Below are 56510 nucleotides of genomic sequence, written 5' to 3' on the forward strand. Positions count from 1 at the left end.
CTTCTCGGTTCCTACGGTCGTTTCGCTCTGCTGCTCACTCATTTGGCGTCCTCCTCAGAAGCCTCGGTGTCCACGGAAGGTTCGTCCTTCGTGGAGGCCTTCTTGGCTTTCTTGGGCTTGTCCGCCTTCGCGGGCTTCGCTTCCTCGACGGGAGCTTCGACCTCGGGACGGATACCCAGTTCACGCTCACGCAGCACCGTGTAGATGCGTGCGATGTCGCGCTTCACCGAACGAAGGCGACCGTGGCTTTCGAGCTGGCCGGTGGCCGACTGGAAACGGAGGTTGAACAGCTCCTCCTTGGCCTTGCGCAGTTCTTCCACCAGACGGTCCTTATCGAAGCCGTCCAGCTGGTCTGTTGCCAGTTCCTTTGAACCCAGAGCCATAACTATTCACCACCCTCACGACGCACGATGCGTGCCTTCAACGGCAGCTTGTGGATCGCGAGGCGCAGGGCTTCGCGGGCTACCTCTTCGGAAACACCGGACAGTTCGAAGAGAACCCGTCCCGGCTTGACGTTGGCCACCCACCACTCGGGAGAACCCTTACCGGAACCCATGCGGGTCTCGGCAGGCTTCTTGGTCAACGGGCGGTCCGGATAGATGTTGATCCAGACCTTTCCGCCACGCTTGATGTGGCGGGTCATGGCGATACGAGCGGACTCGATCTGGCGGTTGGTGACGTATGCCGGGCTCAGAGCCTGGATACCCCATTCGCCAAAGCTGACCTCGGTACCGCCGGTTGCAGCGCCGGAACGACCCGGGTGGTGCTGCTTACGGAACTTGACTCGACGTGGGATAAGCATTTAAGCCTGTCCTCCTTCAGTCGCAGCGGGAGCTGCGGCGGTCTCGGCGGGTGCCGAAGCACCCTGGCCCTCGGAGCGCTCGGGAGCACGACGACGACGGTCTCCGCCGCGGTCGCCACCACGGTCGGCGCCGGCAGGGCCACGGCCCGGACGGTCTCCACCGCGGCCACGGGAGGGAGCTGCCGCAGCCTGGGCTGCGAGTTCCTTCGCCGTGACGTCACCCTTGTAGATCCAGACCTTCACGCCGATGCGGCCGAAGGTGGTCTTCGCTTCGAAGAAGCCGTAGTCGATGTTGGCGCGGAGCGTGTGCAGGGGAACGCGTCCCTCGCGGTAGAACTCCGAGCGGCTCATCTCGGCGCCACCCAGGCGACCGGAGCACTGGACACGGATGCCCTTGGCGCCGGCACGCTGTGCGGACTGCATGGCCTTCTTCATCGCGCGGCGGAAGGCCACGCGGGAGGAAAGCTGCTCGGCGATGCCCTGGGCGACGAGCTGAGCCTCCATCTCGGGGTTCTTGACCTCGAGGATGTTCAGCTGGACCTGCTTGCCGGTGAGCTTCTCGAGCTCGCCGCGGATGCGGTCTGCCTCTGCTCCACGGCGGCCGATGACGATGCCGGGACGTGCCGTGTGGATGTCCACGCGGACGCGGTCGCGGGTGCGCTCGATCTCGACCTTCGCGATGCCGGCCCGGTCCATGCCGGTCGACATGAGCTGGCGGATCTTGATGTCTTCGCGGACGAAGTCACGGTAGCGCTGGCCCGGCTTGTTGCTGTCGGCGAACCAGTGTGACCTGTGGTCGGTGGTGATGCCGAGTCGGAACCCGTGCGGGTTTACTTTCTGTCCCACTTAGCGGACCTCCACTTTCTCAGGGGTAGCGACGACAACCGTGATGTGGCTGGTCCGCTTGTTGATGCGGAACGCGCGGCCCTGGGCACGCGGACGGAACCGCTTCATCGTGGGGCCTTCATCGACGAATGCTTCGCTGATAATGAGGTTGTCCTCGTCGAAGGCAACGCCGTCACGGTCCGCGAGAACGCGGGCGTTGGCGACTGCCGACTGGACCACCTTGAAAACCGGCTCCGAAGCAACCTGTGGGGCAAACTTCAGAATAGCCAGAGCCTCATTCGCCTGCTTACCACGAACAAGGTTGACGACGCGCCGGGCCTTCATAGGCGTTACGCGGATATGACGCGCAATAGCCTTGGCTTCCATTGCTTTCCTTCTCTCGTCTTAGCCGTAAGAGCAGCGCCTAGCGGCGCTTGCCCTTGCGGTCGTCCTTAACATGGCCGCGGAAAGTCCGCGTGGGAGCGAATTCGCCGAGCTTGTGCCCGACCATCGACTCGGTGACAAACACCGGGATGTGCTTGCGTCCGTCGTGCACCGCGATCGTGTGCCCGAGCATGTCGGGGACGATCATGGAGCGGCGGGACCACGTCTTGATGACGTTCTTCGTGCCCGATTCGTTCTCGCGAGCGACCTTTACGTAAAGGTGCTGATCGACGAAGGGGCCTTTCTTCAGGCTGCGTGGCATGTCTCCAGGCTCCTATCGCTTGTTCTTGCCGGAACGACGGCGACGCACGATGAGTGAGTCGCTCTCTTTGTTGGGGCGACGGGTACGGCCTTCGGCCTTACCGTTCGGGTTGACCGGGTGGCGTCCACCGGAGGTCTTGCCCTCGCCACCACCGTGCGGGTGGTCGACCGGGTTCATGGCGACACCGCGGACGGTCGGGCGGATGCCCTTCCAGCGGTTACGGCCGGCCTTGCCCCAGTTGATGTTCGACTGCTCGGCGTTGCCGACCTCGCCGATCGTCGCGCGGCAGCGGACGTCGACGTTGCGGATCTCACCGGAGGGCAGTCGCAGCTGGGCGAAGCGGCCTTCCTTGGCGACGAGCTGTACCGACGCACCGGCGGAGCGTGCCATCTTCGCGCCGCCGCCTGGGCGGAGCTCGACGGCGTGGATGACGGTACCCACGGGGATGTTGCGCAGCGGCAGGTTGTTGCCGGGCTTGATGTCAGCCCCGGCGCCGGCCTCGACGAAGTCGCCCTGCTTGAGCTTGTTCGGCGCGACGATGTAGCGCTTGGTGCCGTCGACGTAGTGCAGGAGGGCAATGCGCGCGGTGCGGTTGGGATCGTACTCGATCTCGGCAACGCGGGCGTCGACGCCGTCCTTGTCGTGGCGGCGGAAGTCGATCAGACGGTACTGACGCTTGTGTCCACCACCCTTGTGGCGGGTCGTGATCTTACCGGTGTTGTTACGTCCACCCTTCTTGGGGAGCGGACGAACCAACGACTTTTCCGGCGTCGATCGGGTGATTTCAGCGAAGTCGGCAACGCTCGAGCCACGACGGCCCGGGGTTGTCGGCTTGTATTTACGGATTCCCATAACTCAATTCCTCGTTAAAGTGGTCTCCGCTCTAGGAGAGCGGACCGCCGAAGATGTCGATCGAGCCCTCTTTGAGGGACACGATGGCACGCTTGGTGCCCTTGCGCTGGCCCCAGCCGAACTTGGTGCGCTTGCGCTTGCCAACCCGGTTGATGGTGTTGATCGAATCGACCTTCACGGAGAAGATCTTCTCGACCGCCAGCTTGATCTCTTCCTTGTTCGAGCGCGGGTCGACGAGGAAGGTGTACTTGCCTTCGTCGATCAGGCCGTAGCTCTTCTCCGAGACGACGGGTGCAATGACGACGTCGCGCGGATCCTTTGCGATGGTGCCGCTCACTTGGCATCCTCCTCGGAGATGGCGTCAGCCGATCCGACGAACTGCTCGTAGGCGGCCTGGGTGAAGATCACGTCGTCGGACACCAGCACGTCGTACGTGTTGAGCTGGTCTACGTAGAGGACGTGTACTGCGGGTACGTTGCGCACCGACAGTGCGGCGACATCGTTGGCACGCTCGATGACGACGAGCAGGCGGGGCCGCTCGGAGATCGCACGCAGGGTCTCGATGGCACCCTTGGTCGACGGCTTGTCACCGGTGACCAGGGACTCGAGGACGTGGATACGGCCGTTGCGTGCCCGGTCGGAGAGTGCACCGCGGAGGGCGGCGGCAATCATCTTCTTGGGGGTGCGCTGGCTGTAGTCGCGGGGCGTCGGTCCGTGGACGATGCCACCGCCGGTCATCTGAGGGGCGCGGATCGAACCCTGGCGGGCGCGACCGGTTCCCTTCTGCTTGAACGGCTTGCGGCCTGCGCCGCTCACCTCGGCGCGGGTCTTCGTCTTGTGCGTACCCTGACGGGCAGCCGCAAGCTGGGCCACGACGACCTGGTGCAGCAGGGGGATGTTGGTCTGTGCATCGAAGATCTCCGCGGGGAGATCGACCTTTACAGTGTTGGCAGCCATTTGGCTATGCTCCCTTCACGGCGGTGCGTACGAGGACGACCTGGCCGCGGGCGCCGGGGACGGCACCCTTGATCAGCAGCAGCGACTTCTCTGCGTCGACAGCGTGAACCTTGAGGTTCAGCGTGGTCTGACGAACGGCGCCCATGCGGCCTGCCATTTTCATTCCACGGAAGACGCGGCTGGGGGTGGATGCTCCACCGATGGAACCGGGCTTGCGGTGGTTCTTGTGAGCACCGTGCGAGGCTCCAACACCGTGGAAACCGTGGCGCTTCATGACACCGGCGAAACCCTTGCCCTTGGTGGTGCCGATGACGTCGACCGTCTGGCCGGCTTCGAACATCTCCACGGAGAGTTCCTGACCGAGCGAGTAGGAGTCGGCGTCGGACGTCCGCAGCTCGACCACGTGACGGCGGGGCGTGACGCCTGCCTTCTCGAAGTGGCCGGCGAGCGGCTTGGTGACCTTGCGGGGATCGATCTGGCCGAAGCCGATCTGGACGGCGGTGTAGCCGTCCTTGTCCGCGCTGAGGAGCTGGGTGATGACGTTGGAGTCGGCCTGGACGACCGTGACCGGGATGAGGATGTTGTTCTCGTCCCAGACCTGGGTCATGCCGAGCTTGATGCCCAGCAGGCCCTTGACCTGGCGCGTAAGTGAAGTAGACATGTGTATCCGCTCTCCCTTACAGCTTGATTTCGATGTTCACGTCCGCGGGCAAGTCGAGACGCATCAGCGAATCGACGGCCTTGGGCGTGGGATCAATGATGTCGATCAGACGCTTGTGAGTACGCATTTCGAAGTGCTCACGGCTGTCCTTGTACTTGTGCGGGGACCGGATGACAACGAAAACGTTCTTCTCCGTGGGCAGGGGCACGGGGCCTACTACCGTTGCGCCTGCGCGCGTCACCGTCTCAACGATCTTCCGTGCTGAAACATCAATGACCTCGTGGTCATATGACTTCAGCCGGATGCGGATTTTCTGTCCCGCCATGGCGTCTCGACTCTCTCTCTACATAACTGCCTGGGCAGTTCCGGTACGTACGTACATTTCCTGCGTCCGTTGTGCGACGCTTCCTGAGCAGGCTGAATCCGGAAGCAATCCGGGTTCCTCACCCTGCCAGAGCTCCGACCCCCGCGCTCGGGCGTGTCGCTTTTCCTAGACACACACGGTCCGCGAATTCCGGCCGAGCCGAACGGGGTGGATTATATTTGGGCCGCACGTGCCGGCGGACCAGATCCCTGCATCAGGCATTATCCTGACCGGGAGAAGGTCTCAGACCGCGCGCGCGAGCGCTTGAACAACTTATCCAGTGTGGCAGAGACGCCGGGATAACGCCAATCGGGAGGTCCCTGCCACTCCCCTGCCCGACGATCCGGGCCGGGCGCTCCCTTCCCGCCCCGAGCCGGCTGCCCGGACTGGAGCACCGACACAGAAAGGGCCCCGCTGCATCAGCAGCGGGGCCCTTCCGGAAATCACTTCGGCAGTCGGAGGACTACTTCAGGATCTTGGTGACACGTCCCGAACCAACGGTGCGGCCGCCTTCACGGATGGCGAAGCCGAGGCCCTCTTCCATGGCGATGGGCTGGATGAGCGCAACGGTCATCTCAGTGTTGTCGCCGGGCATAACCATTTCGGTGCCCTCGGGGAGGGTGATGACGCCGGTTACGTCCGTCGTGCGGAAGTAGAACTGCGGGCGGTAGTTCGAGTAGAACGGGTTGTGACGCCCGCCCTCGTCCTTGGCCAGGATGTAGACGTTGGCCTCGAAGTCGGTGTGAGGGGTGATGGAACCCGGCTTCACGATGACCTGGCCGCGCTCTACGTCCTCGCGCTTGATGCCGCGGAGGAGCAGACCACAGTTCTCGCCTGCCCAGGCTTCGTCGAGCTGCTTGTGGAACATCTCGATACCGGTGACCGTGGTCTTCTGGACCGGACGGATACCGACGATCTCGACCTCGGAGTTGATGGCGAGGGTTCCTCGCTCGGCGCGACCGGTGACGACGGTTCCACGACCGGTGATCGTGAAGACGTCCTCGACGGGCATGAGGAAGGGCTTGTCCTTGTCGCGCACGGGGTCCGGCACGTTGTTGTCGACAGCTTCCATCAGTTCCTCGACGGACTTGACCCACTCGGGGTCGCCTTCGAGGGCCTTGAGGCCGGAGACGCGGACTACAGGAGCCTCGTCGCCGTCGAAGCCCTGCGAGCTGAGCAGTTCGCGGACCTCCATCTCGACGAGGTCCAGGAGCTCCTCGTCGTCGACCATGTCGGACTTGTTCAGCGCGACCAGCAGGTAGGGAACGCCGACCTGGCGGGCGAGCAGAACGTGCTCGCGGGTCTGGGCCATCGGACCGTCGGTGGCGGCGACAACGAGGATGGCACCATCCATCTGGGCCGCACCGGTGATCATGTTCTTGATGTAGTCAGCGTGGCCGGGAGCGTCTACGTGTGCGTAGTGGCGCTTCTCGGTCTGGTACTCAACATGCGAGATGTTGATGGTGATGCCGCGCTGCTTCTCCTCGGGAGCCGAGTCGATCGACGCGAAGTCACGCTGCTCGTTGAGAGTGGGGTACTTGTCGTACAGCACCTTGGAAATGGCAGCCGTCAACGTGGTCTTACCATGGTCGACGTGACCGATGGTGCCGATGTTAACGTGCGGCTTAGTCCGCTCGAACTTTGCCTTCGCCACGGGTTCCTCCTAGAACGTTTGAGAAGAATTGCTTCCCAGCCGCGCTTTTCGCAGCTGAAACTCATGCAAGTCTACTGGGGGCTTTTGGTTTTGATGAAATTGCTGTGCGCTGCCGGCCCGACCGGGCCGGCAGCTGGAGAGGGGGCCGACCTGCCCTTCGACAGGCCGGCTCTCTCCGGAAATCCCGTTTCCGGGAGGGGGCTTACTCGCCGCGCGTCTTCTGGATGATCTCGTCGGCTACTGCCTTCGGGACCTCCGAGTAGCTGTTGAACTGCATCGAGTACACGGCGCGACCCTGGGTCTTCGACCGCAGGTCACCGATGTAACCGAACATCCCGGACAGCGGAACGAAGGCACGGATGACCTTCACGCCGCTGGCGTCCTCCATCGACTGCATCTGTCCACGGCGGGAGTTGAGGTCACCGATGACTTCACCCATGTATTCCTCAGGGGTGCGCACCTCGACGTCCATCAGCGGCTCGAGCAGGACGGGCTGCGCCATCCGAGCGGCTTCCTTGAACGCCATACGTCCGGCGATCTTGAAGGCCATTTCGGAGGAGTCGACGTCGTGGTAGGCGCCGTCGAGCAGCGTCGCCTTGATGCCGACGACCGGGTAACCGGCCAGCACGCCGTCGTTGAGTGCGTCCTGGATGCCGGCGTCGACACTCGGGATGTACTCGCGGGGAACGCGTCCACCGGTGACCTTGTTGTCGAACGCGTACAGAACGCCTTCTTCAACCTCCATCGGCTCGATCGCGATCTGGATCTTCGCGAACTGGCCGGAACCACCGGTCTGCTTCTTGTGCGTGTAGTCGTGCTTGGCGACGGGACGCTTGATGGTTTCGCGGTAGGCGACCTGCGGCTTGCCCACGTTCGCCTCGACCTTGAACTCGCGGCGCATGCGGTCCACCAGGATGTCCAGGTGGAGCTCGCCCATGCCGGCGATGATCGTCTGTCCGGTGTCCTCGTTGAGGGACACCTGGAAGGTGGGATCCTCGGCCGAGAGCTTCTGGATGGCCGTGGAGAGCTTCTCCTGGTCACCCTTCGTCTTGGGCTCGATGGCCACCGAGATCACGGGAGCCGGGAAGCTCATGGACTCGAGGACGATCTGGTTCGCCGAGTCGGACAGGGTGTCACCGGTGGTGGTGTCCTTCAGGCCGATCGCTGCGTAGATGTGGCCGGCAAGGGCTTCCTCGACGGGAATCTCCTTGTTGGCGTGCATCTGGAACAGCTTGCCGATGCGCTCCTTCTTGGACTTCGTCGAGTTGGTCACCTGCGTGCCGGCGGACACCTGGCCCGAGTACACGCGGATGAACGTCAGCTGACCGAAGAACGGGTGCGTCGCGACCTTGAACGCGAGAGCCGAGAAGGGCTCCTCCGTGCTGGGCTTGCGCGTCAGCTCGGTCTCTTCGTCCCGGGGATCGTGGCCGATCATCGGGGGGACGTCGAGGGGCGAGGGCAGGTAGTCGATGACGGCGTCGAGCATCGGCTGCACTCCGCGGTTCTTGAACGCGGAACCGCAGAGGATCGGGTAGAGCTCGGAGTTGATCGTCATCTTGCGGATGCCGGCCTTCAGCTCCTCGATGGAGATCTCTTCACCCTCGAGGTACTTGTTCATGAGCTCGTCGGAGGACTCCGCGACGGTCTCGACGAGCGTCGCGCGGTACTCCTCGGCCTTCTCCTGGAGATCGGCGGGGATCTCCTGGACCTCGTACTTCGCGCCCATGGTCACGTCACCCTTGGCATCGCCGGGCCAGACGAGGGCCCGCATGTGGAGCAGGTCGACGACGCCGATGAAGTCGTTCTCGGCGCCGATCGGGAGCTGCAGCACGAGGGGCTTGGCGCCCAGACGGCTGATGATGGTGTCGACGGTGAAGTAGAAGTCGGCGCCCAGCTTGTCCATCTTGTTGACGAAGCAGATGCGGGGCACTTCGTACTTGTCGGCCTGGCGCCAGACGGTCTCCGACTGGGGCTCGACGCCCTCCTTGCCGTCGAACACGGCGACGGCGCCGTCGAGGACGCGCAGTGAGCGCTCGACCTCGACGGTGAAGTCGACGTGCCCGGGGGTGTCGATGATGTTGATCTGGTTGTTCTCCCAGAAGCAGGTCACGGCGGCAGACGTGATGGTGATGCCGCGCTCCTTCTCCTGTTCCATCCAGTCGGTGGTGGAGGCGCCGTCGTGCGTCTCACCGATCTTGTGGTTTACACCCGTGTAGAACAGGATGCGCTCGGTAGTGGTGGTCTTGCCGGCATCGATGTGGGCCATGATGCCGATGTTGCGGACCTTGTTGAGGTCGGTAAGCACGTCCTGTGCCACGGTGTCTCCCTTATTACGAAAATGGAGTTCTGCTGGACCGCCGGCCGGGCCGTCCCTGGTGGGGTCGCGGCCCGGCCGGCAGATCTGCTACCAGCGGTAGTGTGCGAAGGCCTTGTTCGACTCGGCCATCTTGTGCGTGTCCTCGCGGCGCTTGACTGCGGCGCCGAGACCGTTGGAAGCGTCCAGGATCTCGTTCTGGAGGCGCTCGGTCATGGTCTTCTCGCGGCGGGCCTTGGAGTAGCCGACCAGCCAGCGAAGGGCCAGGGCGGTCGAACGACCGGGCTTGACCTCGACGGGGACCTGGTAGGTGGCTCCACCGACGCGGCGTGAACGGACCTCGAGGGTCGGCTTCACGTTGTCCATGGCCTTCTTGAGGGCTGCCACGGGGTCGCCGCCGGACTTGGCGCGTGCGCCTTCGAGGGCACCGTAGACGATGCGCTCTGCAGTGGACTTCTTGCCGTCGACGAGCACCTTGTTGATCAGCTGCGTGACCAGGGGTGAACCGTAGACGGGATCGAGTACGAGCGGCCGCTTGGGGGCCGGGCCCTTACGAGGCATATTACTTCTTCTCCATCTTTGCGCCGTAGCGGCTGCGAGCCTGCTTGCGGTTCTTCACGCCCTGGGTGTCGAGCGCGCCACGGATGATCTTGTATCGGACACCGGGAAGGTCCTTCACACGTCCGCCGCGCACGAGCACGATGGAGTGTTCCTGAAGGTTGTGACCGACGCCGGGGATGTAGGCGGTAACTTCGATGCCACCGTTGAGGCGCACGCGGGCGACCTTGCGGAGAGCCGAGTTCGGCTTCTTCGGGGTGGTGGTGTAGACGCGGGTGCAAACGCCGCGCTTCATGGGGCTGCCCTTGAGTGCGGGCGCCTTGGTCTTGGAGACCTTAGGTGACCGGCCCTTGCGGACCAGCTGGTTAATCGTAGGCACTTTCGTGTTCTCCGTAATGTCAGAAGATGAGATCCCTGTCGCCCTACTCCGCGGTTGCGGCCGCTTCGCAGGGCCGCGCCATCCGGGGGTCGGGATGATCAGTCGTTTGGCGCACCACCAACGAACAAGCTGCCGCAAAACGACTGTAGGCGTGCGAAAATGTGGCATTCGTTGTACAACTTACGTACAACGCGGAGATACGTTTCGCAACGCCGATCCTTTGCCACACAAACAATTGGTTCCAAGTCTACCAGAGATCGGGCACGCCCCGTCGCGCACCCCGCTCCCCCTGTGGTAGGGCGACGACGGGGGGACGGGAAAGGCCCCGGACCGTGGAGTCCGGGGCCTTTCCGTCCGACAGGGTTACATCAGCGGAAGTCGCTGTTGCCCATGTCGTAGTCGTCCAGCGGGATCGCATGGAACTCGGGGCTCAGGCCGCCCTCGACACCGGCGTAGTCGAAGTCGCTGAACGCGCTCGGACCGGTGAAGAGGTTCGCCTTGGCTTCCTCGGTGGGCTCGACCGTGACCTTCGTGTAGCGGTCCAGGCCGGTACCGGCCGGGATGAGCTTACCGATGATGACGTTCTCCTTGAGGCCCAGCAGCGGATCGCTCTTGCCCTCCATGGCGGCCTGCGTGAGGACACGCGTGGTCTCCTGGAAGGAAGCGGCCGACAGCCACGACTCGGTGGCGAGCGACGCCTTGGTGATACCCATGAGCTCGGGACGGCCGGAGGCCGGCTTCTTGCCCTCGGATACCACGCGACGGTTCTCGTCCTCGAAGCGGCGACGCTCGGCCAGCTCACCGGGGAGCAGGTCCGACTCGCCGGACTCGATCACGGTGACGCGACGCAGCATCTGGCGGACGATGACCTCCACGTGCTTGTCGTGGATGCCCACACCCTGGCTGCGGTACACGCGCTGGACCTCGTCCACCAGGAATTCCTGTGCCTTGCGGGGGCCCAGGATACGCAGGATCTGCTTCGGGTCGACCGCACCGAAGACGAGCTGCTGCCCGACCTCGACGTGGTCGCCGTCGGCGACCAGGAGACGTGCACGCCGGAGGACCGGGTACGCGATCTCCTCGGAGCCATCATCCGGGGTGACCACCAGGCGAAGCTGCTTCTCGGCATCCTCGACCGTGACGCGCCCTGCGACCTCGGAGATCGGGGCGACACCCTTGGGGGTACGCGCCTCGAAGAGCTCCTGGATACGGGGCAGACCCTGGGTGATGTCCTCCGCCGATGCGACACCACCGGTGTGGAAGGTACGCATGGTCAGCTGGGTACCGGGCTCACCGATCGACTGTGCGGCGATGATGCCGACGGCCTCTCCGATGTCCACGGTCTTGCCGGTCGCGAGCGAACGGCCGTAGCACAGCGCACAGGTTCCGACGCTGGACTCACAGGTGAGCACGGAGCGGACCTTGATCTCGGCGATACCGGCCTCGAACAGTTCACCGATGAGAACGTCCCCGACGTCGGAGCCCGCGGCAGCGAGCACCTCCCCCTTGGAATCGACGACGTCGGTGGCCAGCGTACGTGCGTACGCCGAGTTCTCGACCTCCTCGTGCAGCACCAGCTCGCCATCGGCGTTCGGCACGGCGATGGTGACCTTCAGGCCACGCTCGGTACCGCAGTCGTCCTCGCGGACGATGACGTCCTGCGAGACGTCGACCAGGCGTCGGGTCAGGTAGCCCGAGTTGGCCGTACGCAGGGCGGTGTCGGCGAGGCCCTTACGGGCACCGTGCGTCGCGATGAAGTACTCCAGGACCGACAGGCCCTCGCGGTACGAGGACTTGATCGGGCGAGGGATGATCTCACCCTTCGGGTTGGCCACGAGGCCACGGATACCGGCGATCTGGCGGACCTGCAGCCAGTTACCACGGGCACCGGAGGACACCATGCGGTTGATGGTGTTGTCCTTCGGCATCGCGTCGCGCATGGATGCGGCAACCTCGTTGGTCGCCTTGTTCCAGATGTCGATGAGCTCCTGGCGGCGCTCCTCGTCGGCGATGAGGCCCTTGTCGAACTGCGACTGGACCTTGGCCGCCTGCGTCTCGTAGCCCTCCATGATGCCGGCCTTGTTGATCGGCGCGGAGATGTCCGAGATGGCGACGGTGACGCCCGAGCGGGTCGCCCAGTAGAAACCGGCATCCTTCAGGTTGTCCAGCGTTGCCGCCGTGACGACCTTCGGGTAGCGCTCGGCCAAATCGTTGACGATCGTCGAGAGCTGGCCCTTGTCCGCGACCTTCTCCACCCAGGGGTAGTCCAGGGGAAGCGTCTCGTTGAAGAGCACCTGTCCGAGCGAGGTCTCGATCAGCGCCGGCGTACCGGGCTCCCAGCCCTCGGGAGCCTCGATGTCGGCGCTCGGCACGAAGTTGTCCACGCGGATCCGGACCACCGAGTTGAGGTGGAGCGAGCCCATGTCGAACGCCATGATCGCCTCGGCGACGCTGGTGAAGACGCGGCCTTCGCCGGCACTTCCCTCACGCTTGGTGGTGAGGTGGTGCAGACCGATGATCATGTCCTGCGAGGGCAGGGTGACCGGACGGCCGTCGGACGGCTTGAGGATGTTGTTCGAGGAGAGCATCAGGATGCGCGCCTCGGCCTGGGCCTCGGGGCTCAGCGGCAGGTGGACTGCCATCTGGTCGCCGTCGAAATCCGCGTTGAACGCACCACAGACCAGCGGGTGCAGCTGGAGGGCCTTGCCTTCCACCAGCTGCGGCTCGAACGCCTGGATGCCGAGGCGGTGCAGGGTAGGTGCACGGTTCAGCAGCACGGGGTGCTCGGTGATGATCTCTTCGAGGACGTCCCACACCTGGGGGCGGTAACGCTCGACCATGCGCTTGGCGCTCTTGATGTTCTGCGCGTGGTTGAGGTCCACCAGGCGCTTCATCACGAACGGCTTGAAGAGCTCCAGGGCCATCTGCTTGGGCAGACCACACTGGTGCAGCTTCAGCTGCGGGCCGACGACGATGACCGAACGGCCCGAGTAGTCGACGCGCTTGCCGAGGAGGTTCTGGCGGAAACGACCCTGCTTGCCCTTGAGCATGTCCGAGAGGGACTTCAGGGGACGGTTGCCCGGTCCGGTGACCGGACGGCCGCGGCGGCCGTTGTCGAACAGGGAATCGACCGCTTCCTGCAGCATGCGCTTCTCGTTGTTCACGATGATCTCGGGGGCTCCGAGGTCGAGCAGGCGCTTGAGGCGGTTGTTCCGGTTGATGACGCGGCGGTACAGGTCGTTGAGGTCGGACGTCGCGAAACGGCCACCGTCGAGCTGGACCATCGGGCGCAGTTCCGGCGGGATCACCGGCACGGCGTCGAGGACCATGCCCAGGGGGCTGTTCGTCGTCGTCAGGAACGCGTTGACCACCTTGAGGCGCTTCAGGGCGCGCGTCTTCCGCTGGCCCTTGCCGTTCTGGATGATGTCGCGCAGCATCTCTGCCTCGGCAGGCATGTCGAAGTTCTCGAGGCGCTTCTTGATCGCCTCGGCTCCCATGGAGCCCTCGAAGTACAGGCCGTAGCGGTCGCGCAGCTCGCGGTAGAGTCCTTCGTCGCCCTCGAGGTCTGCGACCTTCAGGGTCTTGAAACGCTCCCACACCTGGACCAGGCGCTCGATGTCGGCGTCCGCGCGCTTGCGGACGTTCGCCATCTGGCGGTCGGCCGAGTCGCGTGCCTTCTTCTTGTCAGCAGCCTTGGCGCCTTCGCCCTCGAGACGGGCGAGCTCGTCCTCGAGGTCCTTGGCGATCGCGGCGATGTCGGAGTCGCGCTGGTCCGTCATCTGCTTCTTCTCGAGGTCGTGCTCGGCCTGGAGGTTCGGCAGTTCGGCGTGGCGGTTCTCCTCGTCGACCGACGTGATCATATAGGCCGCGAAGTAGATGACCTTCTCGAGGTCCTTCGGAGCCAGGTCGAGGAGGTAGCCGAGGCGCGAGGGGACGCCCTTGAAGTACCAGATGTGGGTGACGGGAGCAGCAAGCTCGATGTGGCCCATGCGCTCACGGCGCACCTTGGCACGGGTCACCTCGACGCCGCAGCGCTCACAGATGATGCCCTTGAAGCGCACGCGCTTGTACTTGCCGCAGTAGCACTCCCAGTCACGGGAAGGGCCGAAGATCTTCTCGCAGAAGAGGCCGTCCTTCTCGGGCTTGAGCGTGCGGTAGTTGATGGTTTCCGGCTTCTTGACCTCGCCGTAAGACCAGCCGCGGATTTCGTCCGCGGTGGCAAGGCCGATTCGCATGAGGCCGAAGGAGGATTCGCTGGACATAGGGTCCCTGTTCTCTCTTTGTTCTCTAAATTCTTGAAGTCTTGGGGGTGCGGCGGGGAGTGGAGTCCCCCACCGGTCCAGGAGGTGCCCGGAGGAAGGCGGCTTCGATATTTCAATGCCGCCCGGCGGTCGCAGAAATTCCGTCGCCGCCGTTCCGGGTACCGGACTGGACCGGTCGGGTGGAACCTAGACTTCCTCGACAGAACTCGGCTCGGCCCGTGAGAGGTCGATGCCCAGTTCCTCCGCGGCCCGGAACACTTCTTCATCCGAGTCACGCATTTCAATCGTGGTGCCGTCGGTGGAGAGGACTTCCACGTTCAGGCAGAGCGACTGCATTTCCTTGATCAAGACCTTGAAGGACTCGGGAACGCCCGGCTCGGGGATGTTCTCGCCCTTGACGATGGCCTCGTACACCTTGACGCGTCCGTGGATGTCGTCCGACTTGATGGTGAGGAGTTCCTGCAGCGTGTAGGCCGCACCGTAGGCCTCGAGGGCCCACACTTCCATCTCACCGAAACGCTGTCCGCCGAACTGTGCCTTACCACCCAGCGGCTGCTGCGTGATCATGGAGTACGGGCCGGTGGAGCGCGCGTGGATCTTGTCGTCCACCAGGTGGTGAAGCTTCAGGATGTACATGTAGCCGACGGAGATCGGGTCCGGGAACGGCTCGCCGGAGCGGCCGTCGAACAGGCGCGCCTTGCCGGACTCGCCGATGAGGCGCTGTCCGTCACGGGTGACGTTCGTGGATCCGAGGAGACCGACGATCTCGTCCTCGGTGGCGCCGTCGAACACGGGGGTCGCGACGGTGGTCGAGGAGATCTCCCGCGGAAGGTTCGGGAGGTTCTTCATCCACTCGGGCTCGCCCTCGATCTTCCAGCCCTGCTTGGCTGCCCAGCCGAGGTGGATCTCGAGGACCTGGCCGACGTTCATGCGTCCGGGGACGCCGAGCGGGTTCAGGACGATGTCGACGGGGGTGCCGTCCTCGAGGAACGGCATGTCCTCGATCGGGAGGATCTTGGAGATGACGCCCTTGTTGCCGTGGCGGCCTGCGAGCTTGTCACCGTCCGTGATCTTGCGCTTCTGTGCCACGTAGACGCGGACCAGCTGGTTGACGCCCGGGGGCAGCTCGTCGTCGTTGTCGCGGTCGAAGATGCGCACGCCGATGACCGTTCCGGACTCGCCGTGGGGAACCTTCAGCGAGGTGTCGCGGACTTCGCGGCTCTTCTCACCGAAGATGGCGCGCAGCAGGCGCTCCTCGGGGGTCAGCTCGGTCTCACCCTTGGGGGTGACACGGCCTACGAGGATGTCGCCGGCTTCGACCTCGGCACCGATGTGGATGATGCCGCGCTCGTCGAGCGCCCCGAGGACCTCTTCGGAGACGTTCGGGATGTCACGCGTGATCTCCTCGGCACCGAGCTTGGTGTCGCGGGCATCGACTTCGTGCTCCTCGATGTGGATCGAGGTCAGGACATCGTCGGAGACGATGCGCTGCGACAGGATGATCGCGTCCTCGAAGTTGTGACCCTCCCAGGACATGAAGGCCACGAGCATGTTCTTGCCCAGCGCGAGCTCACCCTGGTCCGTGGACGGACCGTCGGCGATGATCGAGTTGTACTCGAGGCGGTCGCCCTCGGAGACCAGGACGCGCTGGTTGTACGCGTTGCCCTGGTTCGAGCGGGCGAACTTCATGATCGGGTAGTTCGTCTCGGTGCCGTCGTCGTTGAGGACGCTGACCAGGTCGGCCGACACCTCCTTGACCACGCCTGCCTTCGTCGCGGTGACGGCGTCACCGGCGTCGACGGCCGCGTTCTTCTCCATGCCGGTGCCCACGAGGGGACGCTCGGAACGGAGCAGGGGCACGGCCTGGCGCTGCATGTTCGCACCCATGAGGGCGCGGTTGGCGTCGTCGTGCTCCAGGAACGGGATCATCGCGGTTGCGACGGACACCATCTGGCGCGGGGAGACGTCCATGTACTCGACCTCGGCGGGCTCGACGAGCACGGGCTCGCCGGAACCACCACGCGTCCGCACGAGGACCATGTCCTCCGTGAACGTGTTGTCCGCACCGAGGGGCGCATTCGCCTGGGCGATGAGGCGCTCCACCTCGTCGTCGGCGGTCAGGTAGTCGATCTGGTCGGTGACGATGCCGTCGACGACCTTGCGGTACGGGGTCTCGATGAAGCCGAACGCGTTGATGCGGCCGTACGAGGCGAGCGAACCGATGAGGCCGATGTTCGGGCCTTCAGGGGTCTCGATCGGGCACATGCGTCCGTAGTGCGACGGGTGGACGTCACGGACTTCCATGCCTGCGCGGTCACGGGAGAGACCACCCGGGCCCAGCGCGGACAGGCGACGCTTGTGCGTCAGGCCGGCGAGCGGGTTGTTCTGGTCCATGAACTGCGACAGCTGGGAGGTTCCGAAGAACTCCTTGATGGCGGCCACGACGGGACGGATGTTGATCAGGGTCTGCGGCGTGATGGCCTCGACGTCCTGGGTGGTCATCCGCTCGCGGACGACGCGCTCCATGCGGGACAGGCCCGTGCGGACCTGGTTCTCGATGAGCTCGCCCACGGCGCGGATGCGGCGGTTGCCGAAGTGGTCGATGTCGTCGACCTCGACGCGGAGCTCGACGTCCCCGCCGTCGCGCTTGCCGCCGAGGGTCTTGTCACCGGCGTGCAGGGCGACCAGGAACTTGATCATCGCGACGATGTCGTCGATGTTCAGCACCGAGGCGTCGGAGTCCGTGAGGTCCTTGTCGATGCCGAGCTTGCGGTTGATCTTGTACCGGCCGACCTTGGCGAGGTCGTAGCGCTTCGGGTTGAAGTACAGGTTGTCCAGGAGTGTCTGGGCAGCCTCGACCGTGGGGGGCTCGCCCGGACGCAGCTTGCGGTAGATGTCGAGGAGGGCGTCCTCGCGGGTCTCCGTCGCGTCCTTCTCCATGGTGGCGCGGATGGAGTCGTACTGGCCGAACTCCTCCAGGATCTGGCCTTCGGTCCAGCCGAGGGCCTTCAGCAGCACGGTGACCGACTGCTTGCGCTTGCGGTCGAGGCGGACGCCGACCTGGTCGCGCTTGTCGATCTCGAGCTCGAACCAGGCACCACGCGACGGGATGATCTTCGCGCTGAAGATGTCCTTGTCGCTGGTCTTGTCCGCGGTGCGCTCGAAGTAGGCACCGGGCGAACGGACGAGCTGCGAGACGACGACACGCTCGGTGCCGTTGATGACGAAGGTGCCCTTGTCGGTCATGAGGGGGAAGTCACCCATGAACACGGTCTGCTGCTTGATCTCGCCCGTGTTGTTGTTCATGAACTCGGCCTTGACGTACAGCGGGGCGGAGTAGGTCGCGTCGCGATCCTTGCACTCGGCCATCGTGTACTTGGGGTCTGCGAATTCAGGCTCGGAGAAGCTCAGGGACATGGTGCCCTGGAAGTCCTCGATCGGGGAGATCTCTTCGAAGATGTCGGCCAACCCGGAGGTCGTGGCTACACCCTGCAGCCCCTTCTCCAGCGCTTCCTCAACGCGGGCCTTCCAGCGCTCGTTGCCGACGAGCCAGTCGAAGCTGTCCGTCTGGAGGGCGAGAAGATTAGGAACTTCAAGCGGTTCGTGAATCTTTGCGAATGAGAGCCGGGGTGCGGCGCCGTCGGCGTCGACCTGGCTGGTAGCGGTTGCATTATTAGAGGTGCTCGGGGCGACCAAGAGGGATCCTTCCACAGACCGTCAGGCTTGTCAGCGCATTCGCCTCAGCACCGCCACCGCAGTATGCTGCGGGGATCTCAGTGCCCACCAGTGTCCGCCCGCGTGACCCCAACCAGATGGCCAGGTCGAACAACGAGAGCAGAGCAAAGCCCACCGCTATATGAAGGCTGAGGTTAAGAGGGAAGACGCAAAGACCTACACTACGGCATGCGCAGCGTAAAGTCCACTAGCCCCTCTCCCCTCTTCGCGTCAAGCCCACCACGCCTGGTGGGGACGACGTCCTGCCGGTAGCATCCGGCGGCCGGGGTCCGTCCTAGCCGGCGGCGGGCTCCGGCAGCGGCCCCGTGCTGGTGTCGCCGCGCAGCCGCTTGACGATGAGTTCCGCGCTGATGAGGCACATGGGGATGCCGATGCCGGGGACCGTCGAACTCCCCGCATAGAAGAGGTTGCCGACCTTCGCGCTGCGGTTCGAGCCGCGGAAGAACGCGCTCTGCTTCAGGATGTGCGCCGGCCCGAGCGACGTACCGCGCCACGCATTGAGGTCGTCGGCGAAGTCCTGCGGACCGTAGCTGCGGCGGACGACGATGCGCTCGACGAGATCGGGGATCCCTGCCCACTCCGAGATCTGGCCGATGACGGCGTCGGCCAGGTCCTCGACCCTCGCGTCTCCCCCGCGCTCGAGTCCTCCCCTGCCGATCGTGACGTCCGCCGGGATGGGCACGAGGACGAACACGTTCTCGTGGCCCTCCGGGGCCACGGAACCGTCCGTGGCACTCGGTCGGCACACGTACAGCGACGCCGGTGACGGCACGGAGGTCTCCTTGCCGAAGATGCGCCCGAAGTTGTCGCGCCAGTCCGTGGTGAACAGCAGGGTGTGGTGTTCGAGCTGCGGCAGGCTTCCCCGGACGCCCAGGTAGAGGAGCAGCGCGCTGGGGCCGGGCACGCGCTTCTGCCAGTACCCCTCCGGGTACGTCTGCAGGTCCGCCGGCAGCATCGTGGTCTCGGTGTGGTGGAGGTCCGCGGCGGACACGACGATGTCGGCACCGATGGACGCCGTCGTCCCGCCCATGCGGTAGGTGACTCCGCGCACCGTCGCGGCCCGGCGGTCGAGGGGGGACCTCCCCGGCGTCCGGGGCTCGGTGTCGATCGAGACGACGTCGGCGCCGGTCCGGATCTCGACGCCGGCGGCGACCGCGACCCGGCGCATCGCGTCGATGAGGGTGCTGAAGCCGCCCATCGGGTAGAGCACGCCGTCGTCGAGGTCGAGGTGGCTCATCAGGTGGTACATGCTCGGCGCGTCGAAGGGCGAGCTGCCGAGGAACACGGCCGGATAGCCGAGGATCTGCTGGATGCGCGGATCCTGAAAGCGCTTCTCGACGAAGGACTGCAGCGGCTGGAGGAGCAGCGACCCGATCCGCGGCAGCCGCCTGAGGACGTCGGGCCGGACGAAGGGCAGGAAGGACTGGAAGGTCGAGTAGAGGAAACGCTTCTTGGCGATCTCGTAGGCGTCCTCCGCGGAGTCGAGGTACTCCGACAGCTGCTCACCGGCGCCGGCCTCGAGGGATTCGAAGAGCTTGGTGACGGCCTCCCGGTCCGCGGGGACGTCGACCGCTCCCCCGGCCTCGAAGAGGACGCGGTAGCCGGGGTCGAGCTTCACGAGGTCGAGCTGCTCCGCGGCGCTCGTGCCCATCAGCCGGAAGAAGTGGTCGATCACCTCGGGCATCAGGTACCAGGACGGGCCGGTGTCGAAGCGGAAACCACCCTGCTCCCAGGAACCGGCTCGGCCGCCCACCTGTCCGCGCTTCTCCAGGAGGGTGACGCTGTGCCCTTCACGGGCCAGCAGGGCCGACGTCGCGAGCCCGCCGATCCCGCCGCCGATGACGACGACGTCCTTGCCTGCGACGCGTATCCGCCCGTTCTGCTGGGGTGTCATGCCGACCTCTCCTGCGCGGCGAGTTCCGGTACCGCGCGACCGGTGACGGCTTGCGCCATGATGCGGAGCTTGACCGGGGCGGGGACCCGGACCCGCGCCCGGAGGAGTTCGTCGGCCGGCGTGCGACGCAGCCTGGCGGCGAGCTCGGTGAACAGTCCCTGCGCGAGGGTGACGGCGCGTCGCGGCGTCGGGGGCAGGCCCGGGAGGGCTGCGGCCGAGATGCGCAGGTCGCGGTCGATGTCGTCCAGGAGGCGGATCTTGTCCGCCTCCGTGAAGCTCCCCGGCCGCACGCCCGGGAAGTAGCTGCGGCCGAGGGTGGAGAAGTCCTCGGCGAGGTCCCGGAGGAAGTTGATCTTCTGGAAGGCGGCGCCGAGGTGCCTCGCGCCCTCCACGAGCACGGCGTCCTCCTCCGGCGTCACGGTCCGGCCGACGAGGAAGGCGCGCAGGCACATCAGCCCGACGACCTCCGCGGACCCGTAGACGTACAGGTCGAAGGACTCCTGGGTGTGCTCGCTCCGGGTGAGGTCGGCGCGCATGGAGGCGAAGAAGGGCCGGGTGAGGTCGACGCCGATGCCCGTGGCCCGAGCCGTGAGGGCGAAGGCATGCACGACCAGGTTCGTGCTGTAGCCGGTGGTCATGGCCGTCTCGGTGTCGCGCTCGAGGTCGTCGAGGAGCCGCCCCACCTCGTCCACCGACAGCCCCGCTCCGGCAGCGGCGCCGTCCACGACCTCGTCGGCGACGCGCACCAGTGCGTACACGGACTCGATGGAGGCGCGCGTGCTGCGGTCGAGGATGCGCGAGGCCATGCCGAAGGACGTCGAGTAGCAGCGGATGACCTCCGCGGAGGTCCTGAGCGCTGCCGCGTTGTAGCGTGCGAGCGGATCGTTCATGCCCACTCAGTGCACCCTGTCCACGACGGCCGTCACCACGGGGTGGAGGGCGGACCGCAGTGCGGAGGGCACGACGTCGGAGTCGAGGTGGGTGCGGGCCCGGGCGGCGTACTCGGCGGCGAGGCTCGAGGAGTAGTCCTTGGCGCCGCTGTCGACGAGGATGCGCCGGACGAAGTCGGCGTCCGCCGCCGACATCCCGGGACTGCCGACGAGGGCCGAGATGTCGTCCCACTCCGGCCGCGCGGAGACGTAGGACAGGAGTGCGGTCCGCTTGCCCTCGCGCAGGTCGCCCCAGTTCGTCTTCCCGGTGCGCGTCTCGTTGCCGAAGACGCCGAGCAGGTCGTCGGCGATCTGGTAGGCGATACCGGCGTCCCGCCCGAAATCGCCGAGGCGGGCGATGAGCTCCTCATCCGCGCCGGCGAGGACGGCACCTGCCTGCAGGGGCCCCTCGAAGGAGTAGACGGAGGTCTTGAGCCGGGCCATGTCGACGATGGCCTCGACGGACGGCATGGCCGGATCCAGGGAGGTCTCGATGTCGAGGAACTCCCCCGCGGCCGACGCGAAGACCGCCTCGTCGAGGATGTCCCCGAGCCGGCGCCGGACGGCGGGGGGCGCCTCGACCCGCTCGAGCAGCCGGTAGGCGTTGGAGAGCGCCAGGTCCCCGGCAATGACCCCGGCGGAGAGGCCGACGTGGTGCGCACCCTCGGGTGACATGCCTGCCCCCTCGGCGAGGGCGCGGTAACGGCCGGAGACGTTCGGGATCCCGCGGCGGATGAAGTCGCGATCGATCACGTCGTCGTGCACGATCAGGGCCGTATGGAGCAGCTCGAAGGCCGCACCGACCTCGGCCGCATTGGCGAGGTCGCGTCCGCCGAGCATCTGGTAGGCGGACATCACCATGCGGGGCCGGAACCGCTTCCCGCCGGCGGTACACCGCTCGAGGGTCGCCCAGAGGGCGTGGTACCCCGGTCCGATCCTCGCGGCGCGGGCCTTGGACTCCTCGAAGAACCGATCGAGCGCACTCTCGACCTGTTCGAGCCCGGCGGGCTCCACCAGCAGAGTGTCCATGTCCATAGGTAAAGTAAACAACGGATACGGCGCCCTGACGACACGTGGGGTGTATACCGCCGGGCCGCTCGCCCGGCTGGAGCGAACCCCGCGTACCGAACGGACGATCAGCGAAAAGAGTGCCACGATGGCGAGCGAAGCAGGATGCACGGCGCAGCGTACGGGCGTTGACGGCGGTGCGGGTCCGGAGACCGAGGTCGTGGTGCTGCTCGCCGAGGACGGCACCCCCGTCGGAACGCACTCCAAGGCGACCGTCCACACGCTCGACACCCCCCTGCACCTGGCCTTCTCCACACACGTGTTCGACGACGCCGGGCGCATCCTCGTCACGCGCCGCGCCCTGGGCAAGAAGGCCTGGCCCGGCGTCTGGACAAACTCCTTCTGCGGGCACCCGGCACCGGACGAGCCGTTCGAGGACGCGGTCCACCGGCGCGCGACCCAGGAGCTCGGCTTCAGGGTCACGGACATTCGAGCCGCGCTGCCGGATTTCAGGTATCGCGCGGTGGACGCCTCGGGCATCGTCGAGAACGAGATCTGCCCCGTCTACACGGCCGTGGCGGACAGTCCCGTGGCTCCGCTGCCGGCCGAGGTCATGGACTACCAGTGGGTCGACGCCCGCGAACTCGTCCGTGCTGTCACGGCGACGCCGTGGGCGTTCAGTCCCTGGCTCACCCTGCAGCTCCCCCTGCTCTACCCCCAGGGCGCCGACGGACCCGGACCCCGCGACGTCCCCTGATGCCCGGCGCGGCGGAAGCGCCACCGAAAAGTCCTAGTCTGGTAGCGGCACTATTTCAACGACGAAAGAGAGTTCCACCATGGCGACACCCACGCCATCCCCCGACGACGTCGTCCTCGTCGGCGGCGCCCGCACACCCCTCGGGCGCCTCAACGGGCAGCTCGCCTCCTTCACCGCCGTCGAGCTCGGCGCACTGGCCATTGCGGGAGCGCTGGAGCGCGCGGGCGTCGCTGCCTCCGCCGTGGACGCCGTCATCATGGGTCACGTGGTCCAGGCCGGCTGCGGCCAGAACCCGGCCCGCCAGTCCGCGGTGAAGGCGGGCATCCCCTGGAACGTCCCGGCCGTCACCGTCAACAAGGTCTGCCTCTCGGGCCTCACCGCCGTGATCGACGCCGCCCGCCTGATCCGCGGCGGCGAGGCGCGCGTCGTCGTCGCCGGCGGCCAGGAGTCGATGACCCGCGGACCCCACCTGCTGCCCGGCTCCCGCCAGGGCTGGACCTACGGGTCCATGGCCGCCCTCGACTCGGTGGCGCACGACGGCCTGACCGATGCGTTCGACGACGAGTCGATGGGAGCCTCGACGGAGCGTGGGAACGTGCGCCTCGAGATCGACCGCACGGCCCAGGACGCGGTCGCTGCGGCGTCGCACCAGCGGGCGGCCGCCGCGACGGACAGCGGCGTGCTGGCCGAGGAGATCGTCCCGGTCCGGGTGCCGCAGCGCAAGGGCGACGACGTCGTCCTCACCAGCGACGAGGGCATCCGCCCGGCCACGACCGTCGAGTCCCTCGCGAAGCTCAGGCCGGCGTTCGACCCGGACGGCGCGATCACGGCGGGCAACTCCTCGCCCCTGTCCGACGGCGCCGCGGCGCTCGTCGTGACCACGCGCTCCTACGCCGAGGAATCCGGACTGACGGTGCTGGCCGTCGTCGGCCGGCCGGGCCAGGTCGCGGGACCGGACAACACGCTCCACTCCCAGCCGTCCGAGGCGATCAAGCAGGCCCTCGGACGGGCCGGCTGGACGACCGGCGACCTCGACTTCATCGAGATCAACGAGGCGTTCGGGTCCGTGGCCGTCCAGTCCCTCAAGGACCTCGACTACCCGCTCGAGAAGTGCAACATCCACGGCGGGGCGATCGCACTCGGCCACCCCATCGGTGCCTCCGGGGCACGGCTCGCCCTCCACGCCGCGCTGGAGCTGGCACGACGGGGAACCGGCAGGTCCGCGGTGAGCCTCTGCGGCGGCGGCGGCCAGGGTGAAGCACTCCTCCTCTGGCGCTGACCGCTCCGGCCCGGAACACGAAAGAGCCCCGCTTCGCGAGAAGCGGGGCTCTTTCGTGTACTGCAGCAGCACCGGCCTTCGCCGGGCTGCGGGTGCAGCGGGTGTTACTTGAGGGTGACGGTGGCGCCGGCGGCCTCGAGGGCCTCCTTGGCCTTGTCTGCGGCTTCCTTGGTGACGCCCTCGAGGACGGCCTTGGGGGCGCTGTCGACAACGTCCTTGGCTTCCTTCAGGCCCAGCGAGGTGAGGGCGCGAACTTCCTTGATCACTGCGATCTTCTTGTCGCCTGCAGCCTCGAGGACGACGTCGAACGAGGTCTGCTCCTCTTCGGCGGCTTCGCCGGCTCCGCCACCGGCGGGGCCTGCAACTGCAACTGCAGCAGCGGTGACATCGAAGGTCTCCTCGAACAGCTTTACGAAGTCCGAGAGTTCAATGATGGACAGTTCCTTGAAAGCTTCAATGAGCTCTTCGTTGGTGAGCTTCGCCATGGGAGGCGTCCTTCCTTTAGTGGTGCACTGCACCGGAGTGTGGGGATCGAAGGGAAACTAGTTCGCTTCGGTTGCTGCGGCTTCCTCGGCGGGAGCCTCCGCGGCAGCTTCTGCAGGAGCAGCGGCTTCCTCGGCAGCAGGAGCGTCAGCGTCGGCTGCAGGTGCAGCGCCGCTTCCCTCCTCGAGCTTGATGCGCAGTGCATCGACGGTGCGGGCCAGGGCGGACATCGGCGCCTTGAGGACACCGGCCACCCGGGCGAGCTGGAGTTCGCGCGACTCGAGGGCTGCGAGGGCAACGACCTCGGATGCGTCGAGGGCCTTGCCCTCGAAGATTCCAGTCTTGATGACGAGCTTCGGGTTGGCTTTCGCGAAATCCGTGAGGCTCTTGGCCGCAGCAACGGCGTCACCCTTGATGAAGGCGATCGCGGTGGGTCCGGACAGCTGGCCATCGAACGCGTCGATGCCGGCTTCCTTCGCCGCAATGCCGGTCAAGGTGTTCTTGACGACGGAGAACTTGGTGTCCGCGCCAAGGGCACGGCGCAGTTCCTTGAGCTGAGCAACAGTGAGCCCGCGGTATTCGGTCAGGACAGCCGCGGTGGAGTCCTTGAAATCGGTGGTGATCTCGTCCACTGCAGAAACCTTTGTTGGCGTTGCCATAACCCTCCTTCCGGGGAATATGCGCCGGTCTTCCAGCTCCAATAAAAAACGCCCCGCGCAGATGCACGGGGCCTTGCTCGACACGGGCACAAGCCGGTGGAGAGGAGCTTCGTTCACCTGCGTAGGCCGTCCCTCACGGGAACTTTCGGATCCTGTTCCTCTTCCGGGCCGCGCAGGAGTGCACTGCAGGAAGTGGAGATGGATCGACCGACGGTCTTTGGTAGTCAAAGCCTACGTGACGCCGCGGCTTCGGCCAAATCCGCGCTAGCCGAGGGTCTTCTGCCATCCGGCCGTGCGGCCCGACGGCCGGAAGCCGAGAGCGACGTTCACGGCGAGCATGTGGGAGTTCTCCTCGGCGTTCCAGGTGTAGATGCGCTGTGCCGTCGGCCATTCATCGAGCACGCGCCGCAGGTTCGCCGCCTTGAGCCACAGGCCCAGTCTGTGCCCGCGGTGCGCGGCGAGCACCAGGGTGTCCTCCTGGTAGACCACGGCGGGCTTCGACACGGACCGGTCGAGGATGGTGTGCCCGACGAGTTGCCCGCTCGCCGTGTGGCGGACGGCGCAGACCAGGCTCGAGGTGCCGGCCGTCCGGGCGCGGTCCTCCTCCCGGCGGATGCGGCCGGCGTCCCACGCCTCCTCCTCCTGGGAGAAGCCGCCGAGCGGCGGATCGGTGCTCATCTTCCGGCGCAGGAGCGAATAGTCGTCGATGAGGTCCGCCGGGCAGCTGTCCGTCCATTCCACGAGTTCGTAGTCCCCGGAGCCCGCGGCGCGCGCTTCGCGCTCCTGCCCCGCGATGCCGTCCCGCCCACCCTGCACGCCGGCGAGGTGGAGGACGCTCTGCCGATCCACCTGCACCAGCTCGAATCCCGAACGCACGGCAAGGATGGCCGACGGATCCGACGCCGGGAACGAGCCGGCGCCGGAGGCCGGCACGAGGACCGGCCCAGCTTCCGGCCCGTCGTCGACGCGCGCGTCGCTCCAGGCCATGGCGATGGAGCGGCCCCGGTCCGCCATCTCCTGCTCCGCGAAGGCAAGGAGCGCCGTGGCGATCCCCTGCCTGCGGTGGGACGGCAGGACCTCGATCTGCACGACGGCGCTCCGCAGGTTGTCCCTGGGCGGGATGTCGATGCCCACGTTCGCGACGATGCGCCCGCGATCCCTCGCGACGCCCAGGACGAACCCACGGTCCGCCGTCGACTGGCCCCTGACGAGCCGCTCCGCCGGATCCATGCAGTGGTCGTCATGGCCCCAGATCGCGTGCTCGACGGCGTCCGACACGCGGGCACTCTCTGCGAAGTCGTTCCCCTCCGGCTCCGCGAGCGTTGCGGGAACGCGGAGCGGGCCGATGCTGATCGCCGTCATGCGCCGAGCATAGCCCTACCGGTCGGGGCGTCGGCCGGGCTGGACGCTTAAACGCAGAAGCCCCGCGGCTCGTGCCACGGGGCTTCTGCAGGGATCCGCCTTAGGAGGCGAAGACCTTGGTGACGTTCGGGTCGACGGGGATACCGGGACCGAAGGTGGTCGAGACCGTTGCCTTCTGGATGTAGCGCCCCTTCGAAGCCGAAGGCTTCAGTCGGAGGATCTCCTCGAGCGCTGCAGCGTAGTTCTCCCCCAGCTTCTGCTCGTCGAAGGAGACCTTGCCGATGATGAAGTGGAGGTTGGAGTGCTTGTCGACGCGGAAGTCGATCTTTCCACCCTTGATGTCGGTGACAGCCTTGGCGACGTCCGCCGTGACCGTACCGGTCTTCGGGTTCGGCATCAGGTTACGGGGGCCGAGGATCTTTCCGAGGCGTCCCACCTTGCCCATGAGGTCAGGGGTTGCAACCGCGGCGTCGAAGTCGGTCCAGCCGCCGGAGACCTTCTCGATCATGTCGTCGGAGCCGACGAAGTCAGCGCCGGCCGCGATGGCCGCCTCTGCCTTCTCGCCGGTCGCGAAGACCAGGACACGGGCGGTCTTGCCGGTGCCGTGGGGAAGGTTCACGGTGCCGCGGACCATCTGGTCCGCCTTGCGAGGGTCCACTCCGAGACGGAAGGACACCTCGACCGTGGCGTCGAACTTGGAAGGGTTGGATTCCTTCGCGAGGACTACCGCTTCGAGGGGGGCGTACTGCTTGTCCGCCTCGATCTTCGCGGCAGCGTCCTTGTATGCTTTGCTGCGCTGTGCCATCTGCTTGTTCTCCTTATGCAGTCGTGGTCTGCGGACCGCGCCGGGCCCTGCCACTCACGCCGTCGTCCGCGGGATGCGGCGCCGTCGTGCTGTGAAATGGTGGTGTGCCCTGCCCGGCAGTGCCGGACGGAGCGGGAGGGAGGGGTATTAGCCCTCGACCGTGATGCCCATGGAGCGGGCGGTGCCGGCGATGATCTTGGCAGCTGCCTGGACGTCGTTGGCGTTGAGGTCTTCCATCTTCATGGTGGCGATCTCTTCGACCTGGGCGTTGGTCAGCTTCGCAACCTTGACGGTGTGCGGCGTGCCCGAGCCCTTGGCGACTCCGGCTGCCTTCTTGATCAGCTCGGCTGCCGGCGGGGTCTTCGTGATGAAGGTGAACGAGCGGTCCTCGTACACCGTGATCTCCACGGGGATGACGTTTCCGCGCTGGGATTCCGTGGCGGCGTTGTATGCCTTGCAGAATTCCATGATGTTGACACCGTGCTGGCCAAGTGCGGGACCAATCGGAGGAGCCGGGTTGGCGGCGCCTGCATTGATCTGCAGCTTGATGAGGCCGGTGACCTTTTTCTTGGGGGCCATGAAAGGGTCCTTCTCTTGCATTGCGTTCCCGCGGGACAGGAGCGTCCCGCAGGGTTGTGGCCGTCATGGCGTGACGGCCTTCACGACGCTTCCCGGCCAAGCACGCCGGGACTCGTCGAAGCTTTACTGGATCTTGGTGACCTGGTTGTACGAGAGCGTGACCGGGGTCTCGCGCTCGAAGATCGAGACGAGCACGACGAGCTGCTGCGACTCGTGCTTGATCTCGGAGATCGTCGCCGGAAGGGTCTCGAAGGGGCCCTCGTTGACGGTGACGGACTCGCCGACCTCGAAGTTGACGGTGGCGGGCGTGAACTGCGGCTGCACCGGCTTGCCCGACTCGGCGTCGGTGTGGACGATCGTGTGCTCGAGCATCGAGAACACCTCGTTGAGGCTCAGCGGGACCGGGTTGTGGGCGTTGCCCACAAAGCCGGTGACGCCCGGCGTGTGACGGACGGCACCCCAGGACTCGTCGGTGAGCTCCATGCGGACCAGCACGTAGCCGGGGATGCGCACGCGGTTGACGATCTTCCGCGTGGTGTTCTTGATCTCGACGACCTCTTCCATCGGCACCTGGATCTCGAAGATGTAATCTTCCATGTCCAGCGTCTGGATGCGGGTCTCGAGGTTCGCCTTCACGCGGTTCTCGTAGCCTGCGTAGGAGTGGATGACATACCAGTCACCCTCCTGGCGGCGGAGCCTGGCCTTGAAGGCGGCAACGGGGTCCTCGGCAGGAGCTTCCTCCGAAGCCTCCTCGGCCTCGTCCGCGTCGGATGCGGCAGCTTCGTCGACGGCGTCCGAGGCGGTGGCCTCGATCTCGTCGTCGTCGGCATCCGCGTCGTCGTCGGTCTCGTCGGCCTCCACGTCGTCGGCGAGGAACCCGTCCTCGGCGGCGACATCGGTGGCGGCAGGGTAGTCAGCCGCATCGGAGTCGTCCGCAGGCACGTCGGGGTCGAAGGCGTCGACCTCCGCCTCCGTTCCGTACTCCTCGTTCTCCAGACCATCTTCGGGAGTGATCTGCCGTTCGAGTTCTTGCTCGGACACCTAGCCGCCTGCTTTCTGACATTCTTCGAAAGTTGTTCTGCTTGCCTGTACTCGACCCGTCACCCCAACAGCGGTGCCGGAACATGCATTCCCGGAGGACGGCGTCAGTTGTCGCCGAAGACCCACACTGCGCCGGCCCCGAACAGGAGGTCCAGGGCGGTCACGAGGAGCATCATGATGACCACGAAGACGAGGACGGTGATGGTGAACCGGACCAGTTCCCGGCGGGTGGGCGTGACGACCTTCCCGAGTTCCGCGAAGACCTGGCGGATGAACAGCATGATGCGTCCGAAGAACCCGCGCTGGGGAGCCTTGTTCTCGGAAGGGCTTCCCTTGGAGCTGCTCGCAGCCGTATCGGTCACCGTCAACCTCATCAATCTGTGTGGTGTTCCAGCCGGACCACCAGTGGCGCCCCCAGCTGATCATGTTTACCGCCGCGCGGGGCCTGTGCCTGCGCCGGGGCTTCGTGATCTGTTTCTGCCGGGCCTTCGCGATCCATCCGCGAAGGCCACGCGCAGGGCAGACAGGACTCGAACCTGCAACCTGCGGTTTTGGAGACCGCTGCGCTACCAATTGCGCCACTACCCTTTGGTTCGAAACCGGTACAGCTTCCACTCCGGCCTGCCCGGTGCGGGCACGAACCATCATGGTGTTTCAACACCGAGGAACAAGTCTACGCAATCACCGCCGGAACGTCGAACCGGGACACTCGGGCCGTGCTCCGGAGGGGGTTGACTGCCCCCGGGCCGCCCCCGAACGGGCTCGGCCCGGAGGCGGCCGTGACGCGGGGATACGACGCGGGGACACCCGATGCGGTTCCGGGCGGGGGCCACCGCCTAAGCTGGAAGCTGCCACGAAGACCTCACGGAACGGGACCCGATGAACGCGACGACCGACGACTCCACCCGCGCAGCCCTCCCCCGGATCTCCCGGCGGATCGGCTCGATCGCGGAGTCCGCAACGCTGGCCGTGGATGCGAAGGCGAAGGCCCTCAAGGCTGCGGGCCGGCCCGTCATCGGTTTCGGTGCCGGCGAACCGGACTTCCCGACGCCGGACTACATCGTCGATGCCGCGATCGCCGCCGCCCGCCAGCCCCGTTTCCACCGCTACTCGCCCGCCGGCGGCCTTCCCGAGCTCAGGCAGGCCATTGCGGAGAAGACGCTGCGGGATTCCGGCTACGCCGTCGATCCCGCCCAGGTGCTCGTGACCAACGGCGGCAAGCAGGCTGTCTACGAGTCCTTCGCCACCCTCCTCGACCCGGGCGACGAGGTCCTCGTCCCCACGCCGTTCTGGACCACCTATCCGGAGGCCATCCGCCTCGCGGGCGGCGTACCGGTCGAGGTGTTCGCCGGGCCCGAGCAGGGATACCTCGTGACCGTGGACCAGCTCGAGGCGGCGCTGACACCACGCACGAAGGTGCTGCTGTTCGTCTCGCCGTCGAACCCGACCGGAGCGGTGTACGGTGCCGACGCCGTCCGCGAGATCGGCGAGTGGGCAGCGGCACGCGGGCTGTGGGTGGTGACGGACGAGATCTACGAGCACCTGACGTACGACGGCGTGCCCTTCACGTCGATCGCGACGGCTGCTCCCTCCCTCGGCGACAGGGTGGTCATCCTGAACGGCGTGGCCAAGACGTATGCGATGACCGGCTGGCGCGTGGGCTGGATGGTCGGTCCGAAGGACCTCGTCAAGGCTGCGACGAACCTGCAGTCGCACGCGACGTCGAACGTGTCGAACGTGCCCCAGATGGCGGCCCTCGCCGCTGTCTCCGGGCCGCTGACGGCGGTCGACGAGATGAAGGTGGCCTTCGACCGCCGCCGTCGTGCCATGGTGTCGGCTCTGAACGAGATCGAGGGCGTCGAGTGCCCCACCCCGCACGGAGCCTTCTACGCCTACGCGGACGTGCGGCCGCTGCTCGGCCGGAGCTTCGACGGCGTCACCCCCGCCACGTCCGCCGATCTCGCCGCGCTGATCCTGGAGAAGGTCGAGGTCGCCGTCGTGCCCGGTGAGGCCTTCGGGCCGAGCGGCTACCTGCGCCTGTCCTACGCGCTCGGCGACGAGGATCTCGCGACGGGTGTGGGACGCCTGCAGGAGTTCCTCGGTTCCGCCAGGTAGGCAGCCGGCACCTTTTCAGAGCAGCTTGCGCTCCGTCGCCCAGCGCGTGAGTTCGTGCCGCGAGGACAGCTGCAGCTTCCGGAGCACGGCCGAAACATGCGTCTCAACGGTCTTCACGGAGATGAAGAGTTCCTTCGCCGTCTCCTTGTAGCTGTAGCCGCGCGCGATGAGCCGCATGACTTCGAGTTCGCGTGCCGAGAGGCGGTCGAGTTCGTCGTCGACGGCGACCGAGGCGGTCCCGAACGCATCCAGGACGAAACCGGCGAGCCGCGGGGAGAAGACGGCGTCCCCCGAGGCGATGCGCTGCACCGCGTCGGTGATCTCGGGACCGGAGATGGTCTTGGTGACGTAGCCGCGCGCTCCCGCACGTATGACGGCGACGACGTCCTCCGCCGAGTCCGAGACGCTGAGGGCCAGGAAGCGCGACGTCGTGCCGAGGGCGCTGCAGCGGTGGATGACCTCCGCTCCCCCGCCGCCGCGGCCGCCGGGCAGGTGGACGTCGAGCAGGACGACGTCGGGCGCCGTGGCACCGATCACCGCTTCCGCCTCCTCGACCGTCGCTGCCTCGCCGAGGACCCGGATCACGGGCCCGAGCGCGGCGCGGAGGCCGGAGCGGAAGATCCCGTGATCGTCGACGATGACCACGGACACCGTTCCCGGTACTGCCGCGTCCGCAGGTAGGTTCTCGCTGTCCATGTGCTTCCTCTTCCTCACCGTTTCCCGGCCGTCGTTCCCTCTGTCACGCCCCTGTCGGGCTCTGTTGTCGCCCCGTGGTGGCCTACGCGGCGCTTCCGGCTTGCCGCGGCAGCCGGAGCCGCACCTCGGTGCCGTCCCCGTCGCTGCGGAGCTCGGAGGATCCTCCATGGCGGAGCATCCTGCTGGTGATGGATTCCCGGATCCCGAGGCGGTCCGCCGGGACGGCTGCCGGGTCGAAGCCACTGCCCCTGTCCCGAACGAACACCTCCACGGAGTCCGGGCCCGCCTCGAGGTAGACGGAGACGGCGCCTCCCGCGTGCTTCGCCGCGTTCAGCATCGCTTCCCTCGCTGCCTGCGCCAGGGCGTCCTCGCCCGCTCCCAGCGCTGCATCACCGACGGCGACGACCGTGACCGGGTGCCCGTAGCGGTCCTCGATCTCGCCCGCCATCCCGCGGAGGCGTTCGGCGAGGCTGCCGGGGTCCCTCGCCGGATCGGCGAACAGCCACTGGCGCAGTTCCCGCTCCTGCGCACGCGCCAGGCGCAGCACGTCCGTCTCGGAGTCCGCGCGGTTCTGGATGAGCGCGAGGGTCTGCAGGACGGAGTCGTGCAGGTGGGCCGCGATCTCGGCACGCTCCGTCTCCCGCACGCGGGCCGCCCGCTCCGTCTCCAGGTCGCGCCAGAACTTGAGGCCCCACGGCGCGAGGACCAGGACGACGCCGGCGAGGACGGCGAGCACCGCGACGAGGGTGGCCATGGTCAGCGTCCACGAGCCGCTGCTGGACAGGGCGACGAGCACGCCGGCGATGACGAGCACGATGCCCGCGAGCAGGCGCAGCGCCCCGCCGGCCCGTCCGGCCCCCGCACGGTTCATGACCCGGGCCCGGCGCACGTCGTCGAGCTGGGACCATGCGAGGGCGGCGCCGGTCGCCACGACGGCGATCGGGACGAGGAAGCCCCAGTTCACCGGCAGCCCCAGCAACTGCACCACGATCACGGCCGCCGCGACCAGCAGCACCGTTCCGAACAGGACCTCCCGCCGGCCGGCGCGCAGCGTCCGCTCGCGCCATGACTCGGCGTCGAAGGGGCTTGCCGCCGGACGGGATGCGGCCGCGCCGGTCCGGGCGTCCGGCCGTATCCGCCCGTTCTTCGTGCCGACGTCCTGCATGAAGGCGGCCGGGCCTGTCGGCCGTCCGTGCTCCGCGGCCTTATCGGCGGCCGTCGGGACGAAGATCCAGAGCCACGCGTACAGGAAGACCCCGGCGCCGGACGCGAGGGTCAGCATGGCCATGCCGATGCGGACCCAGGAGCGTTGGATCCCGAGGTGCACGGCGAGCCCGGCGCAGACGCCGGCGATCACGCCGTCGGATCTGCGCAGCAGCGGGGGTCTCATACCCCCATCCAAGCACGACGGCGGGCGCTCGGGGCCGCTCCCCGATGCCAATCAGGGTGTAATCAGGGTCCGCTCAGGGTAGGCCCCGATAGTCGCGTCCGGCCGCCGCCGGAAGGATAGGAGCATGACTTCAGCACCCTCACCAGGCGGGCCGTCCTGGCAGCACGAACCGGCCGCATCGCATCAGGCGGAACGTCCCGCCTCGTCCTCGTTCTTCCGCTGGATCCGGGGCCTCGACATCACCCGGACGCCGGACCGCTGGGTGGGAGGTGTCGCAGGTGGCGTCGCCCGCCGCACGGGCCTCGACCTGGCCCTCGTCCGCGGCCTGATCGTGGTCCTCTCGGTCTTCGGCGGCATCGGCGTCCTGCTGTACGGGCTGGCCTGGGCGCTGCTCCCGGAACCCGACGGGCGCATCCATGTCGAGCAGGCCGGACGGGGCTCCTGGAGTTCCGGGCTGACGGGAGCCGCCGTGCTCGTGGCGATCGGCCTGTGGCGCCCGGACGTCTCCGCCCATGATGGCGGAGCCGGCGGCCTGCTGTGGACGCTGTTCTGGATCGGGGCCGTCGTCCTCTTCGTCTACTGGATTGTCAATCGCTCCGGCAGGGGCGGCGCCCGTCCCGGGACCCCGTACCCGGGCCCCACCGGCGGTGGAGCCGGCCAGCCGCAGCCCTTCGGCCCGATGCCCTACGGGGCGGCGGAACCCCCGGTGTCACCGGCGCCCGCCCCTTCCAGCGAGCCGTCCGGCCCCGGCGACGGACAGTCAGGAGCATCCGGAGCGTTCGCATTCACCGGGGACCGTGCCGTATCCAGCCGCGGAGACGTCGACGGCGATCCCGCCCAGGATTCCCCCGATGCGTCTGCGCAGCCCTCCTCGCAGCCCTCTCCGCCGTTCTCCCGGGGAACCGAGACGGAGTCCTACCCGCAGCCCTACACGCAGACCTATCCGCTGCCCTACCAGCCGGCGCCGTGGGCCGCGGGATCGGGTTATTCGGGGGCCGACGCCGCGTGGTCCCAGGACCCGGGGGGACCGGCAAGCGTCCCGCCGGCCATCCGGGACCACCGAGCCACCCGCATCCGGCCCTCCGGATCCGTGACGGCCCTCCTTCTCGGCGGGGCGACCATCACCGCAGCGGTCCTCCTCGTACTGGACTACACGCGCATCCTCGACGTCGCCAATGCTGCCGCTGTGGCGCTCGCGGCAGCCGCCATCGTGCTCGCGCTCGGCATCGTCGGACTGGGCGTGCGGGGACGGAGCTCGGGTCTCGTGGGTGTCACCGCGGCGTTGGCGACCCTCGGCGCGCTCATCGCGTCCCTCACTCTCGTCGGCGGCTCCTGGGTCGTCGCGCAGGAGACGAGGACCACGCCGACATCGCTCCGGACGGCGTCCGACGGCTACAGCGTCATGGCAGCCCAGGCCACGATCGACCTCGCCGGCCTGCCCTCACCCGCACGGGACGTCGTGGTCCCGGTGAACTCCTTCGCCAGCGACGTCACCGTCATCGTTCCGCGGAACGTGCCCGTCGAGGTACGCACCCGGATGGCCCTCGCCAATGCGGACGCCCTGGGAGCGACGGCCGACCCGGACACCCTGTCGCCCGCCTTCCGGGGCGACGGAGGCGTCCTCCAGTTGGGCAGGGGCGATCTGAACCCCGAAGCCACGGGAGCCGCCCTGATCCTCGATGTAAGGGGCGCCCTGAGCAACCTCACCATCCTCACCGCAACCGATACCGGCACCGATACCGGCATTGATACCGGCACCGATGGCACCTTCCCGCCGCAGAGCACCGGCACCACCGATACAGGAGACACACCATGAGCACCTCGATCACCGGACCGGAACGCCGCCCGCGCGTCGTCACCATCGTGTGGGGGGCGGTGATCCTCGCGGTCGCCGGCCTGGTCCTGCTCGGCCAGTTCGTCGCACTCGACATCGACCCCGTGGTGGTGGCGCTCGGCCTGCTCATCGGAGTCGGACTGTCGCTCGTCGCCGGGGGGATCCTGTCCCTGCGGACCCGCACGACGACCGACAGCCAGGACGACGACGCAGTCCACGCTCCGGAATACTGAGCGGATCCCGACCACGCCAGAGCCATCCGCTCCTGCCCTATCCCTTCCAGGCTCCTCGAAGCCTCGTCCCGACCCCCTCCCTGATCGAAAGGCACTCCGATGCAACCCCTCTACAGCTTCCTCCGCTCCTCCCCCATCAAGCGGGCTCCCGGCGGCATCCTCGGCGGTATCGCCTCAGGCATCGCCCGACAGTACGGCTGGCGCGTGAGCTACGTGCGCATCGTGATGCTGCTCAGCTTCCTCCTCCCGTTCATCGGCCTTCCGCTCTACCTGGTCCTGTGGCTCCTGCTGCCCAAGACCGACGGCAGCATCGCCCTGGAGCAGCTCCTCACGCATCGTTAGGGACCGCGCTGCACGAACGAAGGGGCATCCGCATTTTCCGCGGATGCCCCTTCCTCCTGCCTCCGGGACCGCGGTGGACCTGCAAGGATGGAAGCCGTGCCGAAGACCTCTGCCCCCCGCGGCTTCCCCCGCCTGCTCATCGCGTCCTGCGCGTTCCTCTTCGTCTCCGGCTACTTCGTGGTGCGATTCCCGGACGTGGAAGGCGCGAGCTATGCGTCCTACGGCTTCAACCTGCTGATCGCGCTGCCGGCGTTCATCGCCCTGGTGCGCCAGTTCGGCGGTGCCCGCGGCGCGGCAGCACTGGTGGCGGTGTCCGTCTTCGGCTACCTGATCGAAGGATTCGGCGTCGCGACGGGCGTGCCCTACGGCGATTTCCACTACGGGGATCCGCTGGGTCCCACGATCCTCGGCCTCGTGCCGTACCTGCTGCCCCTCTCCTACGTCCCGCTGGTGATCGGCGCGGTAGCCGTGGTGTCGGGCACCGGGACGGCCCTGCGCAGGATCGTCCTCGGTGGACTGCTGCTGGTCCTCATCGACGGCGTCCTGGATCCGGGCGCCGTGGCCCTCGGCTTCTGGATCTGGGAGGACGGCGGCCCCTACTACGGGGTCCCGCTCTCGAACTACGGCGGGTGGCTCCTCTCGGGGCTTATCGCCTCGGCGCTCGTCACCTGGATCGGGGGCCGTCGCCTCACGGACCGCGCGCTGCGACCGGGCCTGCTCGACAGCCTGCTCGTCTCGATGTTCCTGTGGCTGGGTGTCTGCATCTTCTCGGGGCTCGTCTTCCCCGCCGTGCTCGCTGCCGGGCTGATCGTCCTGCTGGTCCGCCGACGTCTGCAGCTCGCGCATGCTATCGACCCTGCGCCTGCAACCGCGACAGCACACGCCGCGCCCGCCTGACCGGCGCCGGGCGGGCTGCACCCCTGCCGGTGGGGATCAGGAAGCCCGCAGCGGTGCGAAGGTTGCGCCGTCGTTGCGGGAGACCTGGACACCGTCGGCGGTGGCGACCCAGATCCCGGTGGTGCCGTCGTCGTCCCGGACCACGGCGATGGCGATGGCGATGGCGGCAGGCTCCCCGTCGAGGGCCCCGGCGAGGCTGTGGGCAGGGATGTCCTCGGCGGTGACGGTCCAGTGGTGCCCCTCGGTACTCGTCAGGATCCGGCCTTCGTAACCGACGAGGTCCGTGCCGACCACGGCGAGCGCGTGGAAGTCCGTTTCGCCCTGCCTGGCCACGGGGGTCCAGGTGTTTCCCTGGTCCGTCGGGGTGATGAGGCCGACAGGGTCGGGCAGGTCGGTGCCGGGTCCGGGATGGCCGGACGCGTAGAGGGTGCCGTCCGTACTGGTGGGGCTCATGAGGTCGCTGCTCGGGCCCACCTGTTCTGCAGGGGACCGGGAGACGTCGAAGAGTCCGTCGTGGGTGGCCAACAGCACGGGAATCCCGCCCAGGGTAGAAGGTGCGGGCCTGTCAGAGGCCCTCGAGGAGGCCGGCCATCGTGTCGATCTCGGCCTGCTGCGTCTCCACGATGGTCTCCGCGAGCTGGACCGCTTCGGGGTTCCGGCCACTGTCGATCTCGTCCTGTGCCATGCCGATCGCTCCCTCGTGATGGGCGGTCATGGACTCGAGGAACAGGCGTGATGCTTCGTCTCCCTCGGCGGCGTCGAGTTCGGACATCTGGTCGTCGCTCATCATGCCGTCCATCGATCCGGAATCCGAGTGCATGTCGTGGCCTTCCATGCCGCCCTTGGCACCCTCGGCTTCGATGGGCTCACCCCAGGACTCGAGCCAGCCGGTCATCGTGCCCATCTCCGGCCCCTGCGCGTCCTTGATGGTGGTCGCGAGGTCCACGACGTCGGAGCTGATGCCGTCCTTGGCGAGCATCATCTCGCTCATCTCGACGGCCTGCCGGTGGTGCGGGATCATCGTCTGCGCGAACAGGACGTCCGCGTCGTTGTGCTCCTCCGACGCGGCGTCCTCGCCGGAGGTGGGCACGGACGCGTCGGAGGTCGGTGCGGAGGCATCGCTGGTGTGGGTGGTGTGGGTCTCGCTGCCGCCCGAGGAACCACACGCCGTGAGGGTGAGGGCTGCGGCGAGGGTCAGTGCTGAAACGGAACGGTAGTGCTTCATGATGTCCGGGATCCTTCGGTACGTGGCTGTATCAGCGTCGGGTGCCCCTGGGGGCCGCGGGTGCCCCGCGCCGGGACAGGGTGCGGGGCCGTCCAGACATGCATGGCGAGGACCCCGATGATGACCGGGGCTAGGCCGAGGAGGCCGAGGGCGGTGCGTGACAGCGATGAGGACGTACGGTTCCTGGTCACCGTCCGCTTCCTTCCTGCCCTGTCGGGTCCTTGGTCGTCGCCCGGTGCACGGGCGTCGATCCAGCGTAGCGAGATGACGGTGAGCGGCCCAACCGGGCCGTTCCCGATGCCTCCAGTGGAGAGGGAGCAGACGACGAGACACAGGAGCAGGACATGGCCGAGTCACCCGACCGCCCCGGCGGCCACGCCGAGCCGCCCAGGAAGCCTTCACCCCGCCCACCCTCGGCACCGGCATCGTCCAGTCCGAGCGCCTCGCCGATCCTGCACGCCGGCGCCGCTCTGCTCGTGCTCGTCGTCGCCCTTGTCCTCTCCATCGACAAGCCGCGCGGACTCACCGGTTCGGGCAGGCCCGCCCGGTGGTCGCCGTTCCCCCGCGACAGGCGAAACGCCGGCTCAGGCGGGAGACCCTAGACGGGACAGCAGCTTTTGCGTGGACATCATCGCCCCGCCGAGGACGGCCGGCAGACCACCCCCGGGGTGGACCGACGCGCCGACGCGCCAGAGCCACGGCCGCAGCGGATCCGAGTAGCCCGGGACGTGGAAGGGGCCGCTCAGCCAGGCCGGATGGACGGCTCCGTAGAGCGCACCGCCCGCGGAACCGTGCTCGCCGAAGTAGCCCGGATCCAGGATCTCGTAGGCCTCGAAGTACTCCTCGACGGGCTCGGGCAGCCCCAGCACGCGCGTGGTCCGGTCCAGTTCGCGGCGCACGAAGGGATCCTCGAGGGAGTAGCTCCTGCCGTTCGCCGGAGCGGTGAGGAGCAGTGCGAGGGTCGCCGATGCATTCGGGTAGACGCCGTGGGCCGGGTAGTAGTTGGCGAAGGCCATGGTCTGCTCCGGCTCGTCCCCGGCTTCGAGGCTGGCATAGAGCGCCGCGGGATCGTCCGGCAGGATCACGCCGTGGCGCGCGGTCCCCTCCGGGAGCGGTTCGGCGAGGACGGCGTAGATCCCGACGGCCGAGCAGGTGAGCTTCCTCGGTGTGCGCGGGCGCCGGCCCGCCAGCAGACCGGCGAGCCGGGAGGAATCGAGCCCGCTGACGACGGCGTCGGCCGGGTAGGTCCCAACGGCGGTGACCACTCGCCGTCGCCCGATGCGCTGCACCGGCTCACCCGTGCGGATCTCCACGCCGGCGTCGACGGCCAGCCGTTCCAGGGCCAGCACCAGCTCGTAGACGCCACCCTCGGGGATCCAGACGCCGTCGTTCGCCATGATCGCGGGCAGGCTCGCGTACAGGGCGGGCGTGCGGGTGGGGCTGACACCCGCGTTGAGGGTGTGGATCGCGATGACCTCGCGCAGTCCCTCGGGCAGCCAGGGCAGGCTGTCGAGGTAGCTCCGGGTGGTGAGCCGGCGCCCGTACAGTCCCGCCAGCCGGGCCAGCGCGGGATACGCGGCCTGCTCCAGCGGTCCCGTGGTCAGCAGGCTCGAGACGTCGCCGCCGAGGATGCCGTGCTCGGCGGCGAAGCGCACCCACGCCGCGTGCCAGGGGTGACCCGCCGGGACAGGCAGGGCGCACTCCTCGCCCCGGTAGTAGTAGGTGCCGACCTCCGGCAGCCGCTCCAGGCGGAGGGCCGCGACGTCCGCAGCGCTCGCGGCACCGGGCGCAGCGACGGCGTCGAGCCGGCGGAGGAGTTCCTCCCAGACGCCCGGGAAGGTGAACAGGGACGGACCGGTGTCCATGCACTGTCCCGCCACCTCCACGCGGCGGCTCTTCCCGCCCACACGTCCGGCGGCCTCGAGCAGGGTCACGCTGTGGCCCGCCCGTCCGAGGAGCGCCGCGGCAGTCAGTCCGCCGATCCCGCCCCCGACGACGACGACGCGGCTCACCGGTACAGGCCCAGCGTCAGGGCGGCCACGAGCTGCACGCCCGCCACGGTCCCGGCCACGTAGGGGAAGGCGATGGAGTACCGGTACAGCCGGTGGCCCGTCTCGGGGCGCGGGTCGCGGTACAGGCCCAGGAGCAGCCAACCGGCGATGAGCACGTTCACCACGGCCACCGGGATGTTGACGAGCGCGAAGCACACTGTCGCCGCAGCCCACCACGCACCGCTCCAGGCCACGACCCCGCGGGCGCCCAGCCTGACCGCCGTCGTGGTGATGCCCACTCCCCTGTCCTCGTCGATGTCCTGCACGGCATCGTAGGTGTGCTTGGCCGCGCTCCAGGCCATCAGGCCGATCGCGGCAGCCCAGACCGGCTCCTCGCCGAGGGCGTAGGGCACGAAGACCAGGGGGAAGGCGTAGGCCGCGTTGCTGATCGAATCGAGGAAGGGCCGCGCCTTGAAGCGCAGCGGAGGCGCGGAGTAGAAGACGAAGACGAGCGCGTACAGCGCGATCCAGGCGAGTGCCGCCGGGGGCAGCGTCGCCACGAACCAGGCGAGGAACGGCACGTTGGTGACGAGGACCCAGAGCCAGATGGCCCGGACCTCGGTGGCCCGGATGCGGGCGCCCTCGAGCGATCCCTTGCGCGGGTTCAGGGCGTCGGTGTCCTGGTCGAAGATGTCGTTCACACCGTAGATGAGCAGGTTGAACGGCAGCGTGAGCCAGACCAGGAGGGCGAGGACACCCCCGTCCCAGAACGTCCCGGTGAGCCACATGCCGACGACGCCGGTGCCCAGGGTGTTGATCCAGAGGACCGGCCGGGAGATATGGACCGTGCGCAGCGCCGCTGGCGCGAAACCTGCCTGGGGCACTGCTGTGTCCTCCTCGGACCGGCGGGGACGCAACGGACGGGTCTGGGCCGCCCGTGCGCCGGGTGCCCCCAGCCTACGTGGTTCCGGGGGTCGGTCCGGCGACGGGGGTTACGGGCCGATGTGACGTAGTCGGGTGGGCTTCCCCGGTGTGTCTAGAATCATAGCTGGGCCCGACGGTGTGCTCCTGAAGCATCATCCACCCCTCGTCGAAGGAACCCCAGACCATATGAAGATCGGAATCCTCACCAGCGGCGGCGACTGCCCCGGGCTGAACGCCGTCATCCGCGGCGCCGTCCTCAAGGGCATCAAGACGCACGACCAGGAGTTCGTCGGATTCCGTGACGGCTGGCGCGGGGTCGTCGAGGGGAACATCATCGACCTCCCCAGGCACGCGGTGAGGGGTATCTCGAAGCAGGGCGGCACGATCCTCGGGACCTCCCGCACCAATCCCTTCGAGGGCAAGGGCGGGGCGGAGGCCATCAAGGAGAACATGGCGCGTCTGGGCATCGACGCGATGATCGCGATCGGCGGCGAAGGCACCCTCGCGGCAGCGAAGCGGCTCACGGACCTCGGCCTGAAGATCGTCGGAGTCCCCAAGACCGTCGACAACGACCTCGACGCCACCGACTACACCTTCGGTTTCGACACGGCCGTCCAGATCGCGACCGAGGCCATCGACCGGCTCCGCACCACGGGCGAGTCCCACAGCCGCTGCATGATCGCGGAGGTCATGGGCCGGCACGTGGGCTGGATCGCCCTGCACGCCGGCATGGCGTCCGGCGCCCACGCCATCCTGATCCCAGAGCAGCAGACCAGCATCGAGCAGATCGCCGAGTGGGTCTCGACCGCGAACGCCCGAGGACGCGCGCCCCTCGTCGTCGTCGCAGAGGGCTTCGTGCCCTCCCACCTGGAGCAGGCGCACTCCGAGCGCGGCCTGGACACGTTCGGCCGCCCCCGCCTGGGCGGCATCGCCGACCAGCTCGCGCCGGAACTGGAAGCACGCACGGGCATCGAGACCCGCGCGACCATCCTCGGCCACATCCAGCGTGGCGGCGTCCCGACGTCGTTCGACCGCGTACTCGCCACCCGTCTCGGGATGGCCGCCGTCGATTCCGTGAAGGACGAACTGTGGGGCACCATGGTCTCGCTCCACGGCACCGAGATCGCACATGTCGGCTTCGAGGCGGCGCTCGGCAACCTCAAGCGGGTTCCGCAGCACCGCTACGACGAAGCCGCGATCCTGTTCGGCTGAGGTCCCCGTGGAACTCGACCCCGGGACGGTCTCGATCATCCAGCTCGCCTGGTCGCGTCTGCTGGGGCTCGACGACGGCGCCCTCGCCGACGGCGGCGAGGGCCGCCTGTACAGCATCGACGACGACGCCCCGGTCCTGACCTTCGTGACGCTGTTCGGCCGGGAGGTCCTGCGGGGTCCGGCATGGGCCGTCGACGCGGGGAGGCACCTGCCGGCCCTGGAACTGCGCAGCTCCTCGACCCTGCTCACGCTCAGCCGGGACCACGGCGGGCGCGGCCTCGGCGAGGCGCAGCTCTACTTCTGCGACGCCCTGCCCGGGTTCGAGGGTCCGCCGGCCGTCGTGTCCAGCGAGGCCGGCCTCGTCCGGGCGCTCGAGCGGCGGTGCCCGCCCGACGACGTCGCCGAGGCGCACCTCAGCGGCGTGGAGCACCCGTTCGTCCTCGTCGACGAGGGCGACCAGGAGACCGACGAACCGACTCCCCTGGCCGGCGCGGGCTACGACATCTGGGAGGGCATCCTGGCCCATCTCGCGGTCCTCACACCCCCGGAGCATCGACGGAAGGGCCACGCCCAGCGCGTCACCGCGGTCGCCGTCGAGGAGGCCATGGCCGCGGGCCTGATCCCGCAGTGGAGTGCCAGGACCGACAACACCGCGTCCCAGCGGACTGCCCGCCGTGCAGGGTTCGCCTTCGCCGGAACGCAGACGTCGGTGCTGCTCGACACCTGACCCGCTTCGGGATGAGATCGGCGCGGGTATCCGGGGTGCGGTGTTCGCGCTGCGCCAGGGACGCCGCCGTGCACGGACCGATGCCGCCGCCCCGGGCTTCCTGCCTTCCCCGACCTCTCCTCGGGCGGCCCCGTGGCCAATACGCCCCGACAGGCGCATGCTTAGCTGTCCCGGCGCGCCACGGAGTGGGCCCTGTAGGCAGCGGCGGGCAGAACTAGCCGAACAGCTCGACGAGCTCCGTCCGGCCGAACATCTCGGCAGCGGCACGCGCGGAGGGGGTCCCCGCGTCAGGGTCCGCCCCGGCGTCGACGAGGAGCCGGACCACGTCCGTGTGTCCCTTGAAGACGGCGCCCGCCAGGGGTGTCTGTCCGCGGTCGTTGGGCTGGTCGGCATCGGCGCCGCGCCCCAGGAGGTCGCGCACGATGGCCGGGTGCCCGTTGTAGGCGGCGAGCATGAGCAGGCTGTCACCGGCCGAGTTGGTCAGCGTGAACGGCACTCCTGCGTCGAGGTACCGCGCCAGCAGCGCGCTGTCCCCCTGGCGGGCAGCATCGAACAGCGCGTGGGCAAGGGCGATCGCGGCCGCCGCACCCGTATCGTCGTCGGTTACGCCCGGTCCCGCGTCATTGTCCCTACCCGCACCGCCATCGGTCCCGGCGCTCATCGCGGCCCCTTCAGGAATCCCGTCGCCCGCCCGACGACCTGCCCGGCGTCCGGTGCCACGATGACCTCCTGGCCGGCGGCGTACATCTCCTCGCCGTCCTGCACCACCAGGTCAGCCGAGGCATCGGCGGAACGCTTGAGCACGGCGAGGGCGATGGGGCCCATCTCGTAGTGGTGACCGACCGATGTCACGCGGCCCACGGTGCGGCCCTCGCTGAGGACGGCGCTCCCTGCCGCCGGGAGCGTGTGCTGGCTGCCGTCGAGGTGGAGGAAGGTCAGGCGGCGTGGCGGGTGACCGAGGTTGTGGACGCGGGCGATGGTCTCCTGCCCCTTGTAGCACCCCTTCGCGAGGTGTACGGCGGTGCGCAGCAGGTCGAGTTCGTGCGGGATCGTCTTCTCATCCGTCTCGAAGCCGTGTCGGGGCCGCCAGGCGGCTATGCGCAGGGCCTCGGCCGCGAGCGAACCGGCGAGGGCGAGCCCCGAGGACGTGACCGCCGCTTCCAGGCCGTCGCGCGGCACGAGGTACTCGAACCAGGGCCGTTCCCGTCCGGGGTGTCCGGCGTCGTCGACCGTCGAGTAGGCATAACCTCCGGACCCGGTGGAGGGCCAGGGATCGTCCCAGACGAGGACGTCGTCGCCCAGTTCGGGCAGGGCCCGGGTCGCGCCGAGGACAGCCCATGCGTCGGTGGCGTCCGTGACCTCGACGCGGAGCATGAACTTCATGCGCTCGAGCCAGGCGGCGAGCGGTGCCGCCTCGCTCCCCTCGCTGATGAGCCAGGCGACGGCGCCGTCGTCCACGACATGGACCGAGTGCTCGATGCGGCCCTGCACGGTGAGGAGCAGCGTCTCGGAGCTCTGTCCGGGCTGGAGGCCGAGGAGCAGCTGCGAGGACAGGGTGTTGAGCCAGCTGAGGCGATCGGGACCGGAAACCGTCACGACGCCGCGGTGCGAGAGGTCGACGACGGCCTGGCCGTCGGCGAGGAGACGCTGTTCACGGAAGGGGTCGCCGTAGTGGGCGGCGACGCCGGCGTCCGGTCCGCCACCCTCGACGGCACCGGCACGGCTCAGGAGGGGACTTGGGATCATGACGGTATAACGCCTTCCGGGCAGGACTATTCCTGCGTCAGCTGATGGCATGCGGCGGAGCCGTACGTAGGTACACGACCACGCGAGGACGTGACGGCAGGTGCTCCGGTCAGGAGGCTTTCCTCAGGATGGCGGAGGCGTGGGCCTCGAGCGAGTTGCCGTCCGCCGCGACGTCCCAGCGCCAGTACAGGTTGCCCTCGACGAGTCCGAACAGGCGGGTGGCGGCGGTGTACTCCTTGGAGTGCTGGCCGCGCATCACGAGGTCGGTGCTGAGCTGGATCTGCGGACCCTTGATGCTTCCGTAGTAGAGCTCGGCGATACCGCCGGGGTGGACGATGGTGGCGGTGATGTCGAAGCCGCCGGCGTCATTGCGGAACTGCTCGACCTCGTCGGCGGTCTTCAGGGCCGGGACGATGTCCGCGGGGCTCAGGCCGGGGCCGACGTCGGCGTCGTTCAGTTTGCGGTCGAGCGCCCAGAAGCCCGTTTCGACGGAGAGCGGCCGCAACTGCGAGCCCTGCTCGTCGATGAGCCAGGACTTGGCGCTGTACTGCAGGTACGGGAGTCCGTTCTGCGAGAACACGACGCGCTGCGAGAAGCGCTCCGAGTCCGCGGTGCCCTCACCGAGCATCCCGGTCCCCTCCCAGGTTCCGAGGAGCCACGACAGTGGGACGAGCTCGGGTGTCAGGTCGGTGGGCAGGTCAATCGACATGGGTACTCCGGGGTCAGTCGGCTACTTCTGGCCCTTGTACAGGCGCGTGATGACGAGGGCTGCGAAACCCGCCATGCCGAGACCGGCGACGACCAGCAGCGAGATGAAGAAGATTTCAAGAGCGAGGATGGACATGCTCCCATCCTAACGCCCGCTCCGGACAGCACGGGACGCAGGACCGGAGGGCACGAATGCCCTGATCCGAGCTTAGGACAGGAGGAGCTTGTCGAGGAAGTAGACCACGGAGCCGATCGCGAGCACCGGGGTGACGCCCGCCGCCACGGCTGCGACGGGGTCCAGCGGCGCCTCGCGGCCGACCAGGAGCCGCCGCGTCCCGGCGATGACGGCGCCGCAGGCGAGTCCCACCACTGCCGCGGCGAGCGCGGGCACGTCGGTGAACAGCAGTGCGCCGAGGGGCCCGGCGAGTGTCGCGAGGGCGACGGCGGCAGGTGCCACGAGCCGGTCCGGGAGCGGCAGGAGGGAGACCGCGATCGCGACGAGGATGCTGACCCCGGTCACGAGCATCATGCCGGAATCGGCCGCGTTGGCGGCCAGGCGGTCCGCTGCGGCCCAGCCCGAGCCCATGCCGACGGCGATCACCCCCGCACTGGCTCCGAGGGTGGACTCCAGGCGGTGGCTCTGGCCCGTCCCGCGCAGGAGCTGGATCATGAAGACCGCTCCGACGCCGAGCGCCACGGACGCCGGGAACCAGGTCAGGAAGGCCGGCCCGGGCACCGTGGCCGCCAGGACCACGGCGAGCAGGGCACTGAGCCCGATGGCCGCCGACTGGCTCTTCCTGGCGGGGACGCGGAGGATGGCGGGCCACCCGATGGCGGCCAGGATGCACGCCGCACCTGCGGTGATGGCGGTGATGAGCGGGGAGGCGTACGAGGACGCGACGATGGCGCCTGCCGCCACGGCCGCGGCTCCGGCCGCGGTGGCCACGCTCGTCCTCTTCACTCCAGCAATACTGCCCTACCGGTACTGAGGACGGGAAAACCGGCCCGCGCCGGGCAGGACGCGCACGTGCGTCCGATCACACGCCTGCGGCTATACTTGTCGAAATCTCTACCGCCCTCGAGACCGGTTCCGGGAACGAGGGCACCGCTGCCCGATGATGCGCATACCCGATCCGTGGAGGACCCATGCCGCACATCCTGATGCTCACCAACACCACCGGCTCGTCGGTCGACATCCTGCCGGCCCTCGAACTGCTCAACCACAAGGTGCACATCCTCGCGGCCGAGCCCACGGCACTCCTCGAGACCGAACCCTGCGATGTCGTCCTGGTGGACGCGCGCAAGGACCTGGTCGGCGCCCGGTCCCTCACCCAGCTCCTCAAGGCCACCGGCCTGAGCGCGCCCCTGGTCCTCGTCCTCACCGAGGGCGGCATGGCAGCGGTGGCGGCCAACTGGCTGGCGGACGACGTGGTCCTCGACTCGGCGGGCCCTGCAGAAGTGGAGGCGCGGCTGCGCCTCGTCATCGCGCGGTCGACGGCGGCGAGCGAGGAGACGAGCACCGAGATCCATGCGTCCGGCGTCGTGATCGACGAAGCCAGCTACACGGCGAGGGTCGGCGGCGAGCCCCTGAACCTGACGTACAAGGAGTTCGAGCTCCTCAAGTACCTGGCGCAGCATCCGGGCCGCGTCTTCACCCGGGACCAGCTCCTGCACGAGGTGTGGGGCTACGACTACTACGGCGGCACGCGCACCGTCGACGTCCATGTCCGGCGCCTGCGGGCGAAACTGGGAGCGGACCATGAGCAGCTGATCGGCACGGTGCGGAACGTCGGGTACCGCTTCACGCTGACCCGCCTGCCGGAGGATCGCAGCCCGGTCAACCAGGACGCCTGACACGACACCACGAAGACACCACGCGAAAGCCCCCTCCACCTGCTGGTGAAGGGGGCTTTCGCGTATCCGGACCGAAAGGCCGGACCCTGGTGGAGGACATACGGGTCGAACGTATCGCGGGCACCCCACTGGTGCATCCCCCTCGAGCAGTTACCGACACTACCCCATGCCGGCTGGTCGGCCAAACCGCGGGAAAGGAGCGGGGACTAGGCTGGGCGCATGACAGCCGCGCAGCACGCCCCCACCTGGTCCGTCGACAGGGTCGTGGGCGCCCCTTCGCCCGCCGCCCTCGAGGAGATACACCGCCTCGCATCAGCCGCCACCGAGGCGGACGGGAATCCGCCCCTGTCCGAACAGACCCTGGTGACCCTCCGGGCGCAGGACGCCGGGGGCCGGCTGCTGGTCGTCACAGCACGGAACTCCGGGCAGCAGGAGAGTGAACTGGCGGGCGTGGCCGTCATCACCCGCGGCACCGAGGACGGCGCAGTGCTCGAACTCGTCGTCGCCCCCGACGGCCGTGGCGAGGGCGCCGGAACCGCGCTCATCGAGGCCGTCCTGGCCGAGGGCATCCCCGGCCTCCGGGGATGGTCCCACGGGAACCACTCCGCCGCCGCCGACCTCGCCGCGCGCTTCGGCTTCGAACCCGTGCGGGAGCTGTGGCGCATGCGCCTGACGCGTGCCGCCGTCGAACAGTCCGTCCCCGCCCTGCAGCTTCCCGAGGGAGTGGCCCTGCGCGCGTTCGTCCGGGGCCGGGACGAGGAGGCGTGGCTGGCAGCCAACGCGGCTGCGTTCGCCCACCACCCCGAACAGGGCGCCACAACGCGCGCCGACCTCGAGGCGCGGATGGACGAGGACTGGTTCGACGCCGACGGGTTCCTGCTGGCGGTGCGCGAGGAGGACGGCTCACTGCTCGGCTTCCACTGGACGAAGATCCATCCCGGCATCGGCGCACACCCGCCCATGGGCGAGGTGTACGTTGTCGGCGTCACTCCGGAAGCCCAGGGCATGGGCCTCGGCAAGGCCCTCACGATCGCCGGCATCGAATACCTCCACGGCAAGGGACTGCAGGCCATCATGCTGTACGTCGACGCCGACAACACCGCCGCCGTCGCCCTGTACCGGAAGCTCGGCTTCACCCGCTGGGACGTGGACGTCATGTACGCGGGCAAGGCGCCGCAACCCACCTTGTAAGGTTATTTTCGAGGCGCCTCCCGGCTGGACCGAGCGGCGCACTCGCTCACGCCCGCCCACGCCGCAGGAGACGCAATGGATTCAGAGACAAAACGCCGGGGAGCGTCACTGTACGGATCTTCCGAGACGGCGCCGGCCCGGGCGACCCAGGACCGCATCGACATCCCGGACTTCGCCCCCAGCCTCCTGCCGTCCGGCGACATCCGGCCGGACCGCTTCCTGGACCGCGAGATCAGCTGGCTCGACTTCAACGCCCGCGTCCTCGAACTCGCGGAGGACCCCGACCTCTTCCTCCTCGAGCGCGTCAGCTTCCTGTCCATCTTCGCGTCCAACCTGGACGAGTTCTTCATGGTGCGCGTCGCCGGCCTGAAACGCCGCATCGCCACGGGCCTGGCAGTCCCCTCCGCGGCCGGCCTGAGCCCCATCGAGCAGCTCGAGAAGATCATGCAGGACGGCTACCAGCTGCAGAAGCGCCACGCGGCCGTCTTCGCCGAGCACATCCGGCCGGCCCTCGCCCGGGAGCAGATCCACCTCACCACGTGGGAGGAGCTCGACCAGCCTGCCAGGGCCGAGCTGCACAAGATCTTCGCCGAGAAGGTCTTCCCGATCCTCACGCCCCTCGCCGTGGACCCCGCGCACCCCTTCCCCTACATCTCCGGACTGTCCCTGAACCTCGCCGTCGTGGTGCGCAACCCGATCAGCGAGAAAGAGCTGTTCGCACGTGTCAAGGTGCCCGACCAGCTGCCGCGCCTGATGTCCGTCGACGGACCCCGCGCCGGCAACGTGGCCGGACGCGTCGCGCGCTTCATCCCGCTGGAGGAGGTCATCGCCGTCCACCTGGACCAGCTCTTCCCCGGCATGGAGGTCCTCGAACACCACCTGTTCCGCGTCACGCGCAACGAGGACCTCGAGGTCGAGGAGGACGACGCCGAGAACCTCCTGCAGGCGCTCGAGAAGGAGCTGCTGCGGCGCCGCTTCGGCCCGCCCGTGCGCCTCGAGGTGACCACGGACATCAACCCGAGCATCCGGGCGCTCCTGTCCCGCGAACTCGGCGTCGAGGAGGACGAGGTCTACAACCTGCCCGCTCCCCTCGACCTGCGCGGGCTCAGCGTCATCGCCGGTATCGACCGCGGCGACCTCCACTACCCCAAGCACGTCCCGCACACGAGCCGGTACCTCAACGAGAGCGAGACCTCCAAGGCCGCGAACGTGTTCGCGGCGATGCGCCGCCGGGACATCCTGCTGCACCACCCGTACGACTCGTTCTCGACGTCGGTCCAGGCCTTCCTGGAGCAGGCCGCCGCCGACCCGAAGGTGCAGGCGATCAAGCAGACCCTGTACCGGACGTCGGGCGACTCCCCCATCGTCGACGCCCTGATCGACGCCGCCGAGGCGGGCAAGCAGGTCCTCGCGCTCGTGGAGATCAAAGCCCGCTTCGACGAGCAGGCGAACATCTCCTGGGCCCGGAAGCTCGAGCAGGCCGGCGTGCACGTGGTCTACGGGATCGTGGGCCTCAAGACGCACTGCAAGCTCTCGCTCGTGGTGCGGCAGGAGATCGACGGGCTGCGGCGCTACTGCCACATCGGCACGGGCAACTACCACCCGCGCACCGCCCGGTACTACGAGGACCTCGGGCTGCTCACGGCCAACGAGCAGGTGGGCCAGGACCTGTCGCGCCTGTTCAACCAGCTCTCCGGGTACGCGCCGAAGTCCACCTTCAAGCGGCTCCTCGTCGCTCCGCGCTCCGTGCGCTCGGGCCTGATCGACCGCATCGAGCGTGAGATCGCCAACAAGCATGCCGGACTCGCGGCGCGCGTGGTCATCAAGGTCAACTCGATGGTCGACGAGGCGATCATCGACTCGCTGTACCGCGCATCCCAGGCGGGCGTCCAGGTCGACGTGATCGTCCGCGGCATCTGCTCGGTGCGACCGGGCGTCCCGGGCCTCAGCGAGAACGTGACCGTCCGCTCCGTCCTCGGGCGCTTCCTGGAGCACTCCCGCGTGTTCGCCTTCGCGAACGGCGGCGAACCGGCGGTCTTCATCGGCTCGGCCGACATGATGCACCGCAACCTGGACCGCCGCGTCGAGGCCCTCGTGCAGCTCAGCTCCCCCGAGGACATCTCCTACCTGATGACCCTCATGGACCGCTACATGAACCCCGCGGTCTCCAGCTGGCACCTCGACGAGACCGGCTGCTGGACGCGTCACCACAAGGACGACGTCGGCGCGCCGCTCGAGGACATCCAGTCCTGGCTGCTCGCCTCCCGGGCCCGCCAGCGTGCGGTGTCACGCCGCTGATGGCCACCCCGACGAAGGCCGCCCCCGCCGCCGAGGCGCAGGCAAGCGGTACCGCCGTGGTCGCTGCCGGAACGCTCTGCTGGCGCATCGGGAAAGGTGAACTCGAGCTCCTCATCATCCACCGTCCCCGCTACAAGGACTGGTCCTGGCCGAAGGGCAAGCTCGATCCGGGCGAGACGACGCCCGAGTGCGCCGTCCGTGAGACGTTCGAGGAGGTGGGGCTGAGCGTCACGCTCGGCATCCCGCTCGCCACGATCAACTACCCGGTGTCCTCCGGCGACAAGGCCGTGCACTACTGGGCGGCCCGGGCCGAGCGGCTGATCGCCGCCCCGGACGGGAAGGAAGTGGACCGGGCCGAATGGGTGTCGCCGGAGAAGGCACGTGAACTGCTGTCCAATCCGTCCGACATCGAACCCCTCGACGCCCTCGTCGAAGCTCACCGGGCGAAGGACCTGCAGACCTGGCCGCTGATCGTCGTCCGGCACGCGAAGGCGAAACCCCGGTCCTCGTGGAGCAGGGCCGAGGGCGAGCGGCCGCTGGCCGCGACCGGCCGGCGGCAGGCCGTCGCGGTGAGCCGGCTGCTACAGGCCTGGAGCCCCGAGCGCGTGGTGAGCAGCCCCTGGGAGCGCTGCGTCCAGACCATCTCCCCCTACGTGCACCAGCGCAGCGCGAAGCTGAAGCTCGTGGACGCCCTCACCGAGCACGACGCCGCCCGCAGGCCGGGGCGTGCCCGGACCGCCGTCGAGCGGGTCTTCGACAAGCGCCGCCCGGTCGTCCTCTGCACGCATCGCCCGGTGCTCCCCCTCGTGTTCTCGGTCCTGGGCAGCCACATGACCAGCAGGCTGCGAAAGCTCCTCCCCGCCCACGACCCCTACCTCGCGCCGGGCGAGGCCGTCATCTGCCAGGTCAGCAGCCTCGACCCCGGACGCATCGTCTCGGTGGAGCAGTTCCGCGCCTACGACGACTGACCCCGGATTCGCCGGGGACCACTCCTGCGGCGGGTACAGCCGCGTCGGTCATCGGAGTATCACCGGCGGTCCCGCCCACGTTCACGCTTCGTTCACGCCCGGTCCCTAGAGTCGGGTGCTCATGCAGGGCACGCAGCGGAGGACAGGAGCACCGAGATGGCCGATGTGAAGGGCGTCGTGCGGGGACTCGCACCGCATGAGATCGAGGAACTCCACAGAATCGGGCCGGCAGGGCCGCTGACGCCCCGCCTTCTGCACGCCATCGACCGCGCCGCCGGTGGCCCGGGCGAGGGCCGCGGATACTACGTGTACGGCCGGCATGCCGACGCCGGCCGGCCGCGCCCGTTCGTACTCCGCGAGGACGTGCGCAACGAGCTCTTCGGCGTCCGCTCCTAGCCCGGGCACTCGGCACGCGGTGCTCGGTGCTCGGTGCTGGTACACCGGTCGGGGATCATGGGGGGATGACGATCCGACGGCGACCGGGGAACGCGCTGTGACGCTGTCCACGGGCGTGGTGACCCGACTCGTTCGTACCGCACCCGGGACAGACCTCCCGCCGCCGGGCGCGCTGCTCGGGACGCTCGACCACATCGAACGTGAGCGCGCCGGACGTTTCGCCGATCCGTCCCAGGCAGCACGGTTCATGACCGGGCGCTCTGCGTTGCGGGACCTCGCGGCCGAGCTGCTCGGCGTCGACCCCGCGCGTCTCCTGTCGGACTTCACCTGCCCGCGATGCTCCCCCGACGGTGGGGCAGACCATGGGCGGCCCGGCTACCTGATCGACGGCGACCCGGTCCCCCTGGCATTGAGCCTTTCCCGCGCCCCGGGCTTCGCGCTGCTCGGCGTCCTCCTTCAGGGCGGGCTCGCTCCCGGCGACGGCCAGGGCCTCGGTGTGGACGTCACGGCGGTCTCCGGGGTGCGGTTCGACGGTTTCGACGACGTGGCGCTGACGCTGCGCGAGCGACGATCGGTCCGGGACATGCCCCCGGCCGATCGGGACGACGCACGGGCACGGCTCTGGGCGCGGAAGGAGGCGCTTGCCAAGGCCCTCGGGTCGGGCTTTAGCACGGGCGCGGGTTCCGGCGCTCTGGACCCGGGTGATCTCGAGGTCCTCGACGACGCACGGATCACCGACCTGCGCGAGATCGACGGGGTCCTGCTCGCCGAGGAGGGCCTGGCCGCCGCCGTTGCCGTGACCACCGACCATCCGGTGACCACCGACCCTCCCGTGACCACCGCCATCGATCGGCTGTCCGTTCCGGTGCGAGCCGGCCGTCGGACGGCGGGCCCCTCCTAGAGGGACGGCAGTGCCTCGGCGAACAGCCAGGGGCCCAGGAGTCCCTCGACGTCGACGTCCGGCAGGGCACGGGCCGCGAGCGCGAGGAAGTCGGGCGTCGTGACCGAGCCGAACCGGTGCTCCGCGGACCAGGAGCGGAGGACCCCGAAGAAGGCGTCGTCGCCGGCTGCGGCGCGGAGTGCATGCAGCGTGAGGGCGCCTCGCTTGTAGACGCGGTCGTCGAACATGTCCGCGGCCCCCGGGTTCCCGAGCACCAGGTCCTGCGCTTCCCGGGTGAGCCGCTCGTGCGTGGACCGCGCGTGCGCATCCGCCGTCGTGGCACCGCTCGCCTCGGACCAGAGCCACTCGGCGTAGCAGGCGAACCCCTCGTGCAGCCAGATGTCCTGCCAGCGGGCCGTGGTGACGGCGTTGCCGAACCACTGGTGCGCTAGTTCATGAGCGACCAGGCGCTGGGCGTCCCAGCCCTGGTCGAGGTGGTTGCGCCCGATGATGGACAGCGTCTGCGCCTCGAGCGGGATCTCCAGCTCGTCGTCCGTGACCACCACGAGGTACTGCGGGAACGGGTAGGGTCCGAAGCGCTCCTCGAAGGCCGCCATCATCTCGTGGTGGCGACCGAGGGCGACCCTCGCCGCGGGCGCGAGGCCCGCGGGTACGGCCGCGTACTGCGGCACGGGGCGTCCCGGCTCCCGCGCGGTGGCATGTCGGGGCAGGCTGACGGCGGGCTGCGCGGGATCGTTCAGCGCCACGAGGTCGTACCGCCCGATCTGCGCGGTCGCGAGGTAGGTGGCCATCGGCTCGGCCTGCTCGTACACCCAGGTGGTCCGGCTGGACTTGGCGATGCGCGAGACCAGGACGCCGTTGCAGACGGCGCGGTAGCCGGCGTCGGTGGTCACGGTGAAGCGGTAGGCCGCCTTCTGCGACGGATGGTCGTTGCAGGGGAACCAGGACGGTGCTCCCGTGGGCTGTCCTGCCACGAGGACGCCGTCGGTCAGTTCCTCCCAGCCGACGTCCCCCCACACCCCGCTGATGGGCGCGGGGCTCCCCTCGTAGCGGATGTCGAGCCGCAGCTCGGCGTCGTACGGCACGGGGTCGCGGAAGGCGATTACGAGCTTGCCCGCCCGTTCCTTGAACGAGCGCACGCGCACCGTGTCGGAGGTGACCTTGGTGGTGCGCAGGCCGCTCAGATCCAGCTCGAGCTGATGCAGTTCGCGGTGCGCCGTCATCGTCAGGACCGCGCGCCCCGCGAGGCGATTGCTGGCGAGCTTGTAGTCGAGGGTGAGGTCGTAGTGCTGGACGCGGTACGCGGTGCTGCCGTTGGCCGGGGTGTAGGGATCGGGCGCGAGGCGTTCGGGGCTACTGCTCACGCACCGGCCCCGGCCCGGTCCACGAGCTGACCGGGTTCCCCATCCAGTAGGTGCCGGCGGGTACGGTCTCACCCCGCATGACGAGGGACGCCGGGCCCACGGTGGCACCGGAGTCGATGTCGGCGGCGGGCAGGATCACACTGTGCGGGCCGAGGGTCGCCCCTGCTGCGAGCTCGACGGTGTCCATGCTCATGATCCTGTCATGGAAGAGGTGCGTCTGCACCACGCATCCCCGGTTGACGGTGGACCCCGCTCCCAGCGTCACGAGGTCCGCCTCGGGGAGCCAGTAGCTCTCGCACCAGACGCCCTGCCCGATCCTCGAGCCGAGGGCACGCAGCCACCACACCAGGGCGGGGGTACCGCTGGCGGCCCGGGCGAACCACGGCGCGCTCACGCTCTCGATGAAGGTGTCCACCACCTCGTTCCGCCAGATGAACGAACTCCACAGGGGGTGCTCCCCCGCCTGGATGCGTCCCACGAGCAGCCACTTCGCGAGGACGGCGCTGCCCGCGGCGACGGCCCCGAGGGCCATGAACACGACGCCGCTGAGCAGGGCCGCGACCGTGTGGCCGGCCTCCAGGGCCAGGGCGTCGAAGATCACCAGCGCGCCTGCCGCGATCATCACGGTGAGGATGATCGGCACGATCCGGCACAGTTCCCAGAAGGCACGGGCGGCCTTGAGCCGTGCGGGTGGCTGGAAGGTGCGGCTCTGGTCGCCCGTCACTGCGAGGCGGCGCAGGCGCGAGGGCGGGCTGCCCAACCAGGAGCTGCCGGCCTTGGCCTTTGCGGGTGTCGCCGAGAGCACGGCGACGAGCGAGTTCTTCGGGACGCGCCGGCCGGGCGAGGTCATGCCCGAGTTGCCGAGGAAGGCCCGCCTGCCGATCTTCGCGGGAGCGATGTGCAGGTATCCGCCGCCCAGTTCGTACGAGGCCACCATGGTGTCGTCGGCGAGGAACGCCCCCTTGCCGATCGTGGTCATGCTCGGGATCAGGAGGACCGTGGACGCTTCGACGTTCCTGCCCACGCGGGCGCCGAGGAGACGGAGCCAGACCGGCGTGATGAGGCTCGCGTACAGGGGGAAGAGGAGGTCGCGGGCCATGTCGAGTGTGCGTTCGGTGGCCCAGATCTGCCACCCGATGCGGCTGCGCACCGGGTAGTGCCCCTCGCGCAGGCCCACGCCGAGCAACCGCACGGTCACGAGGACGAGGAGCGCGTTGACCAAGAGCCAGAGGACCGCGGCGAGCACGACGGGACCGACGAGCGTGGGCCACACGGCGGAGAGCGACGCCGCGCCGCGGAGGGCGGCGACCACGGGCAGGGACGCGACGACGGCGGCGACGAAGGGGATGAGGGCCAGGGCCCCCGCTGCTCCCGCGAAGGCCAGGAAGGCCATCCGCGCGCGCAGGGGTGAGCGCCGCGGCGGGGCATCCGGCCAGTCCTGCTTGGCGCGACCCGCTCGGGTCGCGGGCGAGCCGGAGTAGAGCTGGCCGGCCTTCACCGCGCCCTGCACCGCGGATCCGGGCGCCACCTCGGCCCCGGCGCCGATCCTCGTCCCCGGCATGAGGGTGCTGCGGGCGCCGACGAGTGCCCCTGCTCCGATGCCGATGGTGCCGATGTGGACCCGGTCGCCGTCGATCCACCACCCGGAGAGGTCGACCTCCGGCTCCACCGAGGCTCCTGCCCCGAGGGTGAGGAAGCCTGTCACGGGCGGCACGGAGTGGAGGTCGACGTCGGGCCCGATCCGCGCACCCAGCGCCCTCGCGTACACGGGCACCCAGGGGGCGCTCGCGAGGCCGACGGCACCGACGCTGTCCGAGATCTGCTCCGCGAGCCAGAGGCGCAGGTGCACCTTCCCGGAGCGTGGGTAGACACCCGGCCGGACGTCGCGGAGCAGCATACGGGCGGCGGCGACGGACAGTGCCATGCGGCCGAACGGACTGACGAAGACGAGCCAGGACACGGCGAGCCAGGTCCACGGCAGGGTCGGGGCCGCGGTGAGGATGCCGAGGCCCGCCAGGACGTTCGTGGCGATCATGGCGTAGGTGAACCACCGCATGCCCGCGAGGAACTGCAGCGGGATGCCCATGACGGTCTGGAAGACCTGCGACTTCCGGGCGGTGCGCCGCACGGCCCGGACAGGGGCGGCGGGCTGCTCGCCGCCGTCGCCCGTGCTCGCCGCGAAGGCCGCGAGCGCGCCGAGCCGTGGATGCGCGTAGACGTCCGCGACGGTGACGACGGGGTAGCGTCCACGGATCAGGGACACCAGCCGGGCGGCCGCGAGGGATCCGCCGCCGTGCAGGAAGAAGTCGGCGTCCTCGTCGGCCGGGACGGTGCCAAGGACGGCCGCCCATTGGTCGGCGATCCACTGCACGCGCGGGTCGAGGTCCTCGAGCGCCGTCGCGTCCCCGGTCTCCCCTGTGCCTGCCAGGGGCCAGGGCAGCGCGTTCCGGTCCACCTTGCCGCTGGTCTTGGTGGGCAGCGCGTCGGTGACGGTCAGGAGGGGGACGAGGGCCGCGGGGAGCTGCTCGACCAGCAGGGCGCGGAGGACCGCGAGGTCGGGGGCGGAGGCCGCCACCAGGTATCCGACGAGCAGCTGGTTGCCCGACGGCGTCGTCCGGACGGCGGCGGCCGCC

At 68.3% G+C, this 56510-nt stretch carries 55 protein-coding genes and 1 tRNA gene (2 of these 56 only partly in view); 16 read left to right on the top strand and 40 right to left on the bottom strand.

Features of this window, described 5'->3' with window-relative positions; genetic code table 11:
- From rpsQ to ACX80H_RS05655, 20 genes are all read right to left on the bottom strand, one after another.
- Positions 1-42 carry the beginning of a 30S ribosomal protein S17 gene (gene rpsQ, locus ACX80H_RS05560; protein ID WP_087076889.1) on the bottom strand. 270 nt of this gene lie to the left of the window's left edge, so only the first 42 of its 312 coding nucleotides appear in the window; its start codon is at positions 40-42; its stop codon lies beyond the left edge, outside the window.
- Positions 39-383: a 50S ribosomal protein L29 gene (gene rpmC / locus ACX80H_RS05565; RefSeq protein WP_087076891.1), complete on the bottom strand. Its 345-nt coding sequence runs from the start codon at positions 381-383 to the stop codon at positions 39-41. The genes rpsQ and rpmC overlap by 4 nt, the downstream gene beginning before the upstream one ends.
- 2 nt (positions 384-385) lie before the next feature.
- Entirely contained in the window at positions 386-802 is a 417-nt protein-coding gene (gene rplP, locus ACX80H_RS05570; protein WP_049829176.1) for a 50S ribosomal protein L16, read from the bottom strand.
- Entirely contained in the window at positions 803-1648 is an 846-nt protein-coding gene (gene rpsC, locus ACX80H_RS05575) for a 30S ribosomal protein S3 (RefSeq protein WP_459311645.1), read from the bottom strand.
- Entirely contained in the window at positions 1649-2014 is a 366-nt protein-coding gene (gene rplV / locus ACX80H_RS05580; RefSeq protein ID WP_049829178.1) for a 50S ribosomal protein L22, read from the bottom strand.
- Between the two features lie 37 nt (positions 2015-2051).
- A complete protein-coding gene (gene rpsS / locus ACX80H_RS05585; protein ID WP_026549122.1) occupies positions 2052-2333 on the bottom strand; it encodes a 30S ribosomal protein S19 in 282 nt (93 codons plus the stop codon).
- Positions 2334-2345: 12 nt separating this feature from the next.
- On the bottom strand, positions 2346-3185 hold the full coding sequence (gene rplB, locus ACX80H_RS05590; RefSeq protein ID WP_055768070.1) for a 50S ribosomal protein L2: 840 nt from the start codon (positions 3183-3185) through the stop codon (positions 2346-2348).
- 31 nt (positions 3186-3216) lie between these two features.
- Entirely contained in the window at positions 3217-3522 is a 306-nt protein-coding gene (gene rplW / locus ACX80H_RS05595) for a 50S ribosomal protein L23 (protein ID WP_026531955.1), read from the bottom strand.
- A complete protein-coding gene (gene rplD, locus ACX80H_RS05600) occupies positions 3519-4142 on the bottom strand; it encodes a 50S ribosomal protein L4 (RefSeq protein ID WP_301226160.1) in 624 nt (207 codons plus the stop codon). The genes rplW and rplD overlap by 4 nt, the downstream gene beginning before the upstream one ends.
- Before the next feature lie 4 nt (positions 4143-4146).
- Positions 4147-4803, bottom strand: coding sequence for a 50S ribosomal protein L3 (gene rplC / locus ACX80H_RS05605; RefSeq protein ID WP_459311648.1), 657 nt, complete (start codon positions 4801-4803; stop codon positions 4147-4149).
- 16 nt (positions 4804-4819) lie between these two features.
- Positions 4820-5128: a 30S ribosomal protein S10 gene (gene rpsJ / locus ACX80H_RS05610; RefSeq protein ID WP_026531952.1), complete on the bottom strand. Its 309-nt coding sequence runs from the start codon at positions 5126-5128 to the stop codon at positions 4820-4822.
- 502 nt (positions 5129-5630) lie between these two features.
- On the bottom strand, positions 5631-6821 hold the full coding sequence (gene tuf, locus ACX80H_RS05615; protein ID WP_087076901.1) for an elongation factor Tu: 1191 nt from the start codon (positions 6819-6821) through the stop codon (positions 5631-5633).
- A gap of 202 nt (positions 6822-7023) precedes the next feature.
- Positions 7024-9138, bottom strand: a complete 2115-nt coding sequence (gene fusA, locus ACX80H_RS05620) for an elongation factor G (protein ID WP_459311649.1) — start codon at positions 9136-9138, stop codon at positions 7024-7026.
- Between the two features lie 87 nt (positions 9139-9225).
- Complete coding sequence (gene rpsG, locus ACX80H_RS05625) at positions 9226-9696, bottom strand: 30S ribosomal protein S7 (protein ID WP_087076905.1); 471 nt, start codon at positions 9694-9696, stop codon at positions 9226-9228.
- Between the two features lies 1 nt (position 9697).
- A complete protein-coding gene (rpsL, locus tag ACX80H_RS05630) occupies positions 9698-10072 on the bottom strand; it encodes a 30S ribosomal protein S12 (protein ID WP_087076907.1) in 375 nt (124 codons plus the stop codon).
- Positions 10073-10440: 368 nt separating this feature from the next.
- On the bottom strand, positions 10441-14334 hold the full coding sequence (locus ACX80H_RS05635; RefSeq protein ID WP_459311652.1) for a DNA-directed RNA polymerase subunit beta': 3894 nt from the start codon (positions 14332-14334) through the stop codon (positions 10441-10443).
- 186 nt (positions 14335-14520) lie between these two features.
- Complete coding sequence (rpoB, locus tag ACX80H_RS05640; protein WP_459311654.1) at positions 14521-18030, bottom strand: DNA-directed RNA polymerase subunit beta; 3510 nt, start codon at positions 18028-18030, stop codon at positions 14521-14523.
- 313 nt (positions 18031-18343) lie between these two features.
- Positions 18344-19963: a phytoene desaturase family protein gene (crtI, locus tag ACX80H_RS05645; RefSeq protein WP_459311656.1), complete on the bottom strand. Its 1620-nt coding sequence runs from the start codon at positions 19961-19963 to the stop codon at positions 18344-18346.
- Positions 19960-20853 (bottom strand): phytoene/squalene synthase family protein, encoded by an 894-nt coding sequence (locus tag ACX80H_RS05650; RefSeq protein WP_459311657.1) that lies wholly within the window; start codon positions 20851-20853, stop codon positions 19960-19962. The genes crtI and ACX80H_RS05650 overlap by 4 nt, the downstream gene beginning before the upstream one ends.
- 6 nt (positions 20854-20859) lie before the next feature.
- Positions 20860-21921 carry a polyprenyl synthetase family protein gene (locus tag ACX80H_RS05655; RefSeq protein WP_459311659.1) on the bottom strand — a complete coding sequence of 354 codons (1062 nt, stop codon included), beginning with the start codon at positions 21919-21921 and terminating at the stop codon, positions 20860-20862.
- A 127-nt stretch (positions 21922-22048) separates the two neighbouring features.
- Between ACX80H_RS05655 and idi the strand changes: the two genes are divergently transcribed.
- Together idi and ACX80H_RS05665 are read left to right on the top strand one after the other, a co-directional pair.
- A complete protein-coding gene (gene idi / locus ACX80H_RS05660) occupies positions 22049-22657 on the top strand; it encodes an isopentenyl-diphosphate Delta-isomerase (RefSeq protein WP_459311661.1) in 609 nt (202 codons plus the stop codon).
- Between the two features lie 79 nt (positions 22658-22736).
- Positions 22737-23936, top strand: coding sequence for an acetyl-CoA C-acetyltransferase (locus ACX80H_RS05665; RefSeq protein ID WP_459311663.1), 1200 nt, complete (start codon positions 22737-22739; stop codon positions 23934-23936).
- Between the two features lie 104 nt (positions 23937-24040).
- On the opposite strand, the gene rplL is transcribed toward ACX80H_RS05665, so the two are convergent.
- The 8 genes from rplL to ACX80H_RS05705 all read right to left on the bottom strand — a co-directional run bounded on the left by rplL (position 24041) and on the right by ACX80H_RS05705 (position 29453).
- On the bottom strand, positions 24041-24421 hold the full coding sequence (gene rplL / locus ACX80H_RS05670) for a 50S ribosomal protein L7/L12 (protein ID WP_133082401.1): 381 nt from the start codon (positions 24419-24421) through the stop codon (positions 24041-24043).
- A 57-nt stretch (positions 24422-24478) separates the two neighbouring features.
- A complete protein-coding gene (gene rplJ / locus ACX80H_RS05675; RefSeq protein WP_459311665.1) occupies positions 24479-25078 on the bottom strand; it encodes a 50S ribosomal protein L10 in 600 nt (199 codons plus the stop codon).
- A gap of 264 nt (positions 25079-25342) precedes the next feature.
- Positions 25343-26440, bottom strand: coding sequence for a GNAT family N-acetyltransferase (locus ACX80H_RS05680; RefSeq protein ID WP_459311667.1), 1098 nt, complete (start codon positions 26438-26440; stop codon positions 25343-25345).
- Between the two features lie 100 nt (positions 26441-26540).
- Positions 26541-27245, bottom strand: a complete 705-nt coding sequence (gene rplA / locus ACX80H_RS05685; protein WP_459311669.1) for a 50S ribosomal protein L1 — start codon at positions 27243-27245, stop codon at positions 26541-26543.
- A 147-nt stretch (positions 27246-27392) separates the two neighbouring features.
- Positions 27393-27824 carry a 50S ribosomal protein L11 gene (gene rplK, locus ACX80H_RS05690; RefSeq protein ID WP_087030133.1) on the bottom strand — a complete coding sequence of 144 codons (432 nt, stop codon included), beginning with the start codon at positions 27822-27824 and terminating at the stop codon, positions 27393-27395.
- Between the two features lie 123 nt (positions 27825-27947).
- Positions 27948-28865: a transcription termination/antitermination protein NusG gene (gene nusG / locus ACX80H_RS05695; protein WP_459311671.1), complete on the bottom strand. Its 918-nt coding sequence runs from the start codon at positions 28863-28865 to the stop codon at positions 27948-27950.
- A 104-nt stretch (positions 28866-28969) separates the two neighbouring features.
- Positions 28970-29227 carry a preprotein translocase subunit SecE gene (secE, locus tag ACX80H_RS05700; RefSeq protein ID WP_459311673.1) on the bottom strand — a complete coding sequence of 86 codons (258 nt, stop codon included), beginning with the start codon at positions 29225-29227 and terminating at the stop codon, positions 28970-28972.
- Between the two features lie 153 nt (positions 29228-29380).
- Positions 29381-29453: transfer RNA gene (locus ACX80H_RS05705), tRNA-Trp, on the bottom strand.
- Between the two features lie 291 nt (positions 29454-29744).
- Between ACX80H_RS05705 and ACX80H_RS05710 the strand changes: the two genes are divergently transcribed.
- A complete protein-coding gene (locus ACX80H_RS05710; protein WP_459311675.1) occupies positions 29745-30980 on the top strand; it encodes a pyridoxal phosphate-dependent aminotransferase in 1236 nt (411 codons plus the stop codon).
- Positions 30981-30995: 15 nt separating this feature from the next.
- On the opposite strand, the gene ACX80H_RS05715 is transcribed toward ACX80H_RS05710, so the two are convergent.
- Both ACX80H_RS05715 and ACX80H_RS05720 read right to left on the bottom strand, forming a co-directional pair.
- Positions 30996-31676: a LuxR C-terminal-related transcriptional regulator gene (locus ACX80H_RS05715; protein WP_459311676.1), complete on the bottom strand. Its 681-nt coding sequence runs from the start codon at positions 31674-31676 to the stop codon at positions 30996-30998.
- 82 nt (positions 31677-31758) lie between these two features.
- On the bottom strand, positions 31759-33066 hold the full coding sequence (locus tag ACX80H_RS05720; protein ID WP_459311678.1) for an ATP-binding protein: 1308 nt from the start codon (positions 33064-33066) through the stop codon (positions 31759-31761).
- 124 nt (positions 33067-33190) lie between these two features.
- On the opposite strand from ACX80H_RS05720, the gene ACX80H_RS05725 reads away from it, so the two are divergent.
- The 4 genes from ACX80H_RS05725 to ACX80H_RS05740 all read left to right on the top strand — a co-directional run bounded on the left by ACX80H_RS05725 (position 33191) and on the right by ACX80H_RS05740 (position 36372).
- Entirely contained in the window at positions 33191-34882 is a 1692-nt protein-coding gene (locus ACX80H_RS05725; protein ID WP_459311680.1) for a PspC domain-containing protein, read from the top strand.
- The gene (locus ACX80H_RS05730) at positions 34879-35133 is read left to right on the top strand and encodes a hypothetical protein (protein ID WP_459311682.1); all 255 of its coding nucleotides are present in this window, start codon (positions 34879-34881) and stop codon (positions 35131-35133) included. The genes ACX80H_RS05725 and ACX80H_RS05730 overlap by 4 nt, the downstream gene beginning before the upstream one ends.
- A gap of 99 nt (positions 35134-35232) precedes the next feature.
- A complete protein-coding gene (locus ACX80H_RS05735; RefSeq protein ID WP_459311684.1) occupies positions 35233-35475 on the top strand; it encodes a PspC domain-containing protein in 243 nt (80 codons plus the stop codon).
- 96 nt (positions 35476-35571) lie between these two features.
- Positions 35572-36372 carry a carotenoid biosynthesis protein gene (locus ACX80H_RS05740; RefSeq protein WP_459311686.1) on the top strand — a complete coding sequence of 267 codons (801 nt, stop codon included), beginning with the start codon at positions 35572-35574 and terminating at the stop codon, positions 36370-36372.
- A gap of 36 nt (positions 36373-36408) precedes the next feature.
- On the opposite strand, the gene ACX80H_RS05745 is transcribed toward ACX80H_RS05740, so the two are convergent.
- Complete coding sequence (locus ACX80H_RS05745; protein WP_459311687.1) at positions 36409-36903, bottom strand: beta propeller repeat protein; 495 nt, start codon at positions 36901-36903, stop codon at positions 36409-36411.
- Positions 36904-36937: 34 nt separating this feature from the next.
- A complete protein-coding gene (locus ACX80H_RS05750; protein ID WP_459311688.1) occupies positions 36938-37597 on the bottom strand; it encodes a DUF305 domain-containing protein in 660 nt (219 codons plus the stop codon).
- 344 nt (positions 37598-37941) lie between these two features.
- Between ACX80H_RS05750 and ACX80H_RS05755 the strand changes: the two genes are divergently transcribed.
- Positions 37942-38199 (top strand): hypothetical protein, encoded by a 258-nt coding sequence (locus ACX80H_RS05755; protein ID WP_459311690.1) that lies wholly within the window; start codon positions 37942-37944, stop codon positions 38197-38199.
- On the opposite strand, the gene ACX80H_RS05760 is transcribed toward ACX80H_RS05755, so the two are convergent.
- The gene (locus tag ACX80H_RS05760; RefSeq protein WP_459311691.1) at positions 38182-39609 is read right to left on the bottom strand and encodes a phytoene desaturase family protein; all 1428 of its coding nucleotides are present in this window, start codon (positions 39607-39609) and stop codon (positions 38182-38184) included. The two genes, ACX80H_RS05755 and ACX80H_RS05760, sit on opposite strands and share 18 nt — an antisense overlap.
- Positions 39606-40472 (bottom strand): UbiA family prenyltransferase, encoded by an 867-nt coding sequence (locus tag ACX80H_RS05765; protein ID WP_459311693.1) that lies wholly within the window; start codon positions 40470-40472, stop codon positions 39606-39608. Before ACX80H_RS05765 ends, ACX80H_RS05760 begins: the two co-directional genes overlap by 4 nt.
- A 226-nt stretch (positions 40473-40698) precedes the next feature.
- Here ACX80H_RS05765 and ACX80H_RS05770 point away from each other — a divergent pair, with 226 nt between their 5' ends.
- Together ACX80H_RS05770 and ACX80H_RS05775 are read left to right on the top strand one after the other, a co-directional pair.
- A complete protein-coding gene (locus ACX80H_RS05770; RefSeq protein WP_459311694.1) occupies positions 40699-41724 on the top strand; it encodes a 6-phosphofructokinase in 1026 nt (341 codons plus the stop codon).
- 7 nt (positions 41725-41731) lie between these two features.
- A complete protein-coding gene (locus tag ACX80H_RS05775) occupies positions 41732-42451 on the top strand; it encodes a GNAT family N-acetyltransferase (RefSeq protein ID WP_459311696.1) in 720 nt (239 codons plus the stop codon).
- 214 nt (positions 42452-42665) lie between these two features.
- Here the strand turns inward: ACX80H_RS05775 and ACX80H_RS05780 are convergent, their stop codons facing one another.
- The 4 genes from ACX80H_RS05780 to ACX80H_RS05795 form a co-directional block, all read right to left on the bottom strand.
- Positions 42666-43112: an ankyrin repeat domain-containing protein gene (locus ACX80H_RS05780; RefSeq protein ID WP_459311698.1), complete on the bottom strand. Its 447-nt coding sequence runs from the start codon at positions 43110-43112 to the stop codon at positions 42666-42668.
- Complete coding sequence (gene ygfZ, locus ACX80H_RS05785; protein ID WP_459311699.1) at positions 43109-44197, bottom strand: CAF17-like 4Fe-4S cluster assembly/insertion protein YgfZ; 1089 nt, start codon at positions 44195-44197, stop codon at positions 43109-43111. The genes ACX80H_RS05780 and ygfZ overlap by 4 nt, the downstream gene beginning before the upstream one ends.
- Before the next feature lie 109 nt (positions 44198-44306).
- The gene (locus ACX80H_RS05790; protein ID WP_459311700.1) at positions 44307-44906 is read right to left on the bottom strand and encodes a heme-binding beta-barrel domain-containing protein; all 600 of its coding nucleotides are present in this window, start codon (positions 44904-44906) and stop codon (positions 44307-44309) included.
- A 207-nt stretch (positions 44907-45113) separates the two neighbouring features.
- Positions 45114-45851 carry a hypothetical protein gene (locus ACX80H_RS05795; protein WP_459311702.1) on the bottom strand — a complete coding sequence of 246 codons (738 nt, stop codon included), beginning with the start codon at positions 45849-45851 and terminating at the stop codon, positions 45114-45116.
- Positions 45852-46051: 200 nt separating this feature from the next.
- Here ACX80H_RS05795 and ACX80H_RS05800 point away from each other — a divergent pair, with 200 nt between their 5' ends.
- The 6 genes from ACX80H_RS05800 to ACX80H_RS05825 all read left to right on the top strand — a co-directional run bounded on the left by ACX80H_RS05800 (position 46052) and on the right by ACX80H_RS05825 (position 52513).
- Complete coding sequence (locus ACX80H_RS05800) at positions 46052-46759, top strand: winged helix-turn-helix transcriptional regulator (protein ID WP_087076965.1); 708 nt, start codon at positions 46052-46054, stop codon at positions 46757-46759.
- Between the two features lie 219 nt (positions 46760-46978).
- Positions 46979-47950: a mycothiol synthase gene (gene mshD, locus ACX80H_RS05805; RefSeq protein ID WP_459311703.1), complete on the top strand. Its 972-nt coding sequence runs from the start codon at positions 46979-46981 to the stop codon at positions 47948-47950.
- Between the two features lie 75 nt (positions 47951-48025).
- Positions 48026-50248, top strand: coding sequence for an RNA degradosome polyphosphate kinase (locus tag ACX80H_RS05810; RefSeq protein ID WP_459311704.1), 2223 nt, complete (start codon positions 48026-48028; stop codon positions 50246-50248).
- Positions 50248-51216, top strand: coding sequence for an NUDIX hydrolase (locus tag ACX80H_RS05815; RefSeq protein ID WP_459311706.1), 969 nt, complete (start codon positions 50248-50250; stop codon positions 51214-51216). Before ACX80H_RS05810 ends, ACX80H_RS05815 begins: the two co-directional genes overlap by 1 nt.
- Before the next feature lie 156 nt (positions 51217-51372).
- Positions 51373-51612, top strand: coding sequence for a hypothetical protein (locus ACX80H_RS05820; RefSeq protein WP_459311707.1), 240 nt, complete (start codon positions 51373-51375; stop codon positions 51610-51612).
- A gap of 97 nt (positions 51613-51709) precedes the next feature.
- Positions 51710-52513 (top strand): 4'-phosphopantetheinyl transferase family protein, encoded by an 804-nt coding sequence (locus ACX80H_RS05825; protein ID WP_459311708.1) that lies wholly within the window; start codon positions 51710-51712, stop codon positions 52511-52513.
- Here ACX80H_RS05825 and ACX80H_RS05830 read toward each other — a convergent pair.
- Complete coding sequence (locus ACX80H_RS05830) at positions 52510-53877, bottom strand: M1 family metallopeptidase (protein ID WP_459311709.1); 1368 nt, start codon at positions 53875-53877, stop codon at positions 52510-52512. The two genes, ACX80H_RS05825 and ACX80H_RS05830, sit on opposite strands and share 4 nt — an antisense overlap.
- Positions 53867-56510 carry the 3' portion of a Pls/PosA family non-ribosomal peptide synthetase gene (locus ACX80H_RS05835; RefSeq protein WP_459313370.1) on the bottom strand. 1295 nt of this gene lie beyond the right edge of the window, so the window shows 2644 of its 3939 coding nt (coding positions 1296-3939); its start codon lies beyond the right edge, outside the window — the gene reads right to left on this strand; it ends in the stop codon at positions 53867-53869. Before ACX80H_RS05835 ends, ACX80H_RS05830 begins: the two co-directional genes overlap by 11 nt.

Source organism: Arthrobacter pasteuri (assembly GCF_054510955.1).

Bases quoted from the DNA above. Each gene is read 5' to 3' on its own strand.
- ACX80H_RS05635 (WP_459311652.1), bottom strand. From the start codon at position 14,334: ATGTCCAGCGAATCCTCCTTCGGCCTCATGCGAATCGGCCTTGCCACC.
- rplD (WP_301226160.1), bottom strand. From the start codon at position 4,142: ATGGCTGCCAACACTGTAAAGGTCGATCTCCCCGCGGAGATCTTCGAT.
- ACX80H_RS05720 (WP_459311678.1), bottom strand. From the start codon at position 33,066: ATGAGACCCCCGCTGCTGCGCAGATCCGACGGCGTGATCGCCGGCGTC.
- ygfZ (WP_459311699.1), bottom strand. From the start codon at position 44,197: ATGATCCCAAGTCCCCTCCTGAGCCGTGCCGGTGCCGTCGAGGGTGGC.
- mshD (WP_459311703.1), top strand. From the start codon at position 46,979: ATGACAGCCGCGCAGCACGCCCCCACCTGGTCCGTCGACAGGGTCGTG.
- rplP (WP_049829176.1), bottom strand. From the start codon at position 802: ATGCTTATCCCACGTCGAGTCAAGTTCCGTAAGCAGCACCACCCGGGT.
- ACX80H_RS05790 (WP_459311700.1), bottom strand. From the start codon at position 44,906: ATGTCGATTGACCTGCCCACCGACCTGACACCCGAGCTCGTCCCACTG.
- ACX80H_RS05730 (WP_459311682.1), top strand. From the start codon at position 34,879: ATGAGCACCTCGATCACCGGACCGGAACGCCGCCCGCGCGTCGTCACC.
- ACX80H_RS05735 (WP_459311684.1), top strand. From the start codon at position 35,233: ATGCAACCCCTCTACAGCTTCCTCCGCTCCTCCCCCATCAAGCGGGCT.
- ACX80H_RS05770 (WP_459311694.1), top strand. From the start codon at position 40,699: ATGAAGATCGGAATCCTCACCAGCGGCGGCGACTGCCCCGGGCTGAAC.
- ACX80H_RS05710 (WP_459311675.1), top strand. From the start codon at position 29,745: ATGAACGCGACGACCGACGACTCCACCCGCGCAGCCCTCCCCCGGATC.
- rplL (WP_133082401.1), bottom strand. From the start codon at position 24,421: ATGGCGAAGCTCACCAACGAAGAGCTCATTGAAGCTTTCAAGGAACTG.
- ACX80H_RS05680 (WP_459311667.1), bottom strand. From the start codon at position 26,440: ATGACGGCGATCAGCATCGGCCCGCTCCGCGTTCCCGCAACGCTCGCG.
- idi (WP_459311661.1), top strand. From the start codon at position 22,049: ATGGCGAGCGAAGCAGGATGCACGGCGCAGCGTACGGGCGTTGACGGC.
- ACX80H_RS05725 (WP_459311680.1), top strand. From the start codon at position 33,191: ATGACTTCAGCACCCTCACCAGGCGGGCCGTCCTGGCAGCACGAACCG.
- rpsG (WP_087076905.1), bottom strand. From the start codon at position 9,696: ATGCCTCGTAAGGGCCCGGCCCCCAAGCGGCCGCTCGTACTCGATCCC.
- rpsS (WP_026549122.1), bottom strand. From the start codon at position 2,333: ATGCCACGCAGCCTGAAGAAAGGCCCCTTCGTCGATCAGCACCTTTAC.
- rplA (WP_459311669.1), bottom strand. From the start codon at position 27,245: ATGGCACAGCGCAGCAAAGCATACAAGGACGCTGCCGCGAAGATCGAG.
- ACX80H_RS05820 (WP_459311707.1), top strand. From the start codon at position 51,373: ATGGCCGATGTGAAGGGCGTCGTGCGGGGACTCGCACCGCATGAGATC.
- ACX80H_RS05750 (WP_459311688.1), bottom strand. From the start codon at position 37,597: ATGAAGCACTACCGTTCCGTTTCAGCACTGACCCTCGCCGCAGCCCTC.
- ACX80H_RS05755 (WP_459311690.1), top strand. From the start codon at position 37,942: ATGGCCGAGTCACCCGACCGCCCCGGCGGCCACGCCGAGCCGCCCAGG.
- ACX80H_RS05665 (WP_459311663.1), top strand. From the start codon at position 22,737: ATGGCGACACCCACGCCATCCCCCGACGACGTCGTCCTCGTCGGCGGC.
- rplC (WP_459311648.1), bottom strand. From the start codon at position 4,803: ATGTCTACTTCACTTACGCGCCAGGTCAAGGGCCTGCTGGGCATCAAG.
- rplK (WP_087030133.1), bottom strand. From the start codon at position 27,824: ATGGCCCCCAAGAAAAAGGTCACCGGCCTCATCAAGCTGCAGATCAAT.
- ACX80H_RS05715 (WP_459311676.1), bottom strand. From the start codon at position 31,676: ATGGACAGCGAGAACCTACCTGCGGACGCGGCAGTACCGGGAACGGTG.
- ACX80H_RS05650 (WP_459311657.1), bottom strand. From the start codon at position 20,853: ATGAACGATCCGCTCGCACGCTACAACGCGGCAGCGCTCAGGACCTCC.
- ACX80H_RS05810 (WP_459311704.1), top strand. From the start codon at position 48,026: ATGGATTCAGAGACAAAACGCCGGGGAGCGTCACTGTACGGATCTTCC.
- ACX80H_RS05780 (WP_459311698.1), bottom strand. From the start codon at position 43,112: ATGAGCGCCGGGACCGATGGCGGTGCGGGTAGGGACAATGACGCGGGA.
- ACX80H_RS05815 (WP_459311706.1), top strand. From the start codon at position 50,248: ATGGCCACCCCGACGAAGGCCGCCCCCGCCGCCGAGGCGCAGGCAAGC.
- ACX80H_RS05800 (WP_087076965.1), top strand. From the start codon at position 46,052: ATGCCGCACATCCTGATGCTCACCAACACCACCGGCTCGTCGGTCGAC.
- rplJ (WP_459311665.1), bottom strand. From the start codon at position 25,078: ATGGCAACGCCAACAAAGGTTTCTGCAGTGGACGAGATCACCACCGAT.
- rpmC (WP_087076891.1), bottom strand. From the start codon at position 383: ATGGCTCTGGGTTCAAAGGAACTGGCAACAGACCAGCTGGACGGCTTC.
- ACX80H_RS05655 (WP_459311659.1), bottom strand. From the start codon at position 21,921: ATGGACACTCTGCTGGTGGAGCCCGCCGGGCTCGAACAGGTCGAGAGT.
- rplV (WP_049829178.1), bottom strand. From the start codon at position 2,014: ATGGAAGCCAAGGCTATTGCGCGTCATATCCGCGTAACGCCTATGAAG.
- crtI (WP_459311656.1), bottom strand. From the start codon at position 19,963: ATGACACCCCAGCAGAACGGGCGGATACGCGTCGCAGGCAAGGACGTC.
- rpsJ (WP_026531952.1), bottom strand. From the start codon at position 5,128: ATGGCGGGACAGAAAATCCGCATCCGGCTGAAGTCATATGACCACGAG.
- rplB (WP_055768070.1), bottom strand. From the start codon at position 3,185: ATGGGAATCCGTAAATACAAGCCGACAACCCCGGGCCGTCGTGGCTCG.